At 69.1% G+C, this 52431-nt stretch carries 73 protein-coding genes and 1 pseudogene (2 of these 74 only partly in view); 59 read left to right on the top strand and 15 right to left on the bottom strand.

Going from position 1 to position 52431, the window contains the following annotated elements; all coding sequences use genetic code 11:
* Positions 1-1162 carry the 5' portion of a S8 family serine peptidase gene (locus FXO23_RS12405; protein ID WP_158884135.1) on the bottom strand. It extends 32 nt beyond the left edge of the window, so only the first 1162 of its 1194 coding nucleotides appear in the window; the start codon lies at positions 1160-1162; its stop codon lies beyond the left edge, outside the window.
* Positions 1163-1254: 92 nt separating this feature from the next.
* On the bottom strand, positions 1255-2604 hold the full coding sequence (locus FXO23_RS12400) for a cytochrome P450 (protein ID WP_158884133.1): 1350 nt from the start codon (positions 2602-2604) through the stop codon (positions 1255-1257).
* Positions 2605-2691: 87 nt separating this feature from the next.
* On the opposite strand from FXO23_RS12400, the gene FXO23_RS12395 reads away from it, so the two are divergent.
* Positions 2692-3300 carry a TetR/AcrR family transcriptional regulator gene (locus tag FXO23_RS12395; protein ID WP_158884131.1) on the top strand — a complete coding sequence of 203 codons (609 nt, stop codon included), beginning with the start codon at positions 2692-2694 and terminating at the stop codon, positions 3298-3300.
* Between the two features lies 1 nt (position 3301).
* On the opposite strand, the gene FXO23_RS12390 is transcribed toward FXO23_RS12395, so the two are convergent.
* Complete coding sequence (locus FXO23_RS12390) at positions 3302-3868, bottom strand: ArsR/SmtB family transcription factor (protein WP_158884129.1); 567 nt, start codon at positions 3866-3868, stop codon at positions 3302-3304.
* 94 nt (positions 3869-3962) lie between these two features.
* Here FXO23_RS12390 and mshC point away from each other — a divergent pair, with 94 nt between their 5' ends.
* On the top strand, positions 3963-5201 hold the full coding sequence (gene mshC / locus FXO23_RS12385) for a cysteine--1-D-myo-inosityl 2-amino-2-deoxy-alpha-D-glucopyranoside ligase (RefSeq protein WP_158884127.1): 1239 nt from the start codon (positions 3963-3965) through the stop codon (positions 5199-5201).
* A gap of 94 nt (positions 5202-5295) precedes the next feature.
* On the opposite strand, the gene FXO23_RS12380 is transcribed toward mshC, so the two are convergent.
* Positions 5296-6513, bottom strand: a complete 1218-nt coding sequence (locus FXO23_RS12380) for a cytochrome P450 family protein (protein ID WP_158884125.1) — start codon at positions 6511-6513, stop codon at positions 5296-5298.
* On the opposite strand from FXO23_RS12380, the gene FXO23_RS12375 reads away from it, so the two are divergent.
* The 3 genes from FXO23_RS12375 (at position 6512) to FXO23_RS12365 (ending at position 8877) form a co-directional block, all read left to right on the top strand.
* The gene (locus FXO23_RS12375) at positions 6512-6841 is read left to right on the top strand and encodes a hypothetical protein (protein ID WP_158884123.1); all 330 of its coding nucleotides are present in this window, start codon (positions 6512-6514) and stop codon (positions 6839-6841) included. The genes FXO23_RS12380 and FXO23_RS12375 overlap by 2 nt on opposite strands.
* A 241-nt stretch (positions 6842-7082) precedes the next feature.
* Positions 7083-8210 carry a PheS-related mystery ligase SrmL gene (srmL, locus tag FXO23_RS12370; RefSeq protein WP_158884121.1) on the top strand — a complete coding sequence of 376 codons (1128 nt, stop codon included), beginning with the start codon at positions 7083-7085 and terminating at the stop codon, positions 8208-8210.
* Positions 8211-8229: 19 nt separating this feature from the next.
* Positions 8230-8877 (top strand): hypothetical protein, encoded by a 648-nt coding sequence (locus FXO23_RS12365; protein WP_158884119.1) that lies wholly within the window; start codon positions 8230-8232, stop codon positions 8875-8877.
* Here FXO23_RS12365 and FXO23_RS12360 read toward each other — a convergent pair.
* Positions 8874-10496: an ABC-F family ATP-binding cassette domain-containing protein gene (locus FXO23_RS12360; protein ID WP_425484858.1), complete on the bottom strand. Its 1623-nt coding sequence runs from the start codon at positions 10494-10496 to the stop codon at positions 8874-8876. The two genes, FXO23_RS12365 and FXO23_RS12360, sit on opposite strands and share 4 nt — an antisense overlap.
* Positions 10493-11986: pseudogene (locus FXO23_RS12355) on the bottom strand (ABC-F family ATP-binding cassette domain-containing protein); the annotation flags it as partial. The gene FXO23_RS12360 and the pseudogene FXO23_RS12355, both read right to left, overlap by 4 nt.
* Positions 11987-12315: 329 nt before the next feature.
* Here FXO23_RS12355 and FXO23_RS12350 point away from each other — a divergent pair.
* From FXO23_RS12350 to FXO23_RS12220, 28 genes are all read left to right on the top strand, one after another.
* On the top strand, positions 12316-12504 hold the full coding sequence (locus tag FXO23_RS12350) for a hypothetical protein (RefSeq protein WP_158884113.1): 189 nt from the start codon (positions 12316-12318) through the stop codon (positions 12502-12504).
* On the top strand, positions 12501-12887 hold the full coding sequence (locus FXO23_RS12345; protein ID WP_158884111.1) for a hypothetical protein: 387 nt from the start codon (positions 12501-12503) through the stop codon (positions 12885-12887). Before FXO23_RS12350 ends, FXO23_RS12345 begins: the two co-directional genes overlap by 4 nt.
* Positions 12884-13222 (top strand): hypothetical protein, encoded by a 339-nt coding sequence (locus tag FXO23_RS12340; RefSeq protein WP_158884109.1) that lies wholly within the window; start codon positions 12884-12886, stop codon positions 13220-13222. Before FXO23_RS12345 ends, FXO23_RS12340 begins: the two co-directional genes overlap by 4 nt.
* Positions 13219-13581 (top strand): hypothetical protein, encoded by a 363-nt coding sequence (locus FXO23_RS12335; protein WP_158884107.1) that lies wholly within the window; start codon positions 13219-13221, stop codon positions 13579-13581. The genes FXO23_RS12340 and FXO23_RS12335 overlap by 4 nt, the downstream gene beginning before the upstream one ends.
* Positions 13581-14063: a hypothetical protein gene (locus FXO23_RS12330; protein ID WP_158884105.1), complete on the top strand. Its 483-nt coding sequence runs from the start codon at positions 13581-13583 to the stop codon at positions 14061-14063. The genes FXO23_RS12335 and FXO23_RS12330 overlap by 1 nt, the downstream gene beginning before the upstream one ends.
* Positions 14060-14233: a hypothetical protein gene (locus FXO23_RS12325; protein WP_158884102.1), complete on the top strand. Its 174-nt coding sequence runs from the start codon at positions 14060-14062 to the stop codon at positions 14231-14233. Before FXO23_RS12330 ends, FXO23_RS12325 begins: the two co-directional genes overlap by 4 nt.
* Entirely contained in the window at positions 14223-14825 is a 603-nt protein-coding gene (locus FXO23_RS12320) for a hypothetical protein (RefSeq protein ID WP_158884100.1), read from the top strand. The genes FXO23_RS12325 and FXO23_RS12320 overlap by 11 nt, the downstream gene beginning before the upstream one ends.
* 655 nt (positions 14826-15480) lie before the next feature.
* Positions 15481-15741: a helix-turn-helix transcriptional regulator gene (locus FXO23_RS12315; RefSeq protein ID WP_158884098.1), complete on the top strand. Its 261-nt coding sequence runs from the start codon at positions 15481-15483 to the stop codon at positions 15739-15741.
* Positions 15738-15998, top strand: a complete 261-nt coding sequence (locus FXO23_RS12310; RefSeq protein ID WP_158884096.1) for a hypothetical protein — start codon at positions 15738-15740, stop codon at positions 15996-15998. The genes FXO23_RS12315 and FXO23_RS12310 overlap by 4 nt, the downstream gene beginning before the upstream one ends.
* A gap of 200 nt (positions 15999-16198) precedes the next feature.
* Entirely contained in the window at positions 16199-16333 is a 135-nt protein-coding gene (locus FXO23_RS52235) for a hypothetical protein (RefSeq protein WP_281356510.1), read from the top strand.
* A gap of 54 nt (positions 16334-16387) precedes the next feature.
* Positions 16388-16786: a hypothetical protein gene (locus tag FXO23_RS12305; RefSeq protein ID WP_158884094.1), complete on the top strand. Its 399-nt coding sequence runs from the start codon at positions 16388-16390 to the stop codon at positions 16784-16786.
* Complete coding sequence (locus FXO23_RS12300) at positions 16783-17100, top strand: hypothetical protein (RefSeq protein ID WP_158884092.1); 318 nt, start codon at positions 16783-16785, stop codon at positions 17098-17100. Before FXO23_RS12305 ends, FXO23_RS12300 begins: the two co-directional genes overlap by 4 nt.
* Positions 17097-17282 (top strand): hypothetical protein, encoded by a 186-nt coding sequence (locus FXO23_RS12295; RefSeq protein ID WP_158884090.1) that lies wholly within the window; start codon positions 17097-17099, stop codon positions 17280-17282. Before FXO23_RS12300 ends, FXO23_RS12295 begins: the two co-directional genes overlap by 4 nt.
* Entirely contained in the window at positions 17269-17658 is a 390-nt protein-coding gene (locus FXO23_RS12290; RefSeq protein WP_158884088.1) for a hypothetical protein, read from the top strand. Before FXO23_RS12295 ends, FXO23_RS12290 begins: the two co-directional genes overlap by 14 nt.
* Positions 17659-17690: 32 nt before the next feature.
* On the top strand, positions 17691-17936 hold the full coding sequence (locus FXO23_RS12285) for a hypothetical protein (protein ID WP_158884086.1): 246 nt from the start codon (positions 17691-17693) through the stop codon (positions 17934-17936).
* A 21-nt stretch (positions 17937-17957) separates the two neighbouring features.
* On the top strand, positions 17958-18356 hold the full coding sequence (locus FXO23_RS12280; protein WP_158884084.1) for a hypothetical protein: 399 nt from the start codon (positions 17958-17960) through the stop codon (positions 18354-18356).
* Positions 18350-18538: a hypothetical protein gene (locus tag FXO23_RS12275; RefSeq protein WP_218951965.1), complete on the top strand. Its 189-nt coding sequence runs from the start codon at positions 18350-18352 to the stop codon at positions 18536-18538. Before FXO23_RS12280 ends, FXO23_RS12275 begins: the two co-directional genes overlap by 7 nt.
* Positions 18535-19314 (top strand): hypothetical protein, encoded by a 780-nt coding sequence (locus FXO23_RS12270; protein ID WP_158884080.1) that lies wholly within the window; start codon positions 18535-18537, stop codon positions 19312-19314. Before FXO23_RS12275 ends, FXO23_RS12270 begins: the two co-directional genes overlap by 4 nt.
* A complete protein-coding gene (locus tag FXO23_RS12265) occupies positions 19311-20378 on the top strand; it encodes a hypothetical protein (RefSeq protein WP_158884078.1) in 1068 nt (355 codons plus the stop codon). Before FXO23_RS12270 ends, FXO23_RS12265 begins: the two co-directional genes overlap by 4 nt.
* Positions 20379-20399: 21 nt before the next feature.
* Positions 20400-21260: a hypothetical protein gene (locus tag FXO23_RS12260; protein ID WP_158884076.1), complete on the top strand. Its 861-nt coding sequence runs from the start codon at positions 20400-20402 to the stop codon at positions 21258-21260.
* Entirely contained in the window at positions 21257-21529 is a 273-nt protein-coding gene (locus FXO23_RS12255; RefSeq protein ID WP_158884074.1) for a hypothetical protein, read from the top strand. Before FXO23_RS12260 ends, FXO23_RS12255 begins: the two co-directional genes overlap by 4 nt.
* Entirely contained in the window at positions 21526-21849 is a 324-nt protein-coding gene (locus FXO23_RS12250) for a hypothetical protein (protein ID WP_158884072.1), read from the top strand. The genes FXO23_RS12255 and FXO23_RS12250 overlap by 4 nt, the downstream gene beginning before the upstream one ends.
* On the top strand, positions 21846-22583 hold the full coding sequence (locus FXO23_RS12245; protein WP_158884070.1) for a hypothetical protein: 738 nt from the start codon (positions 21846-21848) through the stop codon (positions 22581-22583). Before FXO23_RS12250 ends, FXO23_RS12245 begins: the two co-directional genes overlap by 4 nt.
* On the top strand, positions 22580-23125 hold the full coding sequence (locus FXO23_RS12240) for a hypothetical protein (RefSeq protein WP_158884068.1): 546 nt from the start codon (positions 22580-22582) through the stop codon (positions 23123-23125). Before FXO23_RS12245 ends, FXO23_RS12240 begins: the two co-directional genes overlap by 4 nt.
* Positions 23116-23364, top strand: a complete 249-nt coding sequence (locus FXO23_RS12235) for a hypothetical protein (protein ID WP_158884066.1) — start codon at positions 23116-23118, stop codon at positions 23362-23364. The genes FXO23_RS12240 and FXO23_RS12235 overlap by 10 nt, the downstream gene beginning before the upstream one ends.
* Positions 23357-24082, top strand: a complete 726-nt coding sequence (locus tag FXO23_RS12230; RefSeq protein ID WP_158884064.1) for a hypothetical protein — start codon at positions 23357-23359, stop codon at positions 24080-24082. The genes FXO23_RS12235 and FXO23_RS12230 overlap by 8 nt, the downstream gene beginning before the upstream one ends.
* Positions 24079-24465, top strand: coding sequence for a helix-turn-helix domain-containing protein (locus FXO23_RS12225; RefSeq protein ID WP_158884062.1), 387 nt, complete (start codon positions 24079-24081; stop codon positions 24463-24465). Before FXO23_RS12230 ends, FXO23_RS12225 begins: the two co-directional genes overlap by 4 nt.
* Before the next feature lie 844 nt (positions 24466-25309).
* A complete protein-coding gene (locus tag FXO23_RS12220) occupies positions 25310-25522 on the top strand; it encodes a hypothetical protein (RefSeq protein ID WP_158884060.1) in 213 nt (70 codons plus the stop codon).
* A 15-nt stretch (positions 25523-25537) separates the two neighbouring features.
* On the opposite strand, the gene FXO23_RS12215 is transcribed toward FXO23_RS12220, so the two are convergent.
* From FXO23_RS12215 to FXO23_RS12180, 8 genes are all read right to left on the bottom strand, one after another.
* Positions 25538-25891, bottom strand: coding sequence for a hypothetical protein (locus FXO23_RS12215; RefSeq protein ID WP_158884058.1), 354 nt, complete (start codon positions 25889-25891; stop codon positions 25538-25540).
* 146 nt (positions 25892-26037) lie between these two features.
* Positions 26038-26451, bottom strand: a complete 414-nt coding sequence (locus FXO23_RS12210; protein WP_158884056.1) for a hypothetical protein — start codon at positions 26449-26451, stop codon at positions 26038-26040.
* Positions 26452-26647: 196 nt separating this feature from the next.
* Positions 26648-26929, bottom strand: a complete 282-nt coding sequence (locus FXO23_RS12205) for a hypothetical protein (protein WP_158884054.1) — start codon at positions 26927-26929, stop codon at positions 26648-26650.
* A 355-nt stretch (positions 26930-27284) separates the two neighbouring features.
* Positions 27285-27554, bottom strand: coding sequence for a hypothetical protein (locus FXO23_RS12200; RefSeq protein ID WP_158884052.1), 270 nt, complete (start codon positions 27552-27554; stop codon positions 27285-27287).
* Positions 27551-27943 (bottom strand): hypothetical protein, encoded by a 393-nt coding sequence (locus FXO23_RS12195; protein ID WP_158884050.1) that lies wholly within the window; start codon positions 27941-27943, stop codon positions 27551-27553. The genes FXO23_RS12200 and FXO23_RS12195 overlap by 4 nt, the downstream gene beginning before the upstream one ends.
* Positions 27944-28128: 185 nt before the next feature.
* Positions 28129-28746 (bottom strand): hypothetical protein, encoded by a 618-nt coding sequence (locus FXO23_RS12190; RefSeq protein WP_158884048.1) that lies wholly within the window; start codon positions 28744-28746, stop codon positions 28129-28131.
* Between the two features lie 75 nt (positions 28747-28821).
* Positions 28822-29244, bottom strand: a complete 423-nt coding sequence (locus FXO23_RS12185; protein WP_158884045.1) for a hypothetical protein — start codon at positions 29242-29244, stop codon at positions 28822-28824.
* 217 nt (positions 29245-29461) lie between these two features.
* Entirely contained in the window at positions 29462-29713 is a 252-nt protein-coding gene (locus tag FXO23_RS12180) for a hypothetical protein (RefSeq protein ID WP_158884043.1), read from the bottom strand.
* A 66-nt stretch (positions 29714-29779) separates the two neighbouring features.
* Between FXO23_RS12180 and FXO23_RS12175 the strand changes: the two genes are divergently transcribed.
* The 19 genes from FXO23_RS12175 to FXO23_RS12085 all read left to right on the top strand — a co-directional run bounded on the left by FXO23_RS12175 (position 29780) and on the right by FXO23_RS12085 (position 42130).
* A complete protein-coding gene (locus tag FXO23_RS12175; protein ID WP_158884041.1) occupies positions 29780-30604 on the top strand; it encodes a ParB N-terminal domain-containing protein in 825 nt (274 codons plus the stop codon).
* Positions 30601-31494 (top strand): hypothetical protein, encoded by an 894-nt coding sequence (locus tag FXO23_RS12170; RefSeq protein WP_158884039.1) that lies wholly within the window; start codon positions 30601-30603, stop codon positions 31492-31494. The genes FXO23_RS12175 and FXO23_RS12170 overlap by 4 nt, the downstream gene beginning before the upstream one ends.
* The gene (locus FXO23_RS12165; protein ID WP_158884037.1) at positions 31491-31832 is read left to right on the top strand and encodes a hypothetical protein; all 342 of its coding nucleotides are present in this window, start codon (positions 31491-31493) and stop codon (positions 31830-31832) included. Before FXO23_RS12170 ends, FXO23_RS12165 begins: the two co-directional genes overlap by 4 nt.
* Positions 31833-32261 carry a 6-pyruvoyl trahydropterin synthase family protein gene (locus tag FXO23_RS12160; RefSeq protein ID WP_158884035.1) on the top strand — a complete coding sequence of 143 codons (429 nt, stop codon included), beginning with the start codon at positions 31833-31835 and terminating at the stop codon, positions 32259-32261. It abuts the gene before it with no gap.
* Positions 32258-32992 carry a 7-carboxy-7-deazaguanine synthase QueE gene (locus FXO23_RS12155; protein ID WP_158884033.1) on the top strand — a complete coding sequence of 245 codons (735 nt, stop codon included), beginning with the start codon at positions 32258-32260 and terminating at the stop codon, positions 32990-32992. Before FXO23_RS12160 ends, FXO23_RS12155 begins: the two co-directional genes overlap by 4 nt.
* Complete coding sequence (gene folE, locus FXO23_RS12150; RefSeq protein WP_158884031.1) at positions 32989-33552, top strand: GTP cyclohydrolase I; 564 nt, start codon at positions 32989-32991, stop codon at positions 33550-33552. The genes FXO23_RS12155 and folE overlap by 4 nt, the downstream gene beginning before the upstream one ends.
* Before the next feature lie 2 nt (positions 33553-33554).
* On the top strand, positions 33555-34022 hold the full coding sequence (locus tag FXO23_RS12145; protein WP_158884029.1) for a phage terminase small subunit P27 family: 468 nt from the start codon (positions 33555-33557) through the stop codon (positions 34020-34022).
* Positions 33985-35727 (top strand): terminase large subunit, encoded by a 1743-nt coding sequence (locus FXO23_RS12140; protein ID WP_158884027.1) that lies wholly within the window; start codon positions 33985-33987, stop codon positions 35725-35727. Before FXO23_RS12145 ends, FXO23_RS12140 begins: the two co-directional genes overlap by 38 nt.
* Positions 35728-35742: 15 nt before the next feature.
* Positions 35743-36027, top strand: a complete 285-nt coding sequence (locus FXO23_RS12135; RefSeq protein ID WP_218951964.1) for a hypothetical protein — start codon at positions 35743-35745, stop codon at positions 36025-36027.
* Positions 36027-37295: a phage portal protein gene (locus FXO23_RS12130; protein ID WP_158884025.1), complete on the top strand. Its 1269-nt coding sequence runs from the start codon at positions 36027-36029 to the stop codon at positions 37293-37295. The genes FXO23_RS12135 and FXO23_RS12130 overlap by 1 nt, the downstream gene beginning before the upstream one ends.
* Positions 37292-38455 carry an HK97 family phage prohead protease gene (locus tag FXO23_RS12125; RefSeq protein WP_158884023.1) on the top strand — a complete coding sequence of 388 codons (1164 nt, stop codon included), beginning with the start codon at positions 37292-37294 and terminating at the stop codon, positions 38453-38455. The genes FXO23_RS12130 and FXO23_RS12125 overlap by 4 nt, the downstream gene beginning before the upstream one ends.
* Before the next feature lie 124 nt (positions 38456-38579).
* Positions 38580-39920: a phage major capsid protein gene (locus FXO23_RS12120; protein WP_158884021.1), complete on the top strand. Its 1341-nt coding sequence runs from the start codon at positions 38580-38582 to the stop codon at positions 39918-39920.
* A 63-nt stretch (positions 39921-39983) separates the two neighbouring features.
* Positions 39984-40208, top strand: a complete 225-nt coding sequence (locus tag FXO23_RS12115) for a hypothetical protein (RefSeq protein ID WP_158884019.1) — start codon at positions 39984-39986, stop codon at positions 40206-40208.
* 4 nt (positions 40209-40212) lie between these two features.
* On the top strand, positions 40213-40425 hold the full coding sequence (locus FXO23_RS12110) for a hypothetical protein (protein WP_158884017.1): 213 nt from the start codon (positions 40213-40215) through the stop codon (positions 40423-40425).
* On the top strand, positions 40403-40936 hold the full coding sequence (locus FXO23_RS12105; RefSeq protein WP_158884015.1) for a mobile element protein: 534 nt from the start codon (positions 40403-40405) through the stop codon (positions 40934-40936). Before FXO23_RS12110 ends, FXO23_RS12105 begins: the two co-directional genes overlap by 23 nt.
* A complete protein-coding gene (locus FXO23_RS12100; protein ID WP_158884014.1) occupies positions 40933-41277 on the top strand; it encodes a head-tail adaptor protein in 345 nt (114 codons plus the stop codon). The genes FXO23_RS12105 and FXO23_RS12100 overlap by 4 nt, the downstream gene beginning before the upstream one ends.
* Positions 41277-41543, top strand: coding sequence for a hypothetical protein (locus FXO23_RS12095; RefSeq protein WP_158884012.1), 267 nt, complete (start codon positions 41277-41279; stop codon positions 41541-41543). The genes FXO23_RS12100 and FXO23_RS12095 overlap by 1 nt, the downstream gene beginning before the upstream one ends.
* Before the next feature lie 12 nt (positions 41544-41555).
* Positions 41556-41738, top strand: a complete 183-nt coding sequence (locus tag FXO23_RS12090; protein ID WP_158884010.1) for a hypothetical protein — start codon at positions 41556-41558, stop codon at positions 41736-41738.
* The gene (locus FXO23_RS12085; protein WP_158884008.1) at positions 41735-42130 is read left to right on the top strand and encodes a hypothetical protein; all 396 of its coding nucleotides are present in this window, start codon (positions 41735-41737) and stop codon (positions 42128-42130) included. The genes FXO23_RS12090 and FXO23_RS12085 overlap by 4 nt, the downstream gene beginning before the upstream one ends.
* A 35-nt stretch (positions 42131-42165) precedes the next feature.
* On the opposite strand, the gene FXO23_RS12080 is transcribed toward FXO23_RS12085, so the two are convergent.
* The gene (locus FXO23_RS12080; RefSeq protein WP_158884006.1) at positions 42166-42543 is read right to left on the bottom strand and encodes a hypothetical protein; all 378 of its coding nucleotides are present in this window, start codon (positions 42541-42543) and stop codon (positions 42166-42168) included.
* 300 nt (positions 42544-42843) lie between these two features.
* On the opposite strand from FXO23_RS12080, the gene FXO23_RS12075 reads away from it, so the two are divergent.
* The 7 genes from FXO23_RS12075 to FXO23_RS12045 form a co-directional block, all read left to right on the top strand.
* The gene (locus FXO23_RS12075) at positions 42844-43440 is read left to right on the top strand and encodes a phage tail tube protein (protein WP_158884004.1); all 597 of its coding nucleotides are present in this window, start codon (positions 42844-42846) and stop codon (positions 43438-43440) included.
* An 84-nt stretch (positions 43441-43524) separates the two neighbouring features.
* A complete protein-coding gene (locus FXO23_RS12070) occupies positions 43525-43881 on the top strand; it encodes a hypothetical protein (RefSeq protein ID WP_158884002.1) in 357 nt (118 codons plus the stop codon).
* An 83-nt stretch (positions 43882-43964) separates the two neighbouring features.
* The gene (locus FXO23_RS12065; RefSeq protein WP_158884000.1) at positions 43965-44252 is read left to right on the top strand and encodes a hypothetical protein; all 288 of its coding nucleotides are present in this window, start codon (positions 43965-43967) and stop codon (positions 44250-44252) included.
* 25 nt (positions 44253-44277) lie between these two features.
* On the top strand, positions 44278-49191 hold the full coding sequence (locus FXO23_RS12060) for an aggregation-promoting factor C-terminal-like domain-containing protein (RefSeq protein WP_158883998.1): 4914 nt from the start codon (positions 44278-44280) through the stop codon (positions 49189-49191).
* A 15-nt stretch (positions 49192-49206) separates the two neighbouring features.
* Positions 49207-49974 (top strand): hypothetical protein, encoded by a 768-nt coding sequence (locus tag FXO23_RS12055; protein ID WP_158883996.1) that lies wholly within the window; start codon positions 49207-49209, stop codon positions 49972-49974.
* A gap of 12 nt (positions 49975-49986) precedes the next feature.
* Positions 49987-51405 carry a hypothetical protein gene (locus tag FXO23_RS12050; RefSeq protein WP_158883994.1) on the top strand — a complete coding sequence of 473 codons (1419 nt, stop codon included), beginning with the start codon at positions 49987-49989 and terminating at the stop codon, positions 51403-51405.
* Between the two features lie 16 nt (positions 51406-51421).
* On the top strand, positions 51422-52431 hold the 5' portion of the coding sequence (locus tag FXO23_RS12045) for a DUF5047 domain-containing protein (protein ID WP_158883992.1). The gene runs 88 nt beyond the window's last position; the window shows 1010 of its 1098 coding nt (coding positions 1-1010); its start codon is at positions 51422-51424; the stop codon falls past the right edge of the window.

Raw genomic sequence — 52431 nt, 5'->3', positions numbered from 1 at the left:
CGGTCGACAGCAGCGGCGCCCGGCGAGCGGACTGGCTGAGGCGAGCCCACAGTTCCCAGCCGCGCGCGTTGTGCGCCTGCGCGGTGAGCGCGGCGACGCCCGAGACGTGCGGGGTGGCCATGCTGGTGCCGCTGATCCTGCGGTACCGCGTCGGCACCGGCCAGCTCGAGTGCACGTCCACGCCCGGGCCCACCACGTCGATCGCGCCGTGCTGGTCCACCGTGCCGCAGGAGAAGTCGGCGATCGCGCCCCGGACGTCGATCGCGCCGACCGCCAGGAACGACGGGCAGTTCGCGGGGTGCCCCACCGGCGCGACGAGCCCGCGCGAGCGCTGGCTCGAATTCCCCGCCGCGGCGATGATCAGCGTGCCGCGGGTGAGCGCGCGGCGGCCGATCCGCTCGAACGTGCGGGAGAACGGCTGGCCCGGCTGCGCCGCGGCGCCCAGCGACATCGACACCACCGCGCACCCGTTGGTGATCGCCCAGGAGATCCCGGCGAGGATGCCGCCATCGGTGCCGGATCCCGCGTTGCTGAGCACCTTTCCGGCGTGGATCTCGGCCTCGTAGGCCAGCCCGTAGCCCGGTGCGACTTCCGGCTTCCGGGGCCCGCAGGAGGTGCCGATGCAGTGCGTGCCGTGGCCGTGGCCGTCCTGCACCGCCTCCCCCGGAATGAAGGAGTTGTGCACGACCGTCCGCCCGGCGAAGTCGGGATGCCCGAGGTCGAACCCGGTGTCCAGCACGGCCACCTTGATCCCGGCGCCGGTGGCCTTGCTGTCCGCCGCCCGGACCGCCTGCAGCCCCCAGGTGAAGGCGCTCTCGTCGACCGGGAAGGCTTCCGGGGCGGAGGCGGGTTCGGCGGGCGCGTCGATCGCGTAGACCACGCGTTCGGCTTCCACCATCGAGATCGGCCCGGGTTGGTCGACCGCGTTGGTGAGCGCCGCGTACTGATCGGCGTCCGCGGAGACGACGGCGACGTTCAGCTCGTGCATGAGCAGGCCGTCCGCGGTGTCCAGGAGCTCGGCGGCCGAAGCGCCGTCGAGATCGGCCGTGCTGGACGCGCGGATGCCCGCGACATCGGCGATCGACGTCAACCCCTCCGGGCCGGCGTCCGCGTCCAGCAACACCAGGTAGCGACCGGTTGTGCCGCCTACCGGATCCGTCATGATCGTCATCCCTCTCCGCTTCGGGCATTCAACACCTTTAGGTGAGTCGCCCGTCGGAGGGGTTTTGTAACCTAGTTCACATCACTATTCGATTACACCTTGTTTCGGGGGGTAATCACGATGCGGGCGCCGCGGGCCGGGACCAGGGTGATGTTGCGGGCGCGGGCGGGTTCCGGAGACAGGCGGTCCGGGGCGAGGCGGTAGCGGGAAAGGACTTCCCGCAACACGATCGTGGCCTCCAGGAGCGAGAAACCGGCGCCGAGGCAGCGGCGCACCCCGCCGCCGAACGGGAACCAGGAACCGGTGGCGGGGCCGCCGTCGAGGAAGCGTTCCGGCCGGAACTGCGCGGGTTCGGGATGGTGGGCGGGGTCGCCCTGGACCAGGCTGATCGAGGGCATCACGGTGAAGCCCGCGGGGATCCGGTACCCGCCGATCTCGACGTCCCGGGTCAGCCTCCGCGCCACCTCGGAGATGACGGGGTGCAGGCGCATGGCCTCCTTCGCGACCGCCTCCAGGTACTTCTCGTCGCCGTCGTCGGCCGCGCGGGTGGCGGTGTCCAGCCGCGCGGGATCGCGGGCGAGTTCGTGGAACGACCAGGCGAGCGCGGTCGCGGTGGTCTCGTGCCCGGCCAGCAGGAGCGTCACCAGTTGGTCCCGCAACTCCGCGTCGGAGAGGCGATCGTCCTCGGCGGGGACGGTGAGCAGGCGGGACAGCACGTCGGTGCGGTCGTCCAGATCGTCCGCGCGGCGCCGGTCGGCGATCTCGGCGTAGATCAGCTCGTCGGCGCGGCGGGCGGTGGCGGCGTTGCGCCGCCACGGACCGAACCGCTGCAACGCCGGTTTGTGCCAGCCCAGCACGTCGAGCGGGCCGACGGCGACGATCTTGCGCAGCAGCGTGCGCAGTTCGTCCAGGCGCGGGCCGTCGGTCACGCCGAAGACCACGCGCAGGATGATCTCCAGGGTCAGTGCGTGCATCCGGTCGTGCGACCGGAACGGCCGCCCGGCGGGCCAGCGCTCGACCTCCGCGGTGGCGAGTTCGGTGACCAGCTCCCGGTAGCCGCGCAGGGCCGCGCCGTGGAAGGCGGGCATGAGCAGTTTGCGGGCACGCAGGTGCACGTCCTCATCGGTGATCAGCACCGAATGCTCGCCCATGATCGGCTTGAGGACGACGTTGCCCTCGCCCGCGTGGAAGGTGCTGACCGGACCGCTGAAGACCTCGCGGATGTGCTCGACATCGGCCAGTTGCACGAGGTTGCGCTCGGGAAAGATGCGCAGGTGCACGATATCGCCGTAGCGGCGCCGGACGCGCGGGAGCCAGCGGTGCCGCCGCGCGCCGAACAGGTAGGACTGCACCGGGAGCGGCAGCCGCGGTCCGGGCGGCAGGGGCAGGGAGTCCGTCGCGGCGGGGGACTGGAGGGCGGGCGGTGCGGCGTCGGTCGTCATCGGCACGACTCCTCGGCGTAGTTGTATACGTCCGTTTTATACGCCCGTATAGATCCTGTGTCCAGTGTCACGGTCTACGCTGAGCCGGTGGGCCACCGCGAAGACCTGCTCGCCGCCGCGCGCAGGTTGCTGGAAGACAAGGGCTACGCGCACATCACCACCCGTGATCTGGTCGCCGCCTCGGGGACGAACCTGGCCTCGATCGGCTACCACTTCGGCTCCAAGGCCGGTCTGCTCAACGCGGCGATCGGTGAGGTCTTCGAGGAGTGGACCGATCAGCTGGCGAGGGTGGCGATGGCCGATCCGGCGGCCTCCCCGATCGAGCGCGGGCGCGTCGCCTGGGTGACGATGCTGGACAGCCTGGCCGGGAAGCGCGCGCTCCTGCTGTCCTATGTGGAGGCTCTGGCGCAGGCCGAGCGGGTGCCGTCGCTGCGCGAGCAGTTCGCCGAACAGTACCGGCGATGCCGCGCGCGGGTCGCCGGGCTGGTCGCGGAGTCGCTGGGCGACGGCTCGGCCCCGGAGGACCCGCGCTGCCTCGCGGTGGCGAGTTTCGTGATCGCGATCTGCGACGGGCTCTCGGTCCAATGGCTGCTCGATCCGCGGGGCGCGCCCGCCGGTGCGGATCTCAGCGAGGGCCTCGCGGCCATGTGGGCGGTTTCGTTCCCCGGCGCCGAATCGCTGCGAAACCGGTCCTGATTCAGTCGCGGGCTTGTCCCTTGGGGTACACGGCGACCGCGATCTTGAACGGGTCGCGGTCGGCGTCCGCCGGGCCGCCGTAGCGGGTGCACAGCTCCTGGAGGGTGTCGCGCAGTTCGGCGAGGAACGCGGAGCGGTCGGCCGCGGCGAGCTGGATTTCCCCGGACACCGCCAGGGACGGCAGGTCCACCGCCGCGCCGCCGAGATCGGCGAGGTCGGTCTGCACCTGCTCGACCAGGTTGAGCAGGTACCCGAAGCTGAGCTCGTCGCCCGCGCGCCGCGGCGCGATCGTGCCGACCAGGCGGGGCGACAGCCAGTACGCGCGGGCGCTGGCCTGGTAGATGCCCTCGGTGATGCCGCGGACCTGGCGGGAGTCCACCTGGTCGACCAGTCCGGCCTCGGCGAGCCGCTGCACGTGGTAGTAGATCTTCTGCGGGCTGTGCCCCAGCACGCCGGAGATCTCGGTGCAGGTGCGCGGTTCGGCGAGCTGCCGGAGCACCTCCACCCGCATCGGTTTGAGCAACGCGTCGGCCTGTTCGAGGGACTCAAGGTACAAGACGTCTTTCATGACAAAAACAGTTTGTACATGCGGTGATGCGCGTGTCAACCGATCAATCCCACCGGGCGGGAACGGTTTGCTGAGGCACGCTTAGGGTTGGGGTATGCAGACTTGGTCATCGGTCACCGTTCCCCGAGTGCCGGGAACCGCTCGCCCGCTGCGGCTGTACGACACCGCGACCGGGCAGGTGCGCCCCACGACCCCGGGGAAGCTCGCGCGCATGTACGTCTGCGGCATCACGCCCTACGACGCGACCCACCTCGGGCACGCCGCCACGTACCTCACGTTCGACCTGGTGCACCGGCAGTGGCTGGACGCCGGCCACGAGGTGTACTACGTGCAGAACGTCACCGACGTCGACGAGCCGCTGCTGGAGCGGGCCGAGCGCGATCAGGACGACTGGATCGTCCTCGGCATGCGGGAGACCGCGCTGTTCCGGGAGGACATGGAAGCGCTGCGCGTGGTGCCGCCGCGCGAGTTCGTCGGCGCGGTGGAGAGCATCCCGGAGATCGTCGAGGTGATCGCCAAGCTGCTCACCGACGGTTCGGCCTACCGGGTCGACGATCCCGAGTACCCGGACGTCTACTTCGACCACAACGCCACCGGGCGGTTCGGTTACGAGTCCAACTACGACGCGGAGACGATGGCGAAGTTCTTCGCCGAACGCGGCGGTGACCCGGACCGGCCCGGGAAGCGCGACCCGCTGGACGCGTTGCTGTGGCGCTGCGCCCGTCCCGGCGAACCGGCCTGGGAGTCCGAACTCGGCGCCGGCCGCCCCGGCTGGCACATCGAATGCAGCGCGATCGCGATCAACCGCCTGGGCATGGGCTTCGACGTCCAGGGCGGCGGATCGGACCTGGTGTTCCCGCACCACGAGTACAGCGCGGCGCACGCCGAGGCGCTGTCGGGGGAGCACCCGTTCGCCCGCCACTACGTGCACGCCGGGATGATCGGCCTCGACGGCGAGAAGATGTCGAAGTCCCGGGGGAACCTGGTGTTCGTCTCGCGGCTGCGGGCCGACGGCGTGGAGGCCGGGGCGATCCGGCTGGCGCTGTTCGCCGGACACTACCGCGAGGACCGCGCCTGGACCCCGGATCTGCTGGCCCGCGCCGAAGAACGGCTCGCGCGCTGGCGGGAGGCGGTGGCGCTGGCGGCCGGTCCGCCCGCCGAGGACACCGTCGCCCGGTTGCGCGACCACCTGGCCAACGACCTCGACACCCCGAAGGCGCTGACCGCGGTGGACGCGTGGGTCGAGGAAGCCCGGCAGCGCCAGGGCGGCGACCCGGACGCCCCCGCCGTGGTGCGCGCGGCGGTGGACTCCCTGCTCGGGATCGCCCTCTGAGGCGAGCTTCCCGCGCACTGGTTCCCTTACACACGCGAGGGAGCCGGGTGCTGGGGTCGTGAGTGGACAGACCGGTTCTGACCGGCCCGAACACTCACGACCCCCGGAGCCGGACGGGCAGGGCGGTCAGGCCGTTCATGGTCATCGACGGCTTGCGGGTCAGCGTGTCGGCGGGGACCGCGAGGGACAGCCGCGGGAACCGGTCGAGCAGGGCGCCGAGGGCGATCCGCGCCTCGAGCCGGGCCAGGGGCGCGCCCAGGCAGTAGTGGATGCCGTGCCCGAAAGCGGTGTGCGTGCCGCAGTCCCGGCTCAGGTCCAGTTGGCCGGGCTCGCCGAACTGGTCCGGATCGCGGTTGGCCGCCAGCAGGGAGAACACGACCACGTCTCCGGGTTCGATGGTCGTCCCGGCGACCTCGACCGGTTCGGTGGCGCGGGCCGGGACCGTGTTGTGGACCGGTGCGTCGTAACGCAGCAACTCCTCGATCGCGTTCGCCAGCCGGTCCGGATCGGCTGCCAGCAACGCGCGCTGGTCTTCGTGCCGGAGCAGGGCGAGCACGCCGTTGGCGATGAGGTTGACGGTCGTGTCGTGCCCGGCCACCACGAGCAGCAACAGCATGGACGTCAGCTCGTCCTCGGTGAGCCGCTCCTCGCCGTCGCGGACCGCGACCAGATCGGAGAGCAGGTCCTCGCCCGGCTCGCGCCGCTTGACCGCGATGAGTTGGCGGAGGAACGTCAGCAGCGTCCGGGCACTCGCCGCGTAGGTGTCGTACCCGGCCACCTCCGGGGCGATGAGGGGTGCGGTCCAGGCCCGGAAGTCCGCCTGCGCGTCGCGGGGAATGCCCAGCAGGAAGCTGATCACGGTGATCGGCAGCGGGTAGGCCAGCGCCGGGATGAGGTCGACCACGTCCGCGCCCGCGACCTCGTCCAGCAGCCGGTGGGTGGTCTCCTCGATGCGCGGGGCGAGGCCGTCCACCCGGCCCCGCGTGAAAGCCTTGGCGACCAGGCGGCGCAGCCGGGTGTGCTCGGGCGGGCTCGCGTAGAGCAGGTGGTGGTAGATGCCCCGGGCCACGTCCGGCGGCAGCCGGTGGGCGTACGGCGCCTGCTCCGGCCCGACCTTCACGATCCGGGGATCGGTGAGCAGGCGTTTCGTCTCGGCATGACTGGTGATCAGCCAGACCGGCACCCCGTTGGGCAACCGCAGGCGATGCACCGGGCCCGCTGCCCCGAGCGCGGCGTAGCGGTCGCGCCGCTGCCCCTCCGCGGTCGCGGTGACCGCCTCCAGCACCTGATGATCCCCGGCCTGAGTCCGCATGATCTTCCCGAGCGTAGGGGCCCCGCGGCTCAGCCCGGCACCGCCTTTCGGGTCAGCGACCCGGATTCCCGAGCGCGCGGGCGACCGGCAGGGCCAGCACGATCCCGGCCAGGACCAGGTGCACGGCCAGGAGGAGAACCGCGACGGTGCCCGGCTGGTGGTTCGCCGGGGCGTGGACGAGACTGGTCTGTCCACAGTGGAGGGAAGGTTCCGGTTGACCCGCCGGACCGAGGACGTCGCGGACCGGCAGGACGTGCTCGGTGTCCGGTACCGGGACACGGTGACCGGGCGGGCGGCAGAACCCTGTACTGGGAATGCGCGCGGTTGATCCCGCAGTACGCGGCGGCGATCCCCGTCCGGTGAATTCCGGTGACGGTCCGGGGCTTCCCGGCTAGAGTGCATTCGTGGCCGTCGTAGCGAGCGTTCGCCGATTTACCGGCCCCCTGGCCCACCTCGGGTGGCGCGGGGGCCCGGTTTCGCCACGCCGTATGCGCTGACCGGTCTCGTCGAGCTCGCGGGTCAGGGGGAGCAGAACCCCTCTTCCCATCCGCTCGACTCCGGAGGCCGTTGTGCGTACCCAGCTCACCCCCGATCAACTCGCTCGCGACTTGGCCGTGCGCGATCTGACCGATCCCGCCGCGGGCCCGCATGCCCTGCAACTCGTCCTCGACCGCGCGGTGACCGCGCTGGCGGATGCCTGGGGCTGCGAGGTCCGCTGGTGGCGGGGCGACCGGATCGTGTCCATCGCGGACAACTACGACAACCTCGGTTACGACAGCGCGGACGTCACCCGCGACGCCCGGTACACCCGGTACGTAGACGGCGACCGGATGCTGCGCAGCCATTCCAGCGCGATGATCCCGGCGGCGCTGCGGTCGCTGGCCGCGGATCCGGCCGAGGACGTGCTGCTGGTGTGCCCGGGAGTGGTGTACCGCCGCGACGCGATCGATCGGTTGCACACCGGGACCCCGCACCAGCTGGACCTGTGGCGCCTCACCCGCCGCACACCCCCGCTGGGCGACGCCGACCTGGACGAGATGATCACCGCGTTGCTCGGCGCGCTGCTGCCCGGGGCGACCGACCGCCGGGAGGCTCGCGTCCACCCGTATACCCAGCGCGGCCGCCAGGTGGACGTGCACCGCGACGGGGAATGGGTCGAGGTCGCCGAATGCGGCCTCGCGCATCCCGGCGTGCTGGCCAAGGCGGGGCTGGACGGCTCCTGGACCGGGCTGGCGCTGGGGATGGGACTCGACCGGATGCTCATGCTGCTCAAGGGCATCCCGGACATCCGGCTGCTGCGCTCGGCCCATCCGGCCGTCGCGGCGCAACTGGGCGACCTGTCGCCGTACCACCCCGTCTCGGCGATGCCGCCGATCCGGCGCGACCTCTCCCTCGCCGTGGACGCGGACGATTTCGCCGAAGACCTCGGCGACCGCGTCCGCGACGCGCTCGGCGACGAGGCGGACAGCGTCGAATCGGTGGAGATCCTGCGGGAGACCCCGTGCGCCGCGTTGCCCGCCCGGGCGCTGACCCGCCTCGGCGCGCGCCCGGACCAGAAGAACGTGCTCGTCCGGATCGTGCTCCGGCACCTGCGGCGCACCCTGTCCGACCACGAGGCGAACCTGATGCGGGACCGGATCTACGCGGCCCTGCACCGGGGCGCCACCCACCAATGGGCGGCCACCGGGGAATCCTGAACCGCGTTACGGTTTCCGCATGCCCCGATCAACCGAAGAAGCCTCGCCGGTCACCGCGGACGACCTCGACCAGGCCGTCCGGCTCGCCGTCGCCACCCTGCGCGAGGCACCCGCGGCGGCCTGGGAGGACAAGGCCGGAACCCTGGAACGGACCTGCTGGGAAACCGTCGAACACCTCAGCGACGACCTCTTCGCCTACGCCGCGCAACTGGGTCCCCGGCAGCCGCCGCTGGACGGCGAGGTGCCGTTCGTCTGGGAGAGCCGGCGGCCCGGCGGGCCCGCGAACGCGATCCACGCGGACCGGTCGGCGGGCCCCGCCGGGTTGCTGCAGGTGCTGGAGGCGAGCGGCGCGCTGCTGGTCGCCATGGTGCGCACCACTCCGCCGCACGTCCGCGCCTACCACGGTTTCGGGGTGTCGGACGCGGAAGGCTTCGCCGCGATGGGAATCGTGGAAACGCTGGTGCACACCCACGATCTGGCCGAGGGCCTCGGGCTGGCGTGGACCCCGCCCGCGGACCTCTGTGCACGGGTGCTCGCGCGGCTGTTCCCGGACGTCCCGGAGACCGCGGACCCGTGGCCCGCCCTGTTGTGGGCCACGGGCCGCGCGGAACTGTCCGGCCACCCGCGCCGCACGAAATGGCGCTGGTACGGCGAACCCCGGTCCTAACGCGTCGCGGCCGGGCTCGGCGCACCGAGGTCGAGCACCGGGCCGGGGAAGCGGCGGCGGAGCGCGCGGTCGTGGGACACCACCACCGCCGCGCCGCCGAAGCGGTCCAGCGCCGCCTCCAGATCCTCGACGAGCACCGGCGAGAAATGGTTCGTCGGCTCGTCGAGCAACAGCAGGTCCACCGGTTCGGTCAGCAGCCGCGCCAGCCGGAGCCGCCGGTACTGCCCGACCGAGAGCATCCCGGTCGGCAACGACAGAACCGCCGTGCGGAACAGGCCGAGGCCGAGCAACGCCTCGGCGTGCTCCTCCCGCGTGCCGGCGCGACCCGCGGCGAATTCGGCCAGGACCGAACGGCGTGGATCCGCCGGGGTGCTTTCCTGCGGCAGGTAACCGACCCGCCCGGCGCGCCGGGCCGTGCCGGTGCGCGGTTCGAGTTCACCGGCGAGCACCCGCAGCAGGGTGGTCTTGCCCGCGCCGTTCGGCCCGCACACCAGCAGCCGCGAACCCGGCTGGATGGTCAGCCCCTCGAGGCGCAGCCGCCCGGGAACGTCCACATCGGACAGTTCGGCCAGCGGCCCGTCGAACTCCGTGCCGGTGGTGGCGGGGGAGCCGGTGAACCGCAGCGGCGCCGGGGGAGCGGGCACCGGAGCCGCCCGCAGGCGGCGCAGGCGTTCCCGGGCACCGCGGGTGCGGGTCGTGATCGACTGCTGCACCCGCCGCCCGTCACCGTGGTACTTGCACTTGTTGTGGTCCGGAATCGGCCGCCCCGGCGCCACCCGGTACGCGGTCGTCCGCGCGAATTCGGTCCACTGCGCGATCTCCTCCTGCCACGCCCGATGGGCTTGTTCCCAGCGCACCCGGGCGGCGGCGGCCTCCCGGAGGTAGCCCGCGTATCCGGTGCCGTAGCGGCGCACCTCCCGCGCGTCCGCGTCCACTTCGAGCAGGGCCGTCGCGACCCGCTCGAGGAAGACCCGGTCGTGGGAAACCACCACGACCGTGCCGCGCTGCCGTCGCAGCCGGTTTTCCAGCCAGGACAACGCATCGGCGTCCAGGTGGTTGGTCGGCTCGTCGAGCAGCAGCAGTTCCGGGTCCGCGGCGAGCACGGCCGCCAGTGCCAGCCGTGCCCGCTCGCCGCCGGACAGGGTGGCGAGCTCGCGATCGCGCGCGAGCCCGTCGAGCCCCACCGCGGCCAGTGATTCGGCGATCGCGGTGTCCACCGAGTACCCGCCGCGGGCCTCGAACGCCGCCGTCAGTTCGCCGTAGCGGGCCAGGTCCCCGCCGCCCTCGGCCAGCGCGCGTTCCTCCGCACGCAGGTCTTTCTCCAGCGTGCGCAGGTCGATCAGCGCGCCGTCGAGCGCGTCGGAGACCAGCGCGGTACCCGGCAGGTCGGTCACCTGGTTCAGGTGACCGATCCCGCCCGCGGCACGCACGGTGACCTCGCCCGCGTCGGGGCGGTCGAGGCCCGCGAGGATCCGCAGCAGGGTGGACTTCCCGGAACCGTTCTCGCCGACGATGCCGACGCGCTCGCCGGGACGGACGCTGAAGGTGACGCCCCGGAACAGGACGCGGCCGGGGTAGGCCTTGGCCACGTCGCGTGCGGTGAGTTGGGTTGACATCAGCGTTCCTCCTTTCCGTCGACGAGGTGCAGCCGCCGCCCGGACCAGCCGCGCCGCAGCCATCGGTCGTGCGAGGCGATGACCACCGCGCCGGGTGCGGTGTCCAGCGCGTCGAACAGTTCCTCGGCCAGCGTCAGCGAAATGTGGTTCGTCGGTTCGTCGAGCAACAGCACATGCGGCGGGCGGGCGACCAGGATCGCCAGCGCGAGCCGCCTGCGCTGCCCCACCGAGAGCCGCGCCACCGGCCGGTCCACGTCACGCGGGGCGAGCAGCCCGAGCGTGCTCAGCGGCGGGCCCTGCTCGCCGACCGCCTCGGCGTAGGTCCGGCGGGCGGTCCGCGCCGGATCGGCGAACGCGACATCCTGTTCCAACAGGCCGACGCGCACCCCGCGCCCGCGCAGCACCGCACCGCGTTCCGGCGCCAGCCGACCGGCGAGCACCCGCAGCAGGGTGGATTTGCCCGCGCCGTTCCCGCCGGTCACCAGCAGCCGGGCCGAAGTGTCCACATCCAACTGTCCGATGTGGAGTCTTCCGGGCACCTCGACCTCCCGCAGGGACAGGGCGAGTCTCTCCTCGGCGGTCTCCCCGGTGAGGGCGCCCGCGAACCGCAAGGGCGCGGGCGGTTTGCGGACCTGGTCGCGTTCCAGCTCGTCCAGGCGCTGCTGGGCGTTGCGGACGCGCCGGGAGATCTGCTTCTGCACCCGGCCGGTCTTGAAGTCGTAGAGCATTTTCGCGTTGTCGCGCTGCGGCCGGTTGTGCGCGACGTTGCGCGCGGTCACCGCGACGGCTTCGCGAAGCTCCTTCAGCTCGTCCTGCTCCTCCGCATAGCGTTGCTCCCATCTCGCGCGCTCGGCGCGTTTGCGCACCAGGTAGTCGGAATACGCCCCGCCGTAGCGGGTCGGGCCGCCGAGCGCCGGGTCGAGGTCGACGATGTCGGTGCACACCGCGTCCAGGAACACGCGGTCGTGCGAGGACAGCACCACCACGCCGGTCAACGCGGCCAGGTGCTTCTCCAGGAAGTCCATTCCCGCGTCGTCCAGGTGGTTCGTCGGCTCGTCCAGCAGCAAGGTTCGCGGCTGCCGGATCAGCAGGGCGGCGAGCCCGAGCCGGGAACGCTGCCCGCCGGAAAGGGTGTCCAGGCTCCGGCCGGGATCGATGCCGCCCAAGCCGAGCCCGGCGCAGACCAGCTTCGCGCGCCGGTCGGCGTCCCACAGGTCGTGGGACTGCGCCCAGTCGAGCACCCGCCCGTACTCGTCGAGCGTCGCGGTGTCCTCCGGGTGTTCGGCCAGCCGTTCGGTCAGCTCGTCCAGACGCGCCGCCGCGGTCCGGATCTCGCTGAGCGCGTCGTCGATGACGTCGGAGAACCGGGCCGAGCCGGGGAAGGGCAACTCCTGCAGCAGGAACCCGAGATCGGTCCCGCGCCGCACGGAACCGGCCTGCGGCTCCTCCAGCCCCGCCAGCAGGCGCAGCAGCGTGGATTTGCCCACCCCCGAATTATGACACACCCCCTTTTGGTCTGCTAGAAAGCGGGTTTTTCTGCTGGCCCCAAGCCATTTGTGGTCCCTCGGAGTATCGTAGGCGCGGCCAGGAACCCCTGGTTGGACCCGGACATTAGTAGAGAGGCCCGAACATTGGCAAAAAGAAATCGAGTAGCTGAAGCGCGCTCGAAAGCGACCGTGGAGTTGGCGGAGGTACAGCAATGACTCCCCGCCATCGCATGAACGACCGGACGCAAGTCGTTCTATCCGGAGATTTGTGGGCTGACAGTGATGGCGCGGCTTCCTCCGCGTCAGTCATGCGGGGGGAGTCGCACGAGTTCCGGGTGGAGATGGAGTTGGACGAAGGCTCGCGGTTCACGCGCGTTGTGACTGCGGCCGATTCGGAAGCTGCCGCAAAGGAGGCGAGTGACCAGCTCAGGGCGCTGATTAGGCCCGGCTATTTGATCACGAGGTTCCACGTGACTGAAATCGACGACGCGCCGCTGGCGCCGAGGCAGGAGGCGCGCTCGTGATCAAGGGGAACTTGGAATCAGGTGAGCAGGTGGTAACAGCAGAAAAGCTCGCTGAATGGGGAGCTGTTTTGCCGCAGGGATGGACGGTTACGGTCCGGCCGGACCGGTTCGACAGCGACTGTACTCCGTTGTCGTTCTCGGAGGGTACCTACTCGGCACACGACTACGAGGCATTCCTTAACAAGGGGTTGGTGTTCATCGTGGTGGTTGCCGAAGTGTACGACGAGCACGGCTTCAGCCTTGGGGTTTCGGAGGCGTCAGGTGTGGAGTGGCGTGAGCCGGGTAGGCATGTCGGCGAGGCCAATCTGGACGATCTTGTTAGCGACGCCGATCGTAGGGAACTCGTTGAGGACGCGGTAGCTTCGGCGGAGGTGACCGCGTGAGCGAGGAGCTCCTTCGAAAGATTCAGCAGGCCACGGAGGCGTGTAAGGAGGCCACCCGCGAGGCTCACGGGCTCCTGAAGGACCTCAAGGTCGCCCGGAGGGACATCGAGCAGTTCCTCAGCGGCAACCCTGTCCAACAGGTTCAGGACCGCATCGACGGCGAAGTCGATCGACAGATCGACCGCTTTATTCGACGGTTTGACCAGTCTACGGAAGGGCTTTTGAAGTCGTTAAACACGAGGATAGCCAGCATAGATCAACGCCTAGCAAACGCGTTCGTCATCGAACTTCCCCAACCTGAACCAGGGACACGAAGCCGGGAGGATGAGCGATGAGCAGCAACGAACCGGTGCGTGGTCTGCGGGCGGCCATCCTGCGGAGTTGGCACAACAAACGCCCGAACCCCAACAATCCCATCAGCGGGAACCTCGACTACCAGGAGGTCTTCGTCGTGGGTCTTCCTGTGCAGGGTAGGCCCGTGCAGGAGGGACTTCCCTTGGTGGTGCTGAGCGAAACGGCGCCGGGCTGCGTGGTGGCCCGGCCTGCTGAACCGTGTCCCTCCGATCGGCGCGGGTACCAGGCCAGCGGTGCCTACATCGTCCACTCCGACTGCTCGAAGGACTGGGAGTCTGTGTTCGGGCACCGGCTTCCGATCCCGCTGCACGATCACACGGAGCGGAGGCTGGATTCGTAATGGCGACCCTCAACGTGACGGTCAAGAACTATGCCGAGATGCTGGCGCTCGCCGAGGATGCTCTGAAGTCCGCGGAGGAGAAGCGGGATCGGTTGAAGCGGAAGTTCGATGCGCGCACCGCGCCCGGGTCCGAAGCGGAGACCGATCCGGCCATTGTGTCCGGTATCCGGCGGCGCACGACTCCGACGCAGGCCAGGAAAGCGGAGAAGAAGTTCGACTTGGACATGGAGGCGTACAAGGCGTACGAAGCAGCGGAGCGGGAGTACAAGCTCTGTCTCTCCCGGGTGGAGTGGCTGCGCAAGTCGGCGCCCGTCCCGTACACCGAGGACGAGCTGCGGGCGGCGAACGCCGTGCGAACCGACGACGGGTGGTACCGGCTGCTCAAGGTCAACCGGACCACTGTGGGCGTGAACGCGGGATTCCCGTGGCCGCACAAGGTCCCGCGTGACCGCGTGCTCGAAGTGCGGCAGGTGACCCAATGACCGTCTTGGACATCGAGTCTCTGGCCACCACGGTCCGGGACGCAGTCGCCGCGTTCCGGGCTGCGGCTGAGGGTGACTCTGCCGACGCCGAGTACGACGTGGCGACGGAACTGGCCTCGGCTGCGGAGGCGCTTGGCGTGGCCGTGATGGAGGTGCCCGATGGCCGGTGAACCGGATTTCGTGGAGGTGGGCCGACAAGCCTTCCTCGCGGGCGAACCGGCCACACCAGCGCTCAACGCCACTGTGGCCAGAGCCCTCGCGGACTTGGAGTACGCGAGATGTTCGTCCGTGGAGGCCACGATGCGCGGGGCCGACATCATGCGCCAGTTTCAGCAGGGCTGGACCGAAGCGAACCTCGCCAGCGAGGTCACGGTCCACTTCGGCTCGCCGGTCAATCCGGGGCGCACGGCCTGTGCGAGCAGGGTGGCCGAGCCGGTGATGACCGAGAACCCCCGGGCGGTCAACTGCTGCGGCTGCCGGGAGACCGAGGATTGGCGGTCGTACGCGGACATGGCCGAGTTCGCTGACCTTCTGCCAGAGGCGACCGACACCGAGCCGGACAAGATCGTGATTCTGCGGGAGGTGCGGGACAAGTTCGTGATGCGCAAGATCGAGGGCGTGGTCATGGAGCCGCAGACCGCGAACGCGATCCTCACCGTGTACGACTCGGACGCGGCCAAGAATAAGGAAGGGTTCCGGGAGAAGTTCGCCGCCCTGCCGATCCTGCGCATGGCCGAGGTGGCGTGGAAGCTGGTGAAGTAGCCAACTCGTTCGAAGCAGAGCCCCCGGCCAGCCAAGCTGACCGGGGGCTCGCTTGTTCGCAGAAGGGTCTGTGCTCTGTGGTGGTTCGCTTCTCCGACAATCGATCGGGATTTCTCGCTCGGATTTCGACTTTGTCTTGCTCGCCGCCCAGGACGGCCATAGAGATCAACGCGGTTTCGACAACACAGGTTATTGAAAGCTCGTCCTTTTGCTGAGTTAGAGTTGGCCAACTTGGACCCGGAGTTGGGGTTAGCTAATTCCAACTTCTTTCTAACTTTCGAGAGTTGGTCGATTTACGTTGAAGGGAACATGGCTGTCCTTGCTGGGGCGCGTGCTCGGTGGCGTCCTTGCAGGTCCTGCACCTGCGCTGCATGGAGCGGGTGGCTCGCCGTCGGTGAGGTGGCGGCGAGTGGCGAAAGGATGGGAAATGGAATTCCTCGCCTTTTGGCCCGATCGGGGTATATTACTTAGCGCGGTCGTTAGAGAACACGTAATCAAATCACGGTTGACACTGAATCGGGGGTTTCTTGGGTGTTGACGGCGTGTCTTGAACGTGATTAGCCTGGGCGTCATTCAACGAACCGCGCACCACGCAGATCCTCACCCTCCTGCCGACCGATGCGCTCCGAGTGAGAAAACGAAAGGCCACTCCCGCATGACGGTCTCAGTACGTGTGCGCGACCTCAACGCCCTGGTCGAGGCCACAATGGCCAAGGGCTCCCAGCGCCAACTCGCGCGGCGGAGCGGATTGACCCCGACCTCGATCAACCTGCTGATGCAGGGCAAGCGGTCCACGGTGACCCCGGATACGGCGGCCCGGATTGAGGACGCCCTGGAGGTCGAGCGGGGCTCCCTGTTCGAGCTGGACTGCCCCGAGCTCGTTGGCCCGTACGTCAAGGCGGTCGACGCAGCATGAAGAACGCCGCCGAGATTCGCGCCTCCGTCGAGAAGGCTCGCGCCGCCGCTGGCGCGACGCTGCCCGAGGACGAGTGGGCGGCGATCGTGGGCCTCGTGGACAGCGCGCCACCGCTACCGGACGAGGTGATCCGCCAGGTCAGCGGGCTGCTTCGCCCTGTGACCTTGCCCCCGGCGGCCGCCGCCGAGCCTGCGAGCACGCGGAGACACCCCGATGCGCGTCCGCGCCGTCGTCGGCGGACGGGCCGCGCGGCCTGACTCCCCTGGGCCGCGCAGGGTGCGTCCACCCCGCCGCGAACGCCCCCATTCCGCCGGGGTGGGCGCACCACCCATCACTTCCTGAAAGGCGAATCCACCATGGCCGATAGCCCTCACTCGCACGCGTTGACCAGGCGGTCCGCGCTGGTCGAGCTGCTGTTGTGGCTGGTCTGGAGCACCGCTTACCTCCTCCGCCGGGCATGGGGCGCCCTGGCCGGTGGGTCGCCTGGCTCCTCCCCAAGCCCCTGCAGGACCCGGACAAGGACCCCGAGGAGGAGGTGATGCCGCAGCAGCCAGAGCTAGACGTGCCCGAGGTCGGGCCGGGCACCGAGTAGCTCACCGCGTCCCACCGGCCTGAACCTCTGTCCTCGCATCGCCCCGGAGAGAACGTGGACCTCAACGAACTGCCACCGATTCTGTACCACTACACGTGTAACCACCGGTTGAACGGGATCATCGCCGAGCGTGCCCTGCTCCCGAATCCGCATCCCTGGCTCGGCGCTGCGCTGGTGTGGCTGACCGATCTGCACTTGCCCGACCGGTCCGCGCTCGGGTTCACCATCGAGCACCTGGGGTGCGACCGCACCGAAAACCGGGTGGAAGTCCGGCCCACGACCAACATGCAACCCTGGCCACATTGGGCGCACCACCACGCGATTCCCGCGCTGGCGCGCGACATGATCGAAGGCGGCGGGGCGCTCCCGACACGCTGGTGGGTCAGCCCGGCACCGGTCGAGGTGCTCGCGTTCGACCGCGCCCGCGGCCACCTCGGGCGGCGGTCCGCATGACTCGCGAAGTTCCACTCGACCACGCCGCCGAACTGGTGCGTCGGGCGCGAGACGGACGGGCCGCCGCCGGCCGGGCGCGCGCCGCCGAACGCGAACTGCTCGACCTGCTCGGGGACGCCGAGGTCGGCACCATCGACGGCCACCCGGCCGTGATCCGGGAAGTCGAGTCGCGCCCCGGTATCGACCTCACCAGCCTGTGGCGGGACCACCCCGAGCTGTGGGACCAGTACCCGGCCCGGCGGGAGCGGACGCGGCTGAAGTTCCCGCGCCGACCGCGACGGGAAGCCGCCGACCCCCCGGAGACGATCCCGTGACGATCAGCCTTCGCGTCGTGGCCTTGCTGGTCATTCTCCGGCTGCTGCTGTTCGACATCGAGTTCGCCCACGACTGGTGGGGCTGGGCGACCGTCGGGTTCGACGTGCTCATTGCCGGGCTCATCTTCGGCGACCGAGAGGACCAGTCAGCCGGAAAGGACAGTGCCCATGACCGCGACTGAAGTCGATGGGGTAGCGGTCGTTGCTGACACGCCCCACGTCGCCCCGTTCACGGATCGCTCCGGACAGCCGGTTTACCAGCCGCAAACACGAGTGCTGACCCTCGCGGACGGCTCGACCGTGTACGGCTGCGCGCATTGCGACTACACCAGCGAGAACCCGCGCAGCATCCGGCCACATTTGGGCAAGCACAATCGCCGCCGCAACGGGCTTCGCCCGGCCAAGGACGCCGTGCTCGACATGCCGTTGACCGACTTGATGGACCGGCTGGCCAAACTGGACGCCATCCTCGAGGAGCGGGAGCAGTGGAAAGCTCGTGCACTGCAAGCTGAGCGGCGGCTCCGCCAGCTTCGCGACGCGTTGGGGATGAGAGCGTGAGGTGGCGACAAGGGCCGCACGTCGACCTCCACGTGTACGAGCAGCGCGGCGCGCGACCCCATGACCTGGACCGGCCCGTCGCGACCTTCCACCGCAGTGAAGACGCGCGGCTGGCGTGCGGAGCCGTCAACGACCGGATGGCGCTCGCGCTGCTGCAAGACCGCCTCGCCGAGGCCCTGGCCTTGATCGAAAACCTGGCCTCGAACCCCACCAATCCGACCTGGAAGGACCTTGCCCGCATACGGGCGGTCCTGACCGGCCGCGACCCCGCCCCGTGAACCAAGGAAGGAGACCGATCCGTGTCGGTCAAACTCGCTCCCGCCCTTCCGGCCGACGACCGGAACGGGATGCCCTCGATCGCCGCGTCCCTGATCGATCACCCGGACGACGTGCACGTTGCTGTGCTTCTTGTGCGTACCAAGGAGATCCGCACCAACGTCCGGACCGGGGACGTGGTGCCCACGGCGGAAATCCTGGCCGCCGAAGCGTTCACCGGAGCCACAGCGGACGCCGCAACCCTGCACCGGCTGCTGCGCCGCCAGCACGAGCGCCGGACCGGCAAGGTCGAACTACCGCTGGAACTGGAGGAGGCCATTGACGCCCTACGCCCGACCACCAGCGACGAGCAGGCCGAGCCCGAGCCCGAGTCCGACGAGACCGAGGCCGGGGACGACGGCCTGAATGATCCGCCGTGGTGACGGCCACCCCCGCGCCCCGGAATTTCCGCCCGGCGGACGGCCCGCCCTACCGGGTGCCGTCGTCGGTGGTGTGCGAGCTGTGCGGGCTCCCGGCCGTGGCGTTTCTGGTCTGCACGGTCACCCCCGTGCGCCGTCGCGTCCGGCTGTCCGCGCCCGGCGACCGCAGGGGGGGCGCCGCGTGAGCGAGTACACCCCACCGATCCGGCGACGCAACCACGGCCGAGGCCATTCCTACGTGGACGCCAACGGTGTGAAAGTCCCGGGTGTCACGACGATCCTGTCCGAGGGTGTCCCGAAGCCCGCGCTGATCAACTGGGCGGCGAACACGACCGCGGAGTACGCGATCGACCATTGGGACCAGCTCGCCGAGTTGGCCCCGTCCGCGCGGCTTAAGGAGCTGACCGGGGCGCGGTTCGCCGACCGGGACGCCGCCGCGAAACGCGGCACCGAAGTACATCGACTCGCCGAGCAGTTGGTCGCCGGGGCCGAGGTGGAGGTGCCCGACGCTCTGGCCGGACACGTCGAGTCCTACGTCGACTTCCTCGACCGGTTCCAGATCGAACCCGTGCTCGTGGAATTCGTGGTCGTCTCGCACTCCTACGGGTGGGCCGGAACAGGCGACCTCATCGCGGACTTCCCGACGTTGCGGAAGCGGCTGCTGTGCGACATCAAGACCAGCCGGTCCGGCGTGTTCGGCGAGACGGCGTGGCAGCTCGCCGGGTACCGCTACTCCGACGCCTATGTGGACGGCGACGGCCATGAGCGGCCGATGATCGAGGTGGACGGATGCGCCGTGATCCACGTGCGCGCCGATGGATTCGACCTGTACCCGATGCATGCGGGGCCGCAGCAGCTCCGCGAATTCCGTTACATCCGAGAGGTTTCCCGCGCCTGCGCCCGCTCCCGCGAGTACGTGGGCGATGCGATCCTCCCTCCCCCCTTGGAGGTGAGCGCGTGAGCAGCGAACTCCAGCGCTACGAGGGCGGCGAGGTCGCCGCCGCCCAGCCGGTTCACCAGGCCCCGACCGAGCTGGATCAGTGGGTGCTCGTCGTCCGCGACGTGTCCCGATTGGCCGCCCAGATCGCGGACACCCCGTTCGTTCCCGAGGGGATGCGCGGTAACCCCGCCGCCGTGACGGCCGCGATCCTGACCGGCCGGGAGATGGGGCTCGGCCCGATGACCTCGCTTCAGCACATTCACATCATCAAGGGCAAGCCGGGTAAGTCCGCCGAGATCATGCGGGGCATGGTGCTGGCCGCCGGGCATCACCTGCGCGACATCGAGGTCACCGACACCCGCGTCGTCCTGGAAGGCCGCCGCCGGGACGAAGAGTCCTGGACCAGGGTCACGTTCACGGCTGACCAGGCGCGCAGAGCCAAGATCGACCTCGGCGGCTACCCCGAGGACAAGCTGTACGCCCGCGCGACCACGAGGTTGTGCCGGAGGAAGTTCGCCGATGTGGTGGGCGGCATCGCCTTGACCGTCGAGGAACTGGAGGACGGGGACTACCCCGAGACCGACGCCGTCAACGGCCCGGTAACGGCCCCTACCGGCCCGGCCCGGCCGAACCCGCCTGCCCCTGCCAAACGCACCGCAAAACGCCGTACAGCGCCGAAAAACGGTGCCCCCGGGGTCGCGCCCAGCAAGGGGGAGACGCGGGGTGAAACCCGCTCGCCGGACGCGGCCGAGACCCCCGTGCAGAACGCCGCCCCGCCGCCCACGTTGCCCGGCGACGACGGGCACGAAGACCCTCGCCCGGCCGAGTTTGTCCAGGATGACTCAGAGGCGATGGTGACCCGCTCCCAGCTCGACAAGCTGCACGCCCAGCTCGGCGAACTGGACGTGAACGACCGCGGGGACAAACTCACCATCGTCGGCCTGCTCGTGCAACGGACGCTCACCTCATCCAACGAACTGACTAAAAAGGAGGCTGCACAAGCGATCGACACCCTCGCCGGGGTCCTGGACAGCGACGAGCCGAAGCGGATGCTCGACGCCGTGCTCGGCAGCCTGGAGTCCTGACCGGCCATGCCGTGGTTCAAAGTGGACGACAAGTTCCACTCGCACAACAAGGTCCGCAAGGTCCTCGCGGACGATCCCGCCGCTCTGGCCCTATGGGTGGTCGCTGGCTCCTGGTCGTCGGACAACCTCACCGACGGGTTGATCCCAGACCATCAGCTCCCGTGGCTATTCCCGGCAGGCGCGGACGAGCAGGCTCGGAAGCTAGTGACCGCGCGGCTATGGCGGCGAGTGCGCGGAGGCTACGAGTTCCACGAATGGCAAGCGGACAGCGATGGAACCAAGCGGAACCCCAGCAAGGAAGAAGTCGAGGAAGAACGACGGAAGAAGGCCGAGGCTGGACGCAAAGGTGGTCTGGCCAGCGGGAAAGCCCGAAGCACACGGCAAGCACCCGCTGAAGCGTCTGCCGAAGCGGCTGCTGAAGCACCTGCTGGTGGTGTGGTTGAACTCCCGACCCGACCCGACCGGGAGCCCTTACAGGGCTCCCCGGGAGGGCGCGCGAGCGCGCAGGCGCCCGAAGCGCCCGCTCGCCCGCCCTCCTCGGGCCGTTCGACCACACCGGCCAGAGCATCCCCGAATGCGGTCCGGTGCCTCGACCACGAGTACGACGACGACCCGCCCCGCTGCGGCGCGTGTGAACGCGCCCGGCGCCAGGCCGAGCAGGACGCCTACGAGAAGCGGGTCGAAGCCCGGCAGGCCGAACTCCGCGCCACCACGGCCGATAAGCGCCGCGCCATCGCGAACTGCTCGCTCTGCGACGAGGACGGCTACCGGGGCACCGTCCTGTGCAACCACGACCCCGACGCCGAAGACCGCGCACGGCGCGGACGCCAGCTCCTCAACGACGCGATGGGCTGGCCCACCAACCACCAGGACCCGCCATGACCACCAACCTCGACCGCTGGCGCGGCACCTGCGGCACCTGCGGAGCACCGATCCTGTGGGCGACCACCCGCGCCGGGAAGCCCATGCCGGTCAACCCCGAGCCCGCACCCGAACGCGGCAACGTGCTCCTGGCCGTCCAAGACGGCCAGCTCGTCGCCGGGGTCCTGCGCCGCAACCAAGCCGCCGGAGCACACGACGCCGGACTCGTGCTGCACACCAGCCACTTCACCGACTGCCCCCACGCCGACCAGCACCGGAGAAGCCGATGAACGGACCCGAGCACTACCGGAAAGCCGAGGAGTGCTTCGACCTCGCCGACCGGCAAGGCCCGTCCTACGAGGACGCCGGGCTCTGGCTCGACCTCGGCATCGGGCACGCCCTGCTCGCCATCGCCGCCGCGCTCGCCCAGCAACTCGCCGACCGGTACATCGGCGACGGCGACCACATCAACGCCTGGCACCGTACCTGGCGAGCCACATCGGACCGCGAAAGCGATGACGACCAGCAGATCGTGCACACCTGGGGGCGGCTCCAGCACGACGAGCAGGTCACCGACCAGAAGGCCGACCAGGAATGGGGGCCAGCATGACCGACATCGTTGCGGGTTCCGGCCAACCGCTGTCGCCGTTCGACCGGATCAAGCAGACTCGTCTGGACGGCACGGAGTTCTGGTTCGCCCGCGACCTTCAAGGGCTCATGGCCTACGGGACATGGGAGCGGTTCTCCAACCCGCTCCAGCGGGCGATCCAGTCCGCCAGTAACACAGGCATGGCTGTGACCAGCCATTTTCGCCGATCTGCGAAACCGCCGCGCACGGGCGGGAAACCTCGCGAGGACTACGAGCTCTCCCGCGAGGCCGCGTACCTGGTCGCGATGAACGGCGACCCGAACAAGCCCGAGGTGGCGGCTGCGCAGGCGTACTTCGCCGCCCGCACCGTGCAGGCCGAGACCGTGGAACGACGCGTGGCGCGCCTGCCGAGCTGGGCGATCGCGCTGCACGAACTGGTCGACCAGCAGGCCACCCTCGAAATCGAGCAGCAACGCCAGGCCGACCAGCTCCGGGAAGTCGCGGCCCGAGTGGACTCGATCGAAGGCGCGCACGACTGGTACTCCGCGCTCGCCTACGCCCGCCTCCACGGATTCACCACCGAACGCACCTACCTCCAACGGGTCGGCGTCCACGCCGGACGAATCCTCCGCCAGGACGGGGAACAACCCGGCAAGACCCAGCATCCCGCGTTCGGCACCGTCAACACCTACCCCGCCTGGGTCCTCGAGCGCGCCTTCGCCGAAACCCCCATCGCCCGAGGAGGGGCAGAATGACGAGCCTGGACCGCCGCACCCGTGCCGACATCGGCCGGGCCGCCAACAACAAAGGCAAGGAGGCCGAGCGAGCCGTCGCCCGCTACCTGCGTGAGCACGGCTGGCCCGACGCGCAGCGCATGGTCCGCACCGGCTGGAAAACCGGCGACCGCGCATCCCGCGACCGTGGCGACATCGACGGCACCCCCGGACTCTGCTGGCAGGTGAAGACCTCCGCCGGGGACTTCACCGACCACCGTGTCCTCGACGTGCTCGCCGAAACCGCTGACCAGGCCGTCGCCAGCGGCGCCGACTACGGCATCGCCGTCGAACGCCGAGCAGGCAAGACCAACCCCGGGCGCTGGTGGGCCTGGATGCCCGCGGGCGACCTGTACAACCTCGTCGAAAACGCCCGGTACCCCGACGTCCTGACCGCCTCCGGACCGGACCTCAACGTGCCCGTCCGCCTGCTGCTGCGCGACGTGGTGACCCTGCTGAACGCGGCCGGCTACGGCGCACCAGCCACAACCGACACCACCCCCGAGGAGAGCCCGTGCACCTGATCGTCACCACCGAAGAACTCCCCGCCCCCAGCATGACCGCCGTCGACGGCGACTCGAAGGTCTGGCAGGTCCACGGCCCCCTCGGTGTCGCCTGGATACCGCCCGTAGAGGACCTGGCCAGCGAGGTCGGACTCCTCATCGGCTACACGGTCATCCCGCTACGCGGCGACCTCGCCCACAAACTCGCCCTCGCCCTGCTCGCCGCCCACGAAACCAGACCGGAAACCAACCATGCCTGAACTCCACCGCTGCTACCGCGGTTCTCGCTGCACGCACCATGAGACTGATCCGGACTACCCGACGATCAAGCGGGGCGCGCCGATCAACGCCGCCGAAGGCTTGTGCGACGCCTGCACCCGGCATCTACGTCAAGCCATTGTGGACATGCCCCGGGACTATCTGGACCTCGAAACCACGATCGCCGGAACCCGCGATGGGCTCCGCCAGCTCGTCGCGGGAACCCCCGAGCTGCCGGTCCCGATCTCCCTGACCATCGCCTCCGTGCAGGCCGAGCTGCTGCACGAGGCGCAGTGCTGGGCCGAATCCACGGCCGAGGTGCTCGGTGTCTGGTGGGACACGCAGAAGACCCAACGCAGCCGCCCCGGCGTCGTGCTGGAGCGGGCCAAGCATGTGCTGACCGGTGGCCTGTCCGCGTTCCTCGCCCTGCGCAACGTCGTCCACACCGGTTGGGTCTTCGACTGCTGGACCACCCTCGATCGGGACGGGCTGGACGGTGCGCTCGTCCTGCTCGACCTGCACTATCGTGCCCGTGCCCTGACCGGGCAGCGGCGGCTGGTCAACCACCTGCCCGTGCCTTGCCCGAACTGCGATCACATGGCGCTGATCCGGGAGGACGGCGACGAAACCATCGAATGCCGCGCTTGCGCCCAGCGCTACACGCAGGACGAATACGAGCGCTCGTGCACGCTGCTGGCCAGGGTGGAACGTGCCGCATGACCCGGGATCGGTGGCCGTGGCCTGGCGACAGCCCGCTCGATCGGGCTCGCCGGGTCGCCCGCACCTACCGGGAGGCGCTGATGCTGGCCGACCCCGAGGCGTGCGCCGAGCTGGATAACCGGTGCCGGGATCTCGGGCAGAGCTGGGCGGTTCCGAAGCCGCTGACGTTCGGGCAGGACGACTTGCTCGACGCCGCCGAGGTGGCCGAGATGTGCGACGTGCAACCGGGCACGGTCCGGCAATGGCGGCGCCGAGGTTTACCGGCAAAGAACACTGTGGACGGTGTTAGGTTCCGGGTCGCCGACGTGCTCGCCTACCATGCCGGTCGCCGACGCCGACGAACCAAGACGACCGCAAACCCAGATACGACAAAGGAATCCTGACCTGCGTCAGTTGTTCGCAAACGCGTGACTGTACTAGCTTCCGCAGCAAGCACCCGTCTGTCTGCACGGGCCAGACGGGATGCTTGCCCCCTGCGGACCCGGGCACACGACCAGGGGCCGCAACCGTGGCGGGGGCTGCACCAGGAGTTCGGTTCGTTGAAACCACGTCGTCAGCGTGAGAACCCTGACCGAACCCGGCCGGGAAACCGGACGGGTGTGCAGCCCCCGCCACCTAAGAAAACCCCGGAACGTTGGCCCCGTACGAAGGCCAACACCCCGAGGGTTTCCCTAGTGCCGAAAACGATCCGGCCTCGTTCCAGCTCCCGCTGAGGAGCGGCATACCGCCGCGCCAGGCGCGCGGCCACCACGCCGATGCGGCTTCTCCGGAACAGCGACACCGACGACGACCGAAGTCTAATGCCCAGCAAACCGCCGCGCATCTGTTCCACCTGTCGCCGCACAATCCCGCCCGGCCCATGCCCGACCTGCCGACCCGAGCAACGCCGCGACTCCGACCGCCGCCGGGGAACCGCCGCCCAGCGCGGCTACGGCTACGACTGGCAGCAGTCCAGCGCCACCTACCTCCGAGAGCACCGGCTCTGCGTCCTCTGCCACCGGCCAGCCACAGTGGCCGACCACCACCCCGAAACCCGCCGATCCTTGATCGCCCGCGGAGTCCCCGATCCCGACGCCTGGCACCGGCTCCGGCCGCTTTGCAAGTCCTGCCACGACAGGCACACCGCGCTGACTACTCCTGGCGGTTGGAACCAGGCGGCTATAAAACTCGCTGGCCGACAGAAGAATGCGGAAGCTTTTAACGGAAGGGTCGACGGGAGGCGCGCCGATGAAACCAAGCAATGACACCACGGTCGCGGTGACCAGCGTGGCCGGTGCTGTCGCGGTCATCCTCGTGTGGATGCTCAGCCTCGTGCACGTGGACATGCCGCCGGTTGTCGCCTCGGCCGTCACCGTCGTGGTGTCCGCGCTCGCCGGATACCTGTCACCAGCCCGGCGCGGACACGGAGAAGCCCCTGACCCGCCGGAAGCCAGGGGCTAGTCCAGCAGGCGCGAGTTACCCGTCCGTCTTGGCCGGGCTATGGCGGTCGATCTCCTCGTCCGCCGCCGCCAGCCACGCCTCGCGCGCCAGCCCCTTCACGTGGTACCTCAACGACGGCCAGTCGGCGCGGTCGCCCGGCTCGTAGTGCTCGGCCACGTATCCGAGCAGGTACCGCACCATGCGTAGAGTCCACACGCCCTGCTCGTCCCAGACGCTCGCGTGCTGTCGAGCAGCGAAGAACCGCACACACCACTTCCCTTGCTCGCGGAACACGTTGGCCGAAAGCCACTCGTTCGACAACGGGTCGCGTTCATTGCTCCACGAGTACAGGCCGTGCTTGCGGTTGCTGAGCTTCACCGGCTTCGTCATTAGGGGTCCTCTCACCTTGTCCGGGTCATGATCGGCGGTGGCCGATCCCCTAAAGGATCTACGCGCAGCACGAGACGCGAGCAGGAGACAAACGGGTGCTTACAAAAAGAAAGCCCCCGGCCGAAGCCGGGAGCTCGATCGTCACGTCACCGGTCGTACTCCAGCGTGCCGATCGGGTACTGCACCATTTCGATCTCGCGTGCAACCTCTTCTGCGCAATACGCGCACAGCCGCATCGGCGTCGGTTCCGGGTCGTACAGGTTCGGCACGGGGGTAAATACCGCTATCGCTTGGCCAGTGCACGGAAGGATCGCCGCCGGACTCGTCATGAACTCCCGGCAGCCTTCGTTCGGCCCCCAGTCCTCATGTTCGTTCTCGCAGAGAACAACGCTGCGCTTCTGGCGTCTGCCCGACATTACACCGGCCACCATCACGACGATGGCGACTCCCGCGTAGGAGAACCCGATGATCGGGTTGTTGCCGAACGTGATCACGCTCCACCACTCGTACAACTGGTAGATCGCGGGAAGCACCACGCCGTCCCAGATGAATTCCAACATGCGCCTAGCTCCTTCAGTCCTTGTCCGGGTCTCGACCGGTTAACCGGTCCTGGAAAGGATCTCCGCGTAGCGCCGCCCGGGAGCAGGAGCCAGTCGGGTGCTTAGCCGTCGTTGTCGCGTAGCCATGGGTCGGTGTCTTCTACGGTGGTAGCAACGGAAATCCCCACGGATGCCCGTGGGGATGACGCCTTGCTAATCAGTCGAGAGTGATGTCTACGATGTCCTCAAAGAGAACGTCAACCTCCATGTCGAACTTGCAGTTAAGGGTGCCGTCGCCGAGTGCGAACACCTCGCCAGCGGCCTCGCGTTCTTCGCCGTCTTCCAGGTAGCGCATCCACACACCAACCTCGCCTTCCTCCTCGATCAGGGTTGGGAGCTGTTCGATCGCCTTCGCGACGTTCTTCTTGCGGCGTTCCGCCTGCTGCTGCTCGAAGGCGTCGTAGTCGAATTCCTGGTAGTTGCCGGTTGCGTTTTCCATGACTTCCTCCTGGGTTTGTGTCCGGGTCTCGATCGGCTTTCCGATCTCCTAAAGGATCTCCCCGCAGCGCCGCGCGAGAGCAGGAGCCGAACGGGTGCTTGATCGCGGTGCCCTTGGCTCGCCCGCGGGCGACGTCGCCGAGCTCGGCGGGGCAAGGGGGTCGCCATCACGAGGGCCGCGCGGCCCCCAGACCGCGCCGGTGGTGTTCCTCGTGGCGTCCCGCGTTTCGCCAACTCAGTTCGTGCTCGAGCTGCCGTGCAAGGTGGGACCCGCTCGGCCGGTGCGGGCGGACCGGCCGACGTTCGAACGCAAGGAAGCCCCCACGCTCGGCATGGGGGCTTCCGGGGAGCAGTCGCTAGTTGAGGTCGAGGATGTCGAGGTCGGGCGCGGCGGCGGCCTGCTGTTTGCACGCGGTGATGATCGTGCGCAGCGCGGGCAGTTCGGTGTCGCGGTAGCGGGGCGAGTTGGTGAACTCGGTGGCGACCTCTTCGAGGCGGAGCCGGGTGACCGGAACGGGTGCCTTACTGTCGTCCGGGAGGGTGCGCGCGGTCCGGCAGTTCACCCGCGCGCGCAGCGCGATCATCTCGGCCAGCTCCCGCTTGCCCTCGGGTGGTTGGCGGGTCACTGGTCCTCGAACCTGTCGTGTGTGACCGGCAACGACCGGTCGTCCCGCCTGCGCAGCTCGTCGCGAATGATCCGGACTCGGCGCGTGAAGTGCCAGGGGTCGTCCTCGTGCGCGGTAGCGTCAGCCGCATCGGCAAGACGTCGAAGGTTCTCGGTGGACTCCATCGTGAGTCGGTGTCGAAGATCCTGCTCGTCACGCTCGTTCTCCAGTGCACGACGGTGCAGTTCGGTGACGATGTACGCCAGGCACTCACGTGCCAGATGTGCAGACTCCGCGACGTTCAGGTTGTTGTACTCGACCCCGTTTTCGATGCCGGTCGCGTACTCGCGTGCCATCTGCGCCAGGCCCTCTGTGGTGAAGCTGGCTAACGGGTTGTCGTCGGGGTTCATGGTAGCGATCTCCTGTCCGGGTCGTTTTCCTTGTGTGCCTTAATCTTCGACGCCTAGGTGCGATCGGGACCAGCGATCTTCGGTTCCGATCGTGTTCCGTGGGCCACGCGACGGCGCACGGAATCGTTGGCATGGAACGAACGGAGGGTCTCCCACGCGGGGCGCGCGAGATCCTCCGTCGGGTATCAGCTCAGGTCGTCCTGTACCGCTCGCTTCCACGCCTGTTCGGCGTCGTGCTGTGCCTGCTTCAGCGTTTCCGCCTTGCCGGTCTCCAGCAGGCGACCAGCCGGGAAGCACTCGCCCACGGCCCATTCGGACGGGCCGTGGCCGGTTACCTCGGCGTAGTAGTCCTCGGCGCGGTCTCCGTATTCGCTGGAGAAAGACCACACGTCGGTGCCGTCTTCGTCGGGGATCTCCTGCTCCCACTCGCCGGAGACGATCTCGGCCGCGTATGCCTGTTGGTCGCGGCGGCGCGGGTCCTGCTCGTTCCGTGCGATCTCCAGTGCGCGAGAGTGCAGTTCGGTGACCACATTGGCCAGGCAGTCGCGTGCCAGGGCCGCCGATTCCTCGACGGTCAGGTTGTTGTACGCGATCCCGTTTTCAATGACTTCAACGAAGTCGCGGGCGAGGAAAACCAGGTTCTCGTCCGAGAGTGCGCTCAAGTCGCGGGGCTCGTCCTGCGTAGTGCTGGTGCTCATTGTGGTGTTCCGTTCTGTCCGGGTCCTTCTTGGTGATCCCAGGATCAGCTCTCTCGGCGCGGTCGGACCAGAGATATTCGGTTCCAATCGTGTTCCGTAGACCACGCCACCGATCGTGAGAATCGTTGGCACGTAAGGTGAAGCCCCCACGGTTGCCCGTGGGGGCTTCGGCCCAAGGGATTAGCGAACGGACTTCTTCTTGCCCTGCAAGTAGATGACGGTCTGCCCGTCCTCCTGGACCTGGTGGCGGACGTTCACGCCGAGTCCCTTGCTCGCGGCGGCCCGTCGAACGGCAGCCTTGATCTGGGCCACGGTCTTCTCGTCGTACTCCACCGGGGGCAGCGAGTAGACCTTGTTCTCGGTGAAGCTGGTCAGGACCAGTTCGGCCAGCGGGTTCGGCTTGCCGTTACCCTTGGTGGGGGTCGGCATGGCCTCGGCCTCGGTGGCGCCTTGCGCGAGCTGGCCGTAGAGGTCGCCGTTGCCGCGCTTGGCGTTGTCGTTGATTACGGCCATCGCGTCGTTGGCCGGGGTAGTGTTGCCGGTGTTGTCGGCCGCCTTGGGGGCGGTCTTGGCTGCGGTCTTGCGGGTGGTGTTGGTGGCCATTTCTGGTGCCTCCTTGGTGTTGGTGGTGGGCCTGTGTGCCCCCCCGTTGACAACAACCTTCGACGCGGTCGCGCGCCCGAGACAAGCGAGATCGGAAGGTATTCGTTGAGCCGTTCGTGCGGTCACGATCAGGAATCCGACGCTCACCAGTACGTCCCGTTCGTGAATACAATGAAACCCCCACGGGTAACCGTGAGGGTTGCTCGTTGTTCGGAGATTAGACCGGCTCGACTTCGGTCAAGGGCACTCGCTGTTCCAACAGGCTGCCCGGCACACGGAGCGTGCACAGGCGGCTCGTGACGTTGCCGACGTAGACCGTGGTGCCTGTTGGGCGGGTAACGATTTCGATGACCTCACCCGTGGCGTCCTTGCGAGTAAAGGTGATCTGGCGACGAGTTGTGCCGGTCATGTCCTTGTCTTCTTCCTGTCCGAGTGGTGTCCACGTGCCGTGAACACCACCGATCGTCACCGCATCCGCGCCGAGCGGACAAGCGCGGTCCCTGCGACGTTCGGAGGGATCACGAACAGGAGTGTTATGACCGACCGGTACGTGGAGTACGTGCCCATCGCCGACATCGAGGCCGCGCCCCGTAACCCGAAGGGACACGACACCGTGGGCATCGGCCGGTCCATCGGCCATTTTGGACTCGCGGAGCTGCCGTTGATCGACGAGCGGACCGGGCGGCTGGTGGCCGGGCACGGCCGTCACGAACAACTGCTCGCGTGGGCGGCCGAAGGTCGCGACGCGCCCGAGGGTGTCCGGGTGGACGAGGACGGCCAGTGGCTCATGCCGGTCATCCGCGGTTGGTCATCGCGCTCGGACGACGACGCCGAGGCGTACCTGATCGCCTCGAATCAGCTCACCGTGAAAGGCGGCTGGGACGACCATCTGTTGGCCGAGGTGCTGCACGACCTCGGCGAGGCGCAAATGCTGGACCTGACCGGGTACGAGGCCGACGACCTGGCCGCCCTGGAGGACACGCTGACCGCCAGTTCGGAGGAGTCCGACGACGATGGCGAGCAGCCCGGAAAGGGCGATGCGCTGCGGCTGGCCGGGCTGACTGTGGGCGAGCCGGATTACGAGACCGCGCCGGGGCAGGTCTGGAGCGTGGGGCGTCACGCGCTGGTGGTCGCGGACGTGCACACGGGCTGGCCACTGTGGACACCTTTGCTTGGCGAGGGGGATGTGTTCTGGCCGTACCCGACGATGCTCGCCCCGTTCACGGAGAAAGCCGAGGCGCATCGGGTGGTGATGGTGCAACCGTTGCCGTACCTGGCCGGGTGGCTGCTGACGAAATGGAAGCGCATCTCGGGTGAGGAGCCGATGCTGTCCACTCCGGCCGCCGGGCGTGCCGCGTGATCGCCACCGCTGGCGGGCGGTTCGACCCGCACGCCGCGCCGATCTACTTCGCCGCCGGGGAGTCCCCGATCTACCCGCGTCACATGCTGCTCGCGGTCAACGACCTGTACCACCGCAGCCAGGAGAACCGGCTCGCGCGGCTGCTGGACGAGGGGCACGTGATCCTGATGGATTCCGGGATTTTCAACCTGACCAACGAGCACAAGCGCACGGTCGGTTGCACGATGGACGAGGCGCTGAACCTGGCGCCGGACGAGATCACCGGGTTTGACCGGCTGTTCGACCGGTACGTGGAACTGGCCACACGGTACGAAGATCAGCTCTGGGGTTACATCGAGCTGGACCAGGGCGGGCGGGACAACAAACGCCGCACCCGGCAACGACTTCACGACCTCGGGTTGAACCCGATCCCCGTGTACCACCCGCTGAACGACGGGTGGGACTACTTCGACGAGCTGGCCCGCGGTTACGACCGGCTGTGTTTCGGCAACGTGGTGCAGGCCAACCATCCGACGCGGATTCGGCTGCTGCACACCATGTGGGAACGCCGCCGCGAGTACCCCGATCTGTGGGTGCACGTGCTCGGCCTGTCCGCCTCGGAGTGGTGCCTTCCGTGCCCGCCGGACTCCTGCGACTCCAGCTCGTGGTTGAACAGCCTGCGGTACCCGGCCGTGCGTACCGAGTCGGCGGCGCTGCGCAGGCTCGGCGACCTCGGGCACCGGTTCCTCTACGGCGCCGGGGCGCACCGAGACGAGGCGTGCCAGATGCACTCCGACGTCATGGAACACACCTTGCAGACCTGGCAGGCGCTGCAAGCCCTGCACACCGAATTCGGCGCGGTACCGCACCCTCCGCGCCACGAACGCGAAGGCGAGCTTTCACCACGATGAGCACCACCGTGTGGACCCGCGTCACCGCGCCGGGCTTTCACCGCTGGCCGAACGCGACCGGGCCACGGTCCTATCTGGCCGATCGGCACCGGCACCTGTTCCACCTCACCGTGCACGTGCCCGTGGCCCACGACGACCGGGACGTGGAATTCCACGACCTGCAAGACCTGATCCGGACGTGGTGGGGACCGGGTACCCGCGAATGCGGCCCGGCGAGCTGCGAAGACCTGGCGCGGGAGTTGTGGACCTTCCTACAGAACGACTGTCACCTCACCCCCAGCCGGGTCGAGGTGTCCGAGGACGGCGAGTCCGGCGCGATCGTGACGGAGGTGTCCTGAATGGCCGCCACCGTGACCGTCCGCCACAACTTCGAGACCGCGCACCGGCTCCCGCATCTGCCGGGCAAGTGCGTCTCGCTGCACGGGCACTCGTGGTGGGCCGAGGTGACCGTGACCGCCCCGGCCACGGATGCGGCCGGGGTGGTCGTGGAGTTCGGCCCCTTCAAGCGGGCACTCCGCTCCTGGATTGATGAATACCTGGACCACGGGGTCATGCTCGGCCCGGACGACCCGCTCGTTCCGGTCCTGCGCGAAGCGGCTTGCAAGGTGTACGAGGTGTCGGGGTGGCCGACCGTGGAAAACGTGGCGGGGCATCTGGCCGAGGTCGCGGACGGGCTCCTGGGCGAGCTGGAGCACATGCCCGGCGCCCGCGTGACCGCGGTCGAGGTCCAGGAAACCCACGTCAACCGGGCCGGGTGGAGCGCATGACCGGCGTCTCGGCTCCAGCCACAGCGGACACGCTCGTGGCGTCCGAGGTGTTCGGACCCACGGTGCAGGGCGAAGGCCCGACCGCCGGCCGCAGGGCCAGCTTCGTCCGGCTGGGCGGCTGCAACCTGGCGTGTTCCTGGTGCGATACCCCGTACACGTGGGACGGCTCCCGGTACGACCTTCGCGCCGAGTTGGCGCGCAAACCGGTGCGGGACATTGTGGACCGCGCGCTCGTCGGGGACCCCGGGTTGGTGGTGATCTCCGGGGGCGAGCCGCTGCTGCACCAGCACCAGCCCGGGTGGACGCGGCTGCTGTGGGCGCTGCGGCGAGCCGGAGTGGACATCGAGATCGAGACCAACGGCACCGTCGCGCCCACGCCCGCGACCCTGAACATCGACCTGAATGTCCGGTTCAACGTCTCGCCGAAGCTGGCGCACTCCGGTGACCCGGCCGAGCGTCGTATCCGGCCCGAGGTGCTGACGGCGCTGGTCGAGTCGGCGCGGGCGAGCTTCAAGTTCGTGTGCGCGACACCAGCCGATGTGGACGAGGCCGCCGAGCTGGTCCACCGGTACGAGATGGGGCCGGGCAACGTGTGGATTTCGCCCGAGGGAACCAGCGTCGACACCATCGTGGGGCACACCAAGATCCTGGCTGACCGGGTGGTCGAGCACGGCTTCAACCTCGGGACACGGCTGCATGTGCTGGCGTGGGGAAACGAGAGGGGCCGATGAACGCCGACCTGACCGCCGGGATTCGTTCCTGGCTGGCTGACCGCGGGCTCGACCCCGACGATCCGAACCTGCGCGACACCCCCGGCCGGGTGGCCCGAGCCTGGGCGGAGCTGACCTCCGGCTACGACCAGGACCCGGAAACCGTGCTGTCGCGCACGTTCCCCGTCGACCGCTCGGACGGCATGATCGCCGTGACGGGCGTGCCGTTCACGAGCTGCTGCGCGCACCACCTCATGCCGTTCACCGGAACCGCGACCATCGCCTACCTGCCGGTCGCCGGGGCGCCCGTGGTCGGGTTGAGCAAGCTGCCGCGCCTGCTCGACATCTTCGCGCACCGCCTCCAGGTGCAGGAGCAGCTGACCTACCAGGTCACCGACGCCCTGGACACGCACCTCAAGACCGAGGGGTCGGCCTGCCTGGTGCGGGCCGAGCACGGCTGCATGACCCAGCGCGGGGTCCGCAAGCCCGGCGCGTCGATGCTGACCACCTCCGTGACCGGCCGTTTCGCCACCGACCCCGAGCTGCGGGCACAGCTGATGGCCCTGCACCAGGGAGGCTGAATATGGGACGCCGGGGAGTGCCGCCGAAGCCGACCGCGCTGCGGATCATCGAGGGTGACAAGCACACCGAGCGGTACAACCACCACGAGCCGATCCCGCGCCCGGGGCGGCCGGAGTGTCCGGACGATGTGTCCGATGCCGTCCGGGAGATCTGGGACTACACGGTGGCCGAGCTGGACGCGATGGGCATCGCGCACGCCTGCGACCGCGACACCCTGCTCTGCTACTGCGAAGCCGTGGTCGCGCACCGCCGCGCCTCGGTGGTCGTCGCCAAGACCGGGGTGCTTCAAAAGGGAGTGCACGGCGGGTACGTGCGCAATCCCGCACTGGTCATTCAGCGGGACTCCGCACACGTGATCCGCGCCTTCGCGCAGGAGTTCGGCCTGACCCCGTCCGCGCGGACACGGATCGAGCAGAAGGACGGGGCCGGCCGTGGCGACGAAGCCAACCCGTTCGCGGGCACCGGCTAAACGCCCGCCGAGCCGCGCCACGCTGGAACGCCTGAACATCTCGCCCGAGGTCGGGTGGTACCTGCACTCGCGGGGCATCGGCCTGCCGGATTGCCCGCCCGCGATTAAGACCCCGGAGGGAGGGGCGCGGCGAGGCGCACGGTTCGATCCGGCCCGGGTAGACCGGGTGCTCGACGTGTTCTCCCGGCTGCGCCACACCCAAGGCAAATGGGCAGGCCGCCCGCTCGTCCCGGATCCGTGGCAAGTCGCCTACATCCTGGCGCCCGTCTTCGGGTGGGTGTACCGCAACGAGGACGGCCAATGGGTCCGGGTGACGCGGCGAGCCTATGTGGACATCCCCCGCAAGAACGGGAAAACCACGCTCGCGGGCGGGATCGCCACCTACCTGACCGCCGCCGACCACGAGCAGGGCGCGCAGGTCTACGCGGTCGCCTCCGGCCGGGATCAGGCCCGGTACTGCTTCGACCCCGTGAAGCAGCTCGCCGAGAAGTCCCCGGCGCTGTCGCCGTACGTCAAGGCGTTGCAGCACCGGATCATCCACCAGCCCAGCGGCTCGTACTTCGCGGTCGTGTCGCGGGTGGCCGACATTCTGCACGGCGCGAACGTGTACGGCGCCATCATCGACGAGCTGCACGTCCACAAGTCCCCGGACTTGGTGGAGGCAGTGGAGACCGGCACCGGCTCCCGGACACAACCGCTGGTGTTCACAATCACCACGGCCGACGACGGCCGGACGGCGACGATCTACGCGCGGCGGCGCCACTACGTGGAACAGCTCGCGCGGGGCGCGCTGCGGGACCCCTCGCTGTACGGGGTGGTGTGGGCGGCCGACCGCGAAGATGATCCGTTCGCCGAGTCGACGTGGAAGCGGGCAAACCCCGGCTACGGCATCTCGCCATCGAAGGCGTACCTGAAGAACGCGGCCAAGGAAGCCCACAACTCCCCGGCCGACCTGGCGAAGTTCCTGCGCCTGCACCTCGGCATCCGCACACGGCAGCAGACCCGCTTCCTCGACCTGGAGGTGTGGGACCGCAACGCGTCCATCGTGGACGAACGCAAGCTCGCCGCGCGGGTCTGCTACGGCGGGCTCGACCTAGCCTCCACCTCTGACTTGTGCGCCCTGGCGTGGGTGTTCCCGGACTGCACGGGCGGGCACGACCTGCTGTGGCGGCTGTGGTGCCCCGAGGGCGCGCTGCCCGCGATCGAGCGCCGCACCGCCGGGCAAGCAACCGTGTGGGTGCAGCGTGGCCTGTTGCACGTGACCCCGGGCGATGTCGCGGACTACGACTACATTCGCTCCCAGATCAACGCCGACCGCGAACAGTTCCGGGTCCGGGAGATCGCCTACGACCCGTGGAACTCCAGCCAGCTCGTGACCGACCTGCTCGGCGACGGGGCGCCGCTGGTCAAGATGCGCCAGGGGTTCGGCAGCATGTCCAGCCCCACCAAGGAATTCCAGCGGCTCGCGCTCGAAGGCACGGCGGAGTGCCCGCGGTTACGGCACGGCGGGAACGCCGCGATCCGCTGGCAGATCGACAACTTCGCCGTCGAGATGGACGCGGCCGGGAACGTCAAGCCCAGCAAGCGGAACTCCGGCGACAAGATCGACGGCATCGTGGCGATGATCATGGGCTTGGATCGCGCGGTCCACTACACCCCGCCCCGCCGCTCGGCCTACGACCACGGAGACCTCGAAATCGTGTGAAGGGGGCCGGGGCCGGTGGAGCTTGCCATCATCACCGTGGCCCTCGTCCTGCTGGCGTGCTCGGTGATCTGGCACGTCACCGAGGAATACCGGGGCCGCGTGATCGCCACGCGCCGCCGCGTCGTGGTGTCGCTGGTGGACGACCAGGCCATCACGGGCGTGCTGTGGCGCAGGCACCGCCGCCTCGTCGTGCTGCGCTCCGCGCAACTCGTCCAGCCGGGCCGCGAGCCCGTGCGCATGGACGGCGATGTCGTGATCGAACGGGACCGCATCAACTGGGTGCAGATCGTGGGGTCCTGATGCCGTTCGTGATCTCCCAAGGGGTCTTGGCCTCGGTCCACCAGTACCAGACCGCGACCATCCCCCTCGGCGGGTCCGTCACGCTCGCGGACGGGCTCGCGCAGGACTACGCCACGATCTGGAAGACCCAGCCGCAGGTGCGCACGGTGGTGTCCTTCCTCGCGCGCAACATCGCGCAGCTCGGCATCCACGTGTACCGGCGCATGTCCGATGTGGACCGCGTGCGGATCTCGGACCATCCGGTCGCGGCGCTGCTGGCGAGGCCGAACGGGTTCACCACCCGCTACCGGCTGATCGAAGCCCTCGTGTCGGACCTGGCGATCTACGACAACGCCCTGCTCGCGAAGGCAAACCTCGGCTCGCCGGGGCTGGTGCGCCTCGACCCGCGGTTCGTCACCCCGATCAGCGCGAACCAATTCACGGTCGAGACCTACCGCTACCGGGGCACCACCGGCCACCGCGACATCCCGGCCGAGCAGATCGTGCACTTCCGGGGCTACAACCCCACCGACAACCGGTGGGGCTGCTCGCCGATGGAGACCCTGCGCCGCACCCTGTCCGAGGAGTACCAGGCTTCGCAGTACCGCGAACAGCTCTGGCGCAACGGCGCCCGGCTCATGGGCTACCTCAAGCGTCCGCTGGACGCCCCGGAATGGGGCGAGCCCGCGCGGGAACGGTTCCGGCGCTCCTGGCAGGCCCAGTACACCGGGACCGGCGGCAAGGCGGGCGGTACGCCGATCTTGGAGGACGGCATGGATTTCGTGCCCGCCTCGGTGACACCGGAGGCGGCACAGTACATCGAAGCCCGCAAGCTCACCCGGGAAGAAGTCGCCTCCGCGTACCACATACCTTTGCCGATGGTGGGCATCCTCGATCACGCCACCTACAGCAATATTCAGGAACAGCACCGGAACCTGTATCAGGACACCCTCGGGCCGTGGCTGACGATGATCACCGAGGAACTGCAACTCCAGTTGCTCCCGGATTTCGAGGACTCCCAGGACATCTACCTCGAATTCAACCTCGGCGAGAAGCTGCGCGGCAGCTTCGAGGAGCAGGCGGTCCAGCTTCAGACCGCGACCGGCGCCCCGTGGATGACCCGCAACGAAGCCCGCGCCCGGGTCAACCTGCCGCAGGTGGACGGGGGCGATGAGCTGGTGACGCCGCTGAATGTCCTGATTGGCGGGCAGGCCAGCCCGACCGACACCGCGCCGGAACCGAAGGCGACGCGTGATCGGACGCTGAAACTGCTGGAGGGGTTGGCATGAAGGTGAAGACGTGCCCGGTCCGGATCAAGGCCGCTGGGGAGCAGGACGGCACGGACGACGGGGTGTTCGAAGCGATCGTCGCCGCGTACAACGTGGACTCTGTGGGAGACAAGATCCGGCCCGGCGCGTTCGCCGACACGCTCGCCGAGTGGCAGGAGTCCGGTAACCCGATTCCGGTGCTGTGGTCGCACATGTCCCACGACCCGGACTACCACATCGGCTACGTCGAGGAAGCCGAGGAACGCGAGGAGGGGTTGTGGGTTCGTGCCCGCATCGACCTGGACGAGCCCAAGGCCCGCAAGGTGTACCGGTTGCTCAAGGGCAAGCGCGTGCGGCAGTTCTCCTTCGCCTACGACATTCAAGAGGGCGGCTGGGTCGACGCGAAGTCGGAGGACGACGACGCCGCGGGCGAGGGGTACTACGAGCTGCGCAAGCTGCGGCTGTACGAGGTCGGGCCGACGCTGATCGGCGCGAACTCCGACACCGAGCTGCTGTCGGTGAAATCGGCGATCGGGCCGCACTCGACCGCGACCGATGACGGCGCGTGGGACGGCCCGGCCAACGAGGCCAGGTTGTCCAACGACGCGGGCGGGCAGGTCTACCGGCGCGCGTTCGCCTGGCAGGACCCAGACGGCGACCCGGACGCCAAGTCGAGCTACAAGTTCATCCACCACAACGTGAGCAGCGACGGCGAGGTGGGCGCGGCGAATCTGCAAGCCTGCACCACCGGCATCGCCGTCCTGAATGGCTCGCGCACCGGCACCACCATCCCGGACGCCGACCGCCAGGGCGTGTACAACCACCTCGCCCGGCACCTGCGCGACGCCGACGTGGAGCCCCCGGAACTCAAGTCCACCCCCGGCCGGGCCGAGGCCGCCGAGCACACCCCCGGCGAGAAGGCCGGCAGAGTGCTCTCGGCAAAGAATGAATCCGCTCTGCGGGCGGCCCTGGAGAAGATCGCGGACGGCACCAGCGCTATCGAGACCGTGCTGTCCGCCTTGAAGACCGACGAGGACGGGAAGGCCGCCACGCCCGCCGAGCCCGCGACGACCGACGAGAAGTCGGCGCCGCCCGCCCGGCCCGCTGGCCAGCCAGCCCCGCTCCGCGTCCAGTTGGCGGCGCTCAACGGCGTCGCCGATCCCAACACGCTCACCGCCTGACAGAAGGAGACGACAGAACAGGCCACGCCCGCCTGTCCGCGACCCCGCCCACGGGGTTCGCCAGCAGCGCGAGGAACCGCCTCGATTCGTCTGCGCGCACCAACGCACACGAACTGAGGAACCCATGAGCGACAAGATCGCGCGGCTTACCGAGGAACTGAAGGCGCACCTGGAGAAGGCCAACGCCATCGCCGTCAAGGCCGATGACGAGGGCCGAGACTTCACCGACGAGGAGCGCGCCGAGGTCACCGAGTCCATGCGCAAGGCGCAGGAGGTGAAGAAGGCGCTCGACACCGCGAAGGCCGACAGCAACGTCCGCGCGGCCATTCAGGACCTCGGGGACGCCGTGGGCCTGATCGACGGTCAGGCCGAAGCCAAGGACCGGCGGGCACAGGCCGAACAGGACGGCTACCGGTCCGGCACGGCCAGCATCGGGGAAACGTTCATCACCTCCGAGCAGTACCAGGACCTGCTCAAGTCCGCGCCGAACGGGATGTTCGCCAAGGACATGCGGGTCCAGTCCCGCCCGGTCGGCTACAAGGAACTCGTGACCGGGGCGTCCCCGACCTCCGGCGGCGCGTTCCGCACCGAGGACTACCGGGGCGTCCTGGTCGGCCCGGAGCAGTTCTTCCGGCCGCTCACGTTGCGGCAGCTCGTGACCGGCGGCACCACGACCTCCGACCAGATCGAGTACACCCGCATCACGGGCTGGAACAACCGGGCCGCACCGGTCCCGGAGGCCGTCACGTCCGCGCCGGTCGGGTCGGGCGAGCCCGCGGTCACTCCCACGCAGGCGGGCGTGAAACCCGAGTCGGGCTTCTCCACGGTGCGGGTCACCACGCCCGTGCGGACGATCGCGCACTGGATTCCGGCGACCAAGCGCGCGTTGTCCGATGCCGCGCAGGTGCGCACGCTCATCGATTCGTTCCTGGAGACCGGGCTCGAGGAAGAGCTTGAGGACCAGATGATCGCCGGGGATGGGATCGGCGAGAACTTCGAGGGTCTGGCCAGTGTGTCCGGTACACAGACCCAGCCCGCCGTGCCCGATCCGGCCGGGAAACCGGCCGGGTTCGGCAAACTGCTCGCGGTGCGCCGGGCCAAGACCAAGATCCGCACCGTGGGCCGCTCGGTCGCCAACGCGGTCGTCATCCACCCGAACGACCTCGAATCCCTCGACGAGATCTCGGACAACCAGGGGCGGTTCTACGGGGACGGCCCGTTCGGCGCGAACCTGGCGCAGCGGCTCTGGAACCTGCCCGTGGTCGAGTCCGAGGCCGCGATTCCGGGAACTCCGTGGGTGGGCGACTTCCGCAAGGCGATCTTGTGGGACCGCCAGCAGGCCAGCCTGACCGTGACCGACAGCCACGCGGATTTCTTCGTGCGGAACCTGGTCGCGATCCTGGCCGAGATGCGCGCCGCGTTCGGCATCATCCAGCCGTCCGCGTTCTGCAAGGTCACCCTGTAACCCGCGCCGATGCCCGACCCGATCGGTTGCCCCGTCTGCGGAAGCCACGATTTCTCGTGCGGGATGACCACGACCACGGTCGGCGTCGACGAGCGAATCGAGGAGGCGCCAGCCATGGCGGAACTACGCGAGTACCGCGTGACCGTGAACGGGTACGAGACCACCATGAATCTGTCCGAAGAGGATGCTGCCCGGCTCGGCGGCACCCTGGTCGAGAACGAGCCGGAGGCCAAGCGCACCGACGCGCAGACCAAGGCGCGGACGGCGCGCAACAAGACCGGCGAGTAGGGCGATGCCCGAGCTGGACGGCCAACTCACCCCGGCCCAGCAGGTCCGGTGCGCGTGCGTGTCCGCCGCCGCCCGCGCGGTCCCGGGCGAGGCGCCCCTGACGGACGACCTGCTCGCGATCGCGCGCTACGTCGAGACGGGCCTGATCTCCGGCGATTCCGCCGGCAGCAGCTCCGGCGCGGAGGGCGACGACCATGCCCCTTCCGCTGCTGGCTGACCCGGCCGTCGTCGCCCGCTGGACCGGCCGTGACGTCGACGACGCCGCCGTGACCGATGCCGTGGCCTCGGCGTCGGCGCGGTTCCGGGGCGAGGTGCGCCATCCCGTGTCGCGTGTGGCCGACGAAGAAGTGTGGCTCGACGGGACCGGCGGGACGGTGCTCACGCTCCCGGCCGCGCCCGTGGTGGCCGTGACCACGGTCGAGGTTGACGGCCAGCCGGTCACCGATTTCACCTGGTCACGACAGGGGCAGCTCCGGCGGGCGACCGGCTGGCCGGACGAGCTGGACGTGGTGCGCGTGGTCTACACCCACGGGTACGAGCCGGTCCCCGAGGACATCGCGGACGCGGTGATGACCGAAGCCCGGTACCTGCTGACCGTGCAGCCCGGCATCTCGGCCATGACCGTGGGCGGCGAATCGCTGTCCTTTTCGTCCCCGGCCGGGACCATGCCCGAGTCCTGGACACGCGCGGTGGACCGCTATCGGCTCAACCGCGGGGACCTCCCGTGATCTTCGGCGACACCATCACCATCGTCCGGCCGCTGGTCACCCAAGACCGGTACGGCTCGGACGTGCTGGACTACGCGGCCGGAACCCGGCAGGTGGTCAACGGGGTGTGCGTGCAGCCGCGCTCGTCGACCGAGAGCAGCGCCGATGCCCGGGACATGGTGACGACCGGCTGGCGGATCTACACCCCGGCCGGAATGGACCTCGACGTGACCCCGGTCGACCGGATCGAGTGGGCCGGTCGCACCTGCGAAGTCATCGGGGAGATCGCGCGCTGGCCGCACCCCATCCGGCTCGGTGCGGTGCACCACTGCGAAGTCGACATTCAGAAGGTGAGCGGCTGATGGCTCTGTCCCACCGCGAATTCCGCAAGCTCATGCGCCTCCCCGGGCTGCGCGCCCGGCTCCGGGGCGTGGCCGAGCAGGTCGCCGACCGCACCCGCGCCAACCTCGCCGCCGCCGGAGTGGACGCGGAGGTGACCGTGGAGGAAGGCATCCGCCCGAGGGGCCGCAGCTACGCCCGGGTCACGCACACCGACAAGTTCGGTGAGTTCGGCACCGAAGACGTTCCCCGCCATCGCGCGCTGGGGCGCGCGATCGGCAGCAAGTAGAAGGAGTCCACTGTGGCCAAGGTGATTATCGCGTTCGACCGCGATGACACGCGGGTCGGCAAGACAATCGACCTGGACGACGACCAGGCGGCCGTCCTGGTCAACGAGGGACGCGCCCGCTACGTCGGCGACGAGAACGACGCGAAGACCGGCGCCCGCAAGATGACGCCGCCGGGCAAGGCCGCTGAGAAATGATCGACGTTGAGGCCCTGGTCGTGGCCTGGCTCGCCGGGCGCCTCGACGGAATCCGCGTGGTGGCCGAGCTGCCCGCGCGGTTCGAGCAGCAGCTCCCCACGGTCCAGGTCACCTGCCTGCCGGGGCCAAAGCAGGGTCGTCCGTGGAACCACGGTCGACCGCTGCTGTGGCGTCCCCGAATCGACCTCGACGTGTACGCCACGACCCGCGCCGCCGCAACGGATCTCGCCACGCAGGTCTCCGGGCACCTGCACGACCTGATCGGGCAGGGCAACCAGTGGGGCCACGTCACCGACGTCGCCGAGCCCGCCGGTCCGGCCTGGCGCCCCGACTACAACCCCTCGGTCCGCCGAAGCGGGCTGACCACCGAACTCACCATCCGGGCTGACTAAATCGCCGCCTATTGCGGGAAGGTGCTCAAGTAGCTTTAACCAGTGGCGCAGACAGCATATGCGGCAATGGTCCCACCAGGCACGTCGATCTTGGCTGCCCAGGTGTTCGGTCGCGAAAGAGAAGGCGCATTTGCTTTGATGTAGGCGTCATATGACTTGCCGCCAATGACAGGGCCGGACTGAACGCCATCAGACGCGTAGCCGCCGCCGATGAGCGCGGTTCCGTCCGGACATTTCGCGAAAGACAATTCATTGGTCCCAACATCGTTCCCTTTGACGATCTTGGGAGGTGTGGGGGCCTGTGCCGGAGCCGCCGTAGAGGTAGCAGCGTTGCCGACAAGGTAACCAGCAGCACCGAAAGCAGCGATTGCAAACCCAACAGCGATCCGCTTCGTCACCGTATTGACTGTCATGACATTCTCTCCCGTGCCCTGTGAGACTCGCTCTAATCCGAGGACATGTGGAACGAACATAACAGCGCGATGACGTTCGTTTGAAGGATATTCACGTATTCGTGGATGTAAACCTTCGATTGGCCGTACCTGCTAGACGGTGGGTTAGCTCGGCTCTGCGGCGCGCGTGGTACGCGACGCCACGTATCCGGTACTCGATCGTGTACGCGAACACAGAGGGACAGCATTCAGCCTGGCCCTGCCATCACTATCCGCACCCCGCTCGCTCACCCGGGGCTCCGCATTTCAAGGGAGATACCCGTGGCTTTGAACTCTGCTCTCGCGCGCCTGGGTGTGACCGGGGCGCTCTACGTCGGCCCCCTGGGGACCACCGCGCCGAGCGCGACGGCGATGACGCCGTGGGACGCGGCGATGAGGGACCTCGGCTACATCAGCGACGACGGGATCGTTGAGGGTAGGGATGAGGACAAGGAGGAGTTCACTCCGTGGCAGTCCGCGACCCCGATCCGGGCGGAGATCACGAAGTCCACGCAGACCTACCAGGCCACGCTCTGGGAATCGAAGTTCGACACCATCAGCTTGTTCTACCGCGTCGGGCTGGCGGACATGAAGCAGACCGGCACCGGCAAGGACGCTGTGGTGTCCTTTGTGGAGGAAGGTAAGCCGGACCGCGACCTTCGATGCTTCGGCATCGACGTCATCGACGGTATCTACCACCGCCGCATTTTCCTGCCCATGGCCGAGGTGTCCGAGCGCGGCGAGATCACCTACAAGTCCGACACCCTGATCGGGTACGAGGTGACCATCACCGCCTACCCCGGCTCGGACGGTTACTCCGCCCTGCGGGTCTACAAGGAAGGCTGGGAGCTTCCGACAGCTCCGCCTCCGGCTGGCTGACCCGCCCCCGAAGCGGGGACCGATGTGGACATGTGGTGAGCGGTCCACATCGGTCCCCTTCCCACGCTCACCGACGCTCACCAGATGGAGAACACCACCGTGGCCACGATCGACATGGACGCGATCCTCGCCCAGCGCGAGGAAGCCACCGGCTCGGCCGACACCTTCTCGTTCACGTTCAAGGGACAGGAGTGGGTTTGCACCGACCCCATCACCGCGGCCGACGACTGGAAAGACGGGCTGCTCGATCTGGACAACGACGTCGAGGTCGCGGAGTACTACCTCGGTGAGGACCAGTACGCGCGCTTCGTCGAAGCCGGGGGCCGCGCCGGGTACGTGATTCTGGCGATCAACCAGTACATGCAGCAGATGCGGCAGGAGAACGAGGAGGGACGCCCTACACGGCGGCGGACCTCCTCGGCGAAGCGCCGGAAGCGATAGAGGCCGCCCTCTGCGCCACCTACGCACCGCGTAACCCGATCGCGGAGTACTGGCGCGGACAGATCACCCTGCGCCACCTCCGCGTGCTGATCGAACACCTCCCGCCGACCAGCGCGTTCCACCGCGCGGTGCACGGGCATTCCTGGACCGACGTGGAATATCTGCTCGCGATCGTGGCGGACCGGCTGGCCGAGAACACGTTCGTCACCGGACGGGCCGGACAGATGAAAGGGCTGCACCGGCCCAAGCCGCTCGCGCGCCCCGGCGAGGAGGAGCAGGGCCGCATCGGCGACCGGGGCGAGCACTCCACCGAGGACGTGGTGCTCTACCTCGACCAGTTCAAGCCCGATCGGACACCACTGGCTTCCTGAAACACCCCGCGGGGAGGTGTCCAGGATGGCCGAATCCGGCGAGGCGTACTGGGTCGAAGTCCTTCCCTCGGCGCGGCGCTGGGGAACCATGCTCGCCAAGGAAGCCTCCGGCGCGGGCAAGCGGGCCGGGGACCAGCTCGCCAAGGAGCTGGACGCGGCCTCGGCGAAGGCCGGGCAGTCGGCCGGCCGGAACCTCTCCGATGGGCTGGCCGCCGCCGAGGCCGAGGTCAAGAAGATCGGCACCCAGCTCCAGGCCGCCCGGGACAAGGAGGCCGACGCGGCCGGGCGGGTGCGGGTCGCCGAGCAGCAGCTCAACGAGGTCCGCGCGAACTCGAACGCGCGGGCGTCCCAAGTGGCCGCCGCCGAAGAACGCCTCGCCGCCGCGCAGCGCAACCACGCCGCGACGCAGCAGCGGGTCACCACGGTCACCGAGGACTACGAGCGGGCGCAGCGCAACGCCACCGAGGCCACCGAAGCCATCAAGGTCTCGGGTGAGGACTCCTCGGTGGCGATGGACAAACTCAGCAAGGCGCTGCACTCCGTCGATGACGTGAACCTGCGCCGGGCGCACAAGTCCATGATCGGTTTCGGTGCCGGGGCCTACAGCGCTGCCGCAGCCGTGTCTCTGCTGGGGCACGCCGCGCTCGGTATGTCCGGGTTCGCCTCCGCGATCGGCACCGCGTCCGGGGCCGCGCTGATCCTGCCGGGCGCCGCGTTCGCCGGGGCCGCCGCCGTGGGCACGCTCGCCCTTGGTGTGAACGGCCTGGGCGACGCGATGAAAGCCGTGGCCGAGGGGGACGCGAAGAAGCTCGACGAGGCGCTGAAAGGCATGGCACCCTCGGCCGCCGCCGTGGTGCGGGAGCTGGCCGCCCTGAAACCGCAGTTCGACGCGATGCAGGACGCGGTGCAGCAACGCCTGTTCGAAGGCGTGTCCGCGCAGCTCCGCCCGCTGGCCAATCAGTACCTCCCGATGGCGAACCGCGAGCTGACCGTCATGGCCGCCGGGTACAACGCCGCCGCGCTGCAAGCCATCGCATTCGTCCGCGAGGCCCGCACAGTCAACGACGTCAACGCCATGCTGGGCAACTCCAACACGGCGATGCGCGAGCTGGGCACCGCGACCGTGAACCTGCTGCCCGCGTTCCGCGACATCGCCGCCGTGGGAAGCGAATTCCTGCCCAACCTGACCGGCGGCGCCGCACTGGCTGCGCGCTCGTTCAGCGACATGATCGCCCGGATGCGGGAGTCCGGCCAGCTCCAGCAGATCATGATCAACGGGCTATCCCTGCTCGGGGACATCGCGATCGTGGCAGGAAACCTCGGCTCGATCCTGGCGTCGGTGTTCCACGCGGGCGCGACCGCCGGGGGCAGCTTCCTCGACACCCTCAAGTTCCTGTCCGGCGAGCTGGCCGCGTTCCTCAAGACCCCCGAGGGATCGGCCGCCCTGCTCACGTTCTTCACCACCGTGCATGACGTGGTGGTCGGGCTCTCGCCCGGCCTGCGCGCGGTCCTCGGGGCACTGGCCCAAGGGGTCGTGATCCTCGGGCCGAGCGTGCCGCCCCTGGCGAACGCCTTCTCGGCCGTCGCCGTCGCGCTCGCCCCGCTGCTGGTGGACGCCGCCTACCTCGCCGCCGACCTGATCCCGAAACTGGCGGCGGGGGTCCAGTTCTTGGCCCCGGCGCTCGGGCCGCTGCTGGCCGCCTTCGGGGCCGGGGTCCTGGCGATGCGCGCCTGGTCGCTGGCCATGCGCGGCATGATGTTCGTGTCCACTGTGGTCAGTGTCGTGCAGGCGCTCACCACCGCGCAGCACGGGCTCAACGCGGCGATGCGGGCCAACGTCATCGGCCTGATCGTTACCGCGATCGCCGCGCTGGTCGCCGGGTTCCTCTACCTGTGGAACCACTCGGCCGGGTTCCGGGATTTCTGGATCGGGATCTGGGAGGCGATCAAGGCCGCCGTCCTGTTCGCCTGGCAGAGCATCCTCAAGCCCGCGTTCGACGGAATCGTTGCGGCGCTGCGGTTCCTCGGTGACATCGCGACATGGCTGTGGGTCACCGTCCTCCAGCCGACGTTCTCGTTCATCGGCCAGGCCGCCGGAATCCTGGCCGCGATCCTGACCACGGTCCTGATCGGGCCTTCGGTGCTGGCGTTCCAGGCGCTCGCCGCCGTGGCGACGTGGCTGTGGGACACCGTGCTGCAACCCGTGTTCTCCGCGCTGGGCGCGTTCTTCGGCTGGCTGTGGAACACGCTGCTCAAGCCTTACTTCGACGCCTGGGTGTTCGTGTTCACGCTGATCGGCAACGGAGCGATGTGGCTGTGGGCCAACGCGCTCCAGCCCGCGTTCTCCGCGATCGGGTCGTTCCTGGGCTGGGTCTGGAACACGCTGCTCAAGCCGTACTTCGACGGCTGGCTGTTTGTGATGCGGCTGGTCGGCGACGCGGCGACCTGGCTGTGGGACCACGCGATACGGCCCGCCTGGGATGCCATCACGGGCGCGCTGTCCTGGGCCTACGACAACGTGATCAAGCCCGTGTTCGGCTGGTTCAAGGACCGGATCGACGACGCCAAGCGCGGTTTCGAACTGTTGCAGGAGACCACGAAGCGGGTGTTCGACACCATCGTGGGCTTCATCAAGCCACCGATCCAGTTCGTGATCGATGTCGTCTGGAACAACGGCCTGCGCCGGGTGTACAACGCCGCCGCCGCGCTGATCCCCGGCGTGAACGAACTGCCCGAACTCCGTCTCGCCCGAGGCGGAGTGATCCCCGGATACGCACCGGGGCGGGACACGGTGCCCGCGCTGCTCTCGCCCGGGGAAGCGGTGCTCGTCCCGGAGCTGGTGCGCGTGATCGGCCCGGCCACGATCCTCGCGGCCAACGCCGCCGCCATGTCCGGCCGGGCGTACTCGCGCGGCGGACTGGTCGGCCGGTTCGCCGAAGGCGGGATCGTCGGCCCCGCAACCGGAACGGCCGGGGCCGCTGCCGCGACCACGGCCACCGCCACGAACCCGGCCGCGTCCACAGCTGCCACCGAGGCGTTGAACGTGGCCTCGGCGGCGCTGGCCGAGACGGTGAACACGGTCCTCATCCCGGCCGTGCTCGTCCTGGAACAGCACACCGGAGTGCTGCTCCCGCAGGCGAACACGCAGCTCGGGATGAGCCTGGCCACGCTGCAACTGAACGCGATGACCGTGTGGACCGCGATCACCAGCCACATTGTCTCCAGCGACACCGCGCTGACCCTGCGGCAGTGGCAGCTCCAGGCCGATCTGGCCACCTCGTGGAACGTCATCGCCGCGTCGGTGTGGGGTTCGGTCAACGCGCAGAACAGTGCGTTCGGCGCCTTGCATGGTGGGCTCGCCGCCGTGCGGGACGCGGTGAGCTTCACCGCGGGTTGGGTGCATGACCGCTTCGCTGAGATGCAGGGGCACGCGGCCCGGCCGGTGTCGTGGATCTTGGCGTGGCCGGTGAACGCCGGGCTCGTGGCCGCGTGGAACAAGTTGAACGCGGACTTCTCCCTCGGCAAGTTCGTGCCCCCGGTCCCGATTCCGTTCGCCTCCGGCGGCCCGGTACCCGGCTCAGGCAACACCGACAAGATTGCGGCGCTGTTGACCCCTGGCGAGTACGTCTTGCCCAAGCGAGTGGTGGAGGCGTGGGGCGTCGGCAACATTCGGGCCGCCCATGTGGCCGCGCTGCACGGGAACTTCCCCGGTCTGGAAGGACTGCTCGGCGACGACATTCACCGCGCGCAGGTGGTTCCCGGCTACCAGTCGGGCGGACTGGTAGCGGACACGGGCTCGGCGATGAACGCGGCCATTGCCCGGGTCGTGCAGTTCGGCCGGTCCATGCATGGCCGCCCGTACGTGTGGGGCGGCTCCTCGACGGCCGGAACCGACTGCTCGGGCTGGCAGGCCATGCTCAAACGGGCCGCACTCGATCAGCAGCCCTATGACCGGCGGGAATGGGCAACCGGCGGTGTGAGCCCCGGCAGCCCTCCCCCGGGGTTCGTCAGCGGTATCAACGGCACGTTCGCGATCGGCGTGTCCCACGGACACACGGCCGGGACCATCGCCGGGATCAACGCCGAGTCCGGCGGCTCCCACGGCTATGTCGCGTTCGGCCCTCCCTCGGCCGGGGCCGACCACCCGCAGTTCCCCATGCACTTCCACATCGCCGAACTCGGCGGCCAATTCGTCTCGGGCGGAGGCGGGTTCGACCCACGAGCCATAGTGGACGCCGCGTTCGCCAACACCTACCGGATGGTCGACGACGTGACCCGGTTCTTCCCGGGCAACATCGCCGCTCAGCACGGACAAGGGATCACGCGGCAGGCCGCCGACCGCGTGAAGGAGTACGCGGTCGGGAAGCTGACCGAGCTGTACGCCAGCACCGCCCTGGGCGCGGGCTCGCCCGAGGTCGTGGCCGCCGTGCGGGCCGTGGCGACCCGCTACGGGTGGGGGAGCGGCCCGCAGTGGGACGCGCTGTCATGGCTGATCGGTCACGAGTCCGGCTGGAACCCGGCCGCGAAGAATCCGACCAGCAGCGCCCGCGGGTTGTTCCAGAAGATGGAGAGCGTTCACGGCCCGGTCGAACCGACCGCCGCCGGGCAAGCCGAGTGGGGGCTCCGCTACATCGCCAGCCGCTACCGTGACCCGCTCGGCGCGAAAGCGTTCTGGCAGGCGCACCACTGGTACGACGAGGGCGGCTGGCTCCAGCCCGGCTACACCCCGGTCTACAACGGCACCGGCAAACCCGAACTGGTGTTGCCGCACGACACCGCCCACAACGTCCTCGGCGCCCTCCAGCAGGCCAGCGAGCCCATGCGGATCGTCGGCGAGCTGTCCATCGCCGACGACGGGCTCAAGGTCTATGTGGACGGCCGGATCGAGGAACGGGACCACGCGACCGGCACCGCCATCGCGCGAGGCGTACGAATCTAGGAAGGCACAGCACCCGTGAGCTACGAGTACCGCGACGCCCGGAACTACTACTTCGGGACGCTGCTGAACGGGGCCTCGGTGTCGGACACCAGCCTGTCGGCCGCCGTGTTCGCCAGCCTGCCCGGCGGCTGGTACAGCTCGAACACCCCGAGCGTGTACATCCCGCTGGTGCTGGGCGATCCCGCGACCGGCAACCACGAGATCGTGTGGGTCATCGGCCACGAAGCCTCGTCCCAGACGGTCACTGTCCTGCGTGGACGCGAGGGCACCACCGCGCAGGCGTGGTCGGCGGGCACGCAGGTGGTGTCCGCGCCGACCGCCAACCGCGACAGCATCCCAGTGATCTCCTGGTCCGCCCTGCCTGGCGACGCGCACGTGGGGATGCGTGCCGCCGCGACGGACAAGGCGTACGTCGCCGAGAAGACGTATGCCTCGGGCTGGCAGGCCAGTTGCGGGGTCGCGCTTCCTGATCAGGTCGGCAAACTGCGGGGCGGCGCGGCGCCACCTTCCTCGGCGGCGATCGTGATGCGGGGCGGGCACAGCACCGCCACCACGAACTCGGGCGGCGAAGCCACGCACACCTTCCTTGCGCCGTTCCCGAACTCCTGCCTGGCTGTATGCGTGCTGCCCAGCGCCGATACCTGGATCGGGCAAATGCTGCTCGTGTCCGAAACCGCGTCCGGGTTCACGCTGCGCGCGTACCGGCCCGTCGACTTCAACACCTCCGTCCCGGTCGGGGCTGGCATCGCCCTCACCGTGTCCTACGTGGCTCTCGGGTACTGACGAGGTGGCGCGATGACCTACGCGCGTGACCCCTGGGCGCGGTCTCCCTACGGCGCCGGGACAGGGACGGAGAGCCCGCGACCGCCCGGCCAGGTCGAGCTGCCGCCGCCGATCCCCGGCGGGACCGCGACCTGGACCTACCTGGCCCACCCCGTCTTCGGGTGGGCGCGGCTCGGGTGGGCTGGGGGAGCGCCCGCGGTCACCTACCCCGGCGGCGGGGTGTCGATCGCCCCCGACCCCGAGCGGGGCGTCATGCGGGTCTCGGCGTGGTGGCCGAACGCGACAACCCTGCTACTGCTCCGCCAGCACCCCGACGCCAGCCTGCACCCGGTCCGGGGAGCCTGGCCCATCCCCGTCCCCGAACCGACCCGGAAGAACCACTGCCTCAACCCGTCGCTCGAGGCCGGTCTCCACGGGTACGTGCCCGAAGCCGGAAACCCCGCGCTCACCCGCATCACCAGCTCGGTGCCGCGCGGATCCGCCGCGCTGCGCGCCACCGTGGCCACTGGTAGGGCCTGCGGCATCACCGTGCCCGTGTCCCTGCCCGGCGGGCAGGACGTGACCGTGGGCCTGGACCTGCGGTTCCCGGAACGCCCGAGCACGGTGACCGTCCAGATCGGCTGGACCGACAGCGGCGGGGTCGCGCTCCCGCCGGCCGCCGCGACCCTGACCGCCGACGAGATCAACCAGTCGGTAGCCCAGTGGAGCCGCCACGTGCTGCACTTGCCCACCCCGGCCCAAGGCGTCGACCCCACGGTCAAGCTCATCGCGGACGGGCTTCCCGACTCCGGGGTGATGGACGTCGACGGCATCACCATCGAACGCGGCACCACGGACGGCTCGTTCTTCGATGGGAACACCCCAGGGGGCACTTGGCTCGGCGTCACCAACCTGTCCGCCTCGCTGTTCGCCGCCGTGCACACCATCGACGACGGCGAATGCCCCCTCGACACCTCGGTCCGCTACCTCGTGGCCAACCCCGCACCGACCGGCGGACGCATGATGTCCGGCCTGGCCAACCTGGACAGCCGAGGCCGCACCTGGCTGACCCACCCAGCCCATGTGGACCGACCGCTCGTCGTGCAGGTCGGCGCGGTGCCCGACCGGGAACGGGCGATCGACCAGGGCGTGTTCTACCCGCTGGGCGCGCAGTACCCCATCGTGGTGTCCTCGGCCCGCCGGAAAGCATCGACCGGCAGCCTGACCCTCGGCGTGTTCAGCTTCGCCGAGCGGGACCGCCTGCTCGGCTGGTTCGCCGACCTGCAACCCGTGCTGCTCCGTGCCCCCGGCGAGTTCGGCTACGGGCCGGGTATGTGGCTCGCGTTGGAATCCATCACCGAGTCGGCCGGGTCCCGCCGCGCCTACCAGCAGACGCGGCTGCTCACCATCCCTTTCCGGGAGGTCGCCGCCCCCAGCCCGCTCACGGTGTGACGAGGGGAGCGGGGCTGTGTGGTCGCTGTCCACCGCCGCACGGATGGCCCTCGGGCAAACCCACGCGATGCAGGCACGGGCCACCGTGTACAGCCCCGGGTACGGCGTGCTGGAACTCCCGATCTCCGGCGGCACGGTCGAGATCGACGCGACCAGCAAGGTCCGCCGCACAGCCACGCTGGACGCCGACCCGCGGTGGTGGCCACGCAGCCCGCGTGACCTGCTCGCCCCGTTCGGCTCGGCCTGCCAGATCGACTACGGCATCGTTCTGCAGGACGGCCGGGTCGAGTGGGTGCCCCTGATCTACGGCTACCTCGACGAGACCACCCGCACCCGGCCCTCGACCGCGGGCGGCGCGGTGTCGGTCAAGCTGGTCGACCGGGCGGCCAGGGTCGCCGAAGACCGGCTCGACGTGCCCGCCCAGACCATCCCGAACGCCACGGCCGTCTCCGAAATCGCGCGTCTGGCCCGCGAAACCCTCGGTACCGGTGTCGAGCTGGTCGACCAGACCGGCGCGGGCACCATCGCGCCCGTCATCGTGATCGAGCGGGAACGCTGGGACGCGGTGGAGAAACTGGCCGACTCCATCGGCGGCGAGGCGTTCTTCGACCCCCTCGGGCGGCTGGTCGTGCGCAAGCAACCCACCCTCGACGCGGTGCCGGTATGGACGGTACGGATGGGCGATGGCGGGAACCTGCTCACCGCGAAGGACAAGCTGTCCCGCGAGCTGGTCTACAACCGGATCGTCGCCTCCGGACAGCGCACGGACGGCGTGCCCGCCGTGTACGCCACCGCGACCGACACCACTAGCCCGGCCTACTACGGCGGCCCGTTCGGCAAGAAGCCCCGCTTCTACACCAGCGAGTTACTGACCACGGTCGCGCAGTGCCAGACGACCGCGGACTCCCTGCTCGCCCGCGTGCGTGGAATCGCGGCACAGATCGAGGTCGAGCTACTGGTCAACCCGGCGCTGGACGCCGGGGACGTGCTGATCGTCCTCGACCCCGACACCGGAGAAACCCGCCA

This window comes from Amycolatopsis anabasis (genome assembly GCF_009765355.1).
Taxonomy (GTDB): Bacteria; Actinomycetota; Actinomycetes; order Mycobacteriales; family Pseudonocardiaceae; genus Amycolatopsis; species Amycolatopsis anabasis.
The sequence above is the reverse complement of the archived record's forward strand: the minus strand, read 5'-3'. Positions and strand labels throughout refer to the sequence as shown.

Bases quoted from the DNA above. Each gene is read 5' to 3' on its own strand.
- FXO23_RS12400 (WP_158884133.1), bottom strand. From the start codon at position 2,604: ATGACGACCGACGCCGCACCGCCCGCCCTCCAGTCCCCCGCCGCGACG.
- FXO23_RS12390 (WP_158884129.1), bottom strand. From the start codon at position 3,868: ATGAAAGACGTCTTGTACCTTGAGTCCCTCGAACAGGCCGACGCGTTG.
- mshC (WP_158884127.1), top strand. From the start codon at position 3,963: ATGCAGACTTGGTCATCGGTCACCGTTCCCCGAGTGCCGGGAACCGCT.
- FXO23_RS12375 (WP_158884123.1), top strand. From the start codon at position 6,512: ATGATCTTCCCGAGCGTAGGGGCCCCGCGGCTCAGCCCGGCACCGCCT.
- FXO23_RS12380 (WP_158884125.1), bottom strand. From the start codon at position 6,513: ATGCGGACTCAGGCCGGGGATCATCAGGTGCTGGAGGCGGTCACCGCG.
- FXO23_RS12365 (WP_158884119.1), top strand. From the start codon at position 8,230: ATGCCCCGATCAACCGAAGAAGCCTCGCCGGTCACCGCGGACGACCTC.
- FXO23_RS12335 (WP_158884107.1), top strand. From the start codon at position 13,219: ATGAGCAGCAACGAACCGGTGCGTGGTCTGCGGGCGGCCATCCTGCGG.
- FXO23_RS12330 (WP_158884105.1), top strand. From the start codon at position 13,581: ATGGCGACCCTCAACGTGACGGTCAAGAACTATGCCGAGATGCTGGCG.
- FXO23_RS12325 (WP_158884102.1), top strand. From the start codon at position 14,060: ATGACCGTCTTGGACATCGAGTCTCTGGCCACCACGGTCCGGGACGCA.
- FXO23_RS12320 (WP_158884100.1), top strand. From the start codon at position 14,223: ATGGCCGGTGAACCGGATTTCGTGGAGGTGGGCCGACAAGCCTTCCTC.
- FXO23_RS12315 (WP_158884098.1), top strand. From the start codon at position 15,481: ATGACGGTCTCAGTACGTGTGCGCGACCTCAACGCCCTGGTCGAGGCC.
- FXO23_RS12310 (WP_158884096.1), top strand. From the start codon at position 15,738: ATGAAGAACGCCGCCGAGATTCGCGCCTCCGTCGAGAAGGCTCGCGCC.
- FXO23_RS52235 (WP_281356510.1), top strand. From the start codon at position 16,199: ATGGGGCGCCCTGGCCGGTGGGTCGCCTGGCTCCTCCCCAAGCCCCTG.
- FXO23_RS12300 (WP_158884092.1), top strand. From the start codon at position 16,783: ATGACTCGCGAAGTTCCACTCGACCACGCCGCCGAACTGGTGCGTCGG.
- FXO23_RS12290 (WP_158884088.1), top strand. From the start codon at position 17,269: ATGACCGCGACTGAAGTCGATGGGGTAGCGGTCGTTGCTGACACGCCC.
- FXO23_RS12255 (WP_158884074.1), top strand. From the start codon at position 21,257: ATGACCACCAACCTCGACCGCTGGCGCGGCACCTGCGGCACCTGCGGA.
- FXO23_RS12250 (WP_158884072.1), top strand. From the start codon at position 21,526: ATGAACGGACCCGAGCACTACCGGAAAGCCGAGGAGTGCTTCGACCTC.
- FXO23_RS12245 (WP_158884070.1), top strand. From the start codon at position 21,846: ATGACCGACATCGTTGCGGGTTCCGGCCAACCGCTGTCGCCGTTCGAC.
- FXO23_RS12240 (WP_158884068.1), top strand. From the start codon at position 22,580: ATGACGAGCCTGGACCGCCGCACCCGTGCCGACATCGGCCGGGCCGCC.
- FXO23_RS12230 (WP_158884064.1), top strand. From the start codon at position 23,357: ATGCCTGAACTCCACCGCTGCTACCGCGGTTCTCGCTGCACGCACCAT.
- FXO23_RS12225 (WP_158884062.1), top strand. From the start codon at position 24,079: ATGACCCGGGATCGGTGGCCGTGGCCTGGCGACAGCCCGCTCGATCGG.
- FXO23_RS12220 (WP_158884060.1), top strand. From the start codon at position 25,310: ATGAAACCAAGCAATGACACCACGGTCGCGGTGACCAGCGTGGCCGGT.
- FXO23_RS12215 (WP_158884058.1), bottom strand. From the start codon at position 25,891: ATGACGAAGCCGGTGAAGCTCAGCAACCGCAAGCACGGCCTGTACTCG.
- FXO23_RS12210 (WP_158884056.1), bottom strand. From the start codon at position 26,451: ATGTTGGAATTCATCTGGGACGGCGTGGTGCTTCCCGCGATCTACCAG.
- FXO23_RS12205 (WP_158884054.1), bottom strand. From the start codon at position 26,929: ATGGAAAACGCAACCGGCAACTACCAGGAATTCGACTACGACGCCTTC.
- FXO23_RS12195 (WP_158884050.1), bottom strand. From the start codon at position 27,943: ATGAACCCCGACGACAACCCGTTAGCCAGCTTCACCACAGAGGGCCTG.
- FXO23_RS12185 (WP_158884045.1), bottom strand. From the start codon at position 29,244: ATGGCCACCAACACCACCCGCAAGACCGCAGCCAAGACCGCCCCCAAG.
- FXO23_RS12175 (WP_158884041.1), top strand. From the start codon at position 29,780: ATGACCGACCGGTACGTGGAGTACGTGCCCATCGCCGACATCGAGGCC.
- FXO23_RS12165 (WP_158884037.1), top strand. From the start codon at position 31,491: ATGAGCACCACCGTGTGGACCCGCGTCACCGCGCCGGGCTTTCACCGC.
- FXO23_RS12160 (WP_158884035.1), top strand. From the start codon at position 31,833: ATGGCCGCCACCGTGACCGTCCGCCACAACTTCGAGACCGCGCACCGG.
- FXO23_RS12155 (WP_158884033.1), top strand. From the start codon at position 32,258: ATGACCGGCGTCTCGGCTCCAGCCACAGCGGACACGCTCGTGGCGTCC.
- folE (WP_158884031.1), top strand. From the start codon at position 32,989: ATGAACGCCGACCTGACCGCCGGGATTCGTTCCTGGCTGGCTGACCGC.
- FXO23_RS12145 (WP_158884029.1), top strand. From the start codon at position 33,555: ATGGGACGCCGGGGAGTGCCGCCGAAGCCGACCGCGCTGCGGATCATC.
- FXO23_RS12130 (WP_158884025.1), top strand. From the start codon at position 36,027: ATGCCGTTCGTGATCTCCCAAGGGGTCTTGGCCTCGGTCCACCAGTAC.
- FXO23_RS12125 (WP_158884023.1), top strand. From the start codon at position 37,292: ATGAAGGTGAAGACGTGCCCGGTCCGGATCAAGGCCGCTGGGGAGCAG.
- FXO23_RS12120 (WP_158884021.1), top strand. From the start codon at position 38,580: ATGAGCGACAAGATCGCGCGGCTTACCGAGGAACTGAAGGCGCACCTG.
- FXO23_RS12115 (WP_158884019.1), top strand. From the start codon at position 39,984: ATGACCACGACCACGGTCGGCGTCGACGAGCGAATCGAGGAGGCGCCA.
- FXO23_RS12110 (WP_158884017.1), top strand. From the start codon at position 40,213: ATGCCCGAGCTGGACGGCCAACTCACCCCGGCCCAGCAGGTCCGGTGC.
- FXO23_RS12105 (WP_158884015.1), top strand. From the start codon at position 40,403: ATGCCCCTTCCGCTGCTGGCTGACCCGGCCGTCGTCGCCCGCTGGACC.
- FXO23_RS12095 (WP_158884012.1), top strand. From the start codon at position 41,277: ATGGCTCTGTCCCACCGCGAATTCCGCAAGCTCATGCGCCTCCCCGGG.
- FXO23_RS12085 (WP_158884008.1), top strand. From the start codon at position 41,735: ATGATCGACGTTGAGGCCCTGGTCGTGGCCTGGCTCGCCGGGCGCCTC.
- FXO23_RS12080 (WP_158884006.1), bottom strand. From the start codon at position 42,543: ATGACAGTCAATACGGTGACGAAGCGGATCGCTGTTGGGTTTGCAATC.
- FXO23_RS12070 (WP_158884002.1), top strand. From the start codon at position 43,525: ATGGAGAACACCACCGTGGCCACGATCGACATGGACGCGATCCTCGCC.
- FXO23_RS12060 (WP_158883998.1), top strand. From the start codon at position 44,278: ATGGCCGAATCCGGCGAGGCGTACTGGGTCGAAGTCCTTCCCTCGGCG.
- FXO23_RS12050 (WP_158883994.1), top strand. From the start codon at position 49,987: ATGACCTACGCGCGTGACCCCTGGGCGCGGTCTCCCTACGGCGCCGGG.